Origin of the sequence: Mesorhizobium salmacidum (SeqCode), assembly GCF_037179605.1 — a bacterium.
Lineage (GTDB): Bacteria > Pseudomonadota > Alphaproteobacteria > Rhizobiales > Rhizobiaceae > Mesorhizobium > Mesorhizobium salmacidum.
Genome location: NZ_JAPYKS010000015.1, coordinates 1 through 55,644, shown reverse-complemented (window position 1 = coordinate 55,644; position 55,644 = coordinate 1). Strand labels below are relative to the sequence as shown.

The window sequence follows — 55,644 nt, the reverse complement described above, 5'->3', positions numbered from 1 at the left end:
GGGAATTTCAGGTGGTGCAGCGTGCCCGTCGCCGGCAGAAAGCCCTTGGCCGCGTCCTCGGCATAGATGCGCGCCTCGAAAGCATGACCGGAAAGCGCGATCTCGCTTTGTGTCTTCGGCAGTTTTTCGCCGCTGGCGACCCGCAACTGCCACTCGACCAGATCGGTGCCGGTGACCATCTCGGTGACTGGATGCTCGACCTGCAGGCGGGTGTTCATTTCCATGAACCAGAAGCGGTCGGCCTTGAGGCCTTGCGAGGCGTCGACGATGAACTCGATGGTGCCGGCGCCGGAATAGTTGATTGCCTTGGCCGCCTTCACCGCCGCTTCCGTCATCGCCTTGCGCAAAGCCGGCGTCATGCCGGGGGCGGGGGCCTCCTCGATCACCTTCTGGTGGCGGCGTTGCGCCGAGCAGTCGCGTTCGTAGAAATGCACAGCGTCGCCGAAATTGTCGCCGAACACCTGCACTTCGATATGGCGTGGCTTGTCGACATATTTTTCGACCAGCACACGGTCGTCGCCGAAGGCGGCCTTGGCCTCGCGCCGGGCGCTGGACAGCGCCTCGGAAAAGTCATCGGGATGCTCGACGCGCCGCATGCCCTTGCCGCCGCCGCCGGCACGCGCCTTGATCAGCACGGGATAGCCGATCTCGCGGGCCTTTGAGGCCAGCAGCACGATTTCCTGCGCCTCGCCATGATAACCGGGAACGACCGGAACGCCGGCCTTCTCCATCAGCCGCTTGGCGGCGTCCTTCAGCCCCATGGCGCGGATCGAGGCCGCCGACGGGCCGATGAAAATGAGACCGGCAGTCACCACCTGGTCGACGAAATCGGGGTTTTCCGACAGGAATCCGTAACCGGGATGGATGGCCTGCGCGCCCGTTGCAAGAGCCGCCGCAACGATCCTGTCACCGCGCAGATAACTCTCGCCGACGGGCGAGGGGCCGATATGGACTGCCTCGTCGGCCATCTCGACATGCAGGGATCTCGCATCGGCATCCGAATAGACTGCGACGGTGTGCACGCCGAGCTTGCGCGCTGTGCGGATGACACGGCAAGCGATCTCGCCCCGATTGGCGATCAGGATTTTCGTGAACATGGGGCCTCCCGGATTAGGGTCGGGCGGCGCCATTCCGGCAGGCGCCTGCTTATTTGGACGCGGCGATCTCGCAGGCGCCGCCGTTTGTCACCTTGTAGTGGCCGCGCGTGGCCAGGCAGGATTTCATGGCCAGTTCCTCTGCCATCTCTTGCGGCGGCGCGTTCAGCCGCGCGCCGCAGAGAATGTGGAGAGAAACCACCCTGGAGTACGGCGTGGTGGCATAGGCGGAATGGCCGGTGGCCGCGACATAGGCCTGGTAGGCCCTGGTGCATGGTGACTTCGGATCGCCATTCAAAGTCGGTGGGAAACGCTTGTCCCCCTCGCTTCCCGCCAGCGAGCCGGCCACGCTCGCGCCATGTGCCGCGGTTGGCAGCAATGCTGAAAGTATTAGAGTAGACACATTCCGTGAGTATTTCAGTTTCATTTGCACCCCATCCCTGTTTAAAAGTGCAGGATGAGAAATAACGAATATTATACAACGCCGCCAGATCTGCAGGGGAGGCTCTTGGTTTGGTGAACGCATGAACGGCGTGGCTTATAAATTTCATTCTTCACCCAATGTTGCAAGAATACGTCGGTATAATTCCGCCATGGCTTCGTCGAAGCAGCAGAAAACGACGGTTTCGGGAAGTGCGTTCTGCTCGATGAAGTCATTGACCTCAGTAGCGGCGACTTTGGTCGCTTCATCTTTCGGATAGCGGTACACACCGGTCGAAATGGCCGGGAATGCCACCGAGCGGCAGTCATTGGCGACTGCTAGTTCAAGCGAACGCCGGTAACAGGAGGCCAGCAATTCGGCTTCGCCCTTGCCGCCGCCCTGCCACACGGGCCCGACAGTATGGATGATGTGTCGAGCCGGCAGTTTATAACCCTTGGTGATCTTGGCATCGCCGGTCTTGCAGCCATTGAGCGTGCGACATTCGAATTCGAGCTCCGGCCCAGCGGCGCGGTGAATGGCTCCATCGACCCCGCCGCCACCGAGCAGCGAGGAGTTGGCAGCATTAACGATGGCATCGACCGCCAGCTTGGTGATGTCGCCGGTGTGAACGCTGATCCGGTCGCCCAAGGCGCTCATCATCACATCCTGAACACGCCGAAGCGTGTCTCCTCGATCTCGGCGTTGAGCGCGGCCGACAGGCTGAGCGCCAGCACCTCGCGTGTCCTGGCCGGATCGATGATGCCGTCATCCCAGAGCCTTGCCGAGGAATAGAGCGGATGGCCTTCATGCTCGTATTTCATCAGGATCGGCTTCTTGAATTTCGCCTCCTCCTCGGCGCTCCATTCCCCGCCCTTGCGCTCGATGCCCTCGCGCTTGACCATGGCGAGTACGGTTGCCGCCTGCTCGCCGCCCATCACCGAGATGCGGGCGTTGGGCCACATCCACAGGAAGCGAGGTGAGTAGGCGCGGCCGCACATGCCGTAATTGCCGGCCCCGAACGAACCGCCGATGATGACGGTCACCTTGGGCACCCTGGCTGTCGCCACCGCCATCACCAGCTTGGCGCCGTCCTTGGCGATGCCGCCGGCCTCGTATTTCCTGCCGACCATGAAGCCGGTGATGTTCTGCAGGAAGACCAGCGGGATCTTGCGCTGGCAGCACAATTCGATGAAGTGCGCGCCTTTCAGCGCGCTCTCGGAAAACAGCACGCCATTGTTGGCGATGATGCCGACCGGCATGCCGTGGAGATGGGCAAAGCCGGTGATCAGCGTCGTGCCGTAGTTCTGCTTGAACTCATCGAATTCGGAGCCGTCGACAACGCGCGCGATCACTTCGCGCGCGTCATAGGGTTGGCGCAGATCGGTCGGGACGATGCCGTAGAGCTCATCTGCCGGATGAAGCGGCGGATGAGCTTTCTGTAAGTTCAGGCTTACAGCCTTGTTCCGATTCAGGTTCTTGATGATGCGCCGGCAAATGGCGAGCGCGTGTTCGTCGTCCAGCGCGTAGTGATCGGCGACACCGGAAAGCCTGGTGTGAACATCCGCGCCGCCCAACTCTTCGGCGCTGACGTCCTCGCCGGTGGCCGCCTTCACCAGCGGCGGTCCGCCGAGGAAGATGGTCGCCTGGTTGTGCACCATGATCGTCTCATCCGACATCGCCGGCACATAGGCGCCGCCAGCCGTGCAGGAACCCATGACGCAGGCGATCTGCGGGATGCCGGCAGCCGACATGTTGGCCTGGTTGTAAAAGATGCGGCCGAAATGCTCGCGGTCGGGAAAGACTTCGTCCTGGTTGGGCAGATTGGCGCCGCCGCTGTCGACCAGATAGACGCAAGGCAGGTTGTTCTGCAGCGCGATCTCCTGCGCGCGCAGATGCTTTTTCACCGTCAGCGGATAATAGGTGCCCCCCTTCACCGTGGCGTCGTTGACGACGACCATCACCTCTGTGCCCTCGACACGGCCGATGCCGGCGATCAGGCCGGCCGACGAAATCTCCTCGCCATACATGGACCACGCCGCGAACTGGCCGATCTCGAGGAAGGGCGAGCCGGTGTCGAGCAATTGCGCCAGGCGTTCGCGCGGCAGCAGCTTGCCACGACCGATATGGCGCTCGCGCGCCTCGTCCGAGCCGCCGCGCTCGACGGCCGCGGCCTTTTCAGCGATGTCGGCAACCAGCGCCCGCATGCGCTCGGCATTGGCGCGGAAGGTTTCGGAGGAGGGCGAAATCTGGGTCTGGAGGACAGCCACGCTACACCCCCTCCGCCATGATCTCGCGGCCGATCAGCCAGCGGCGGATTTCGCTGGTGCCGGCGCCGATCTCGTACAGCTTGGCGTCGCGCAAAAGCCGGCCGGTCGGATAGTCGTTGATATAGCCGTTGCCACCAAGCAGTTGGATGGCGTCGAGCGCCATCTGCGTCGCTCTCTCGGCGGCAAACAGCACGCAGCCGGCGGCATCCTTGCGGGTGGTCTGGCCGCGGTCGCAAGCGGCGGCGACGGCGTAGACGTAGGCGCGCGCGGCATTCAGCGCCGTATACATGTCGGCAAGCTTGCCTTGTACCAGTTGGAATTCCCCAATCGGCTGCCCGAACTGCTTGCGCTCGTGAACATAGGGGATCGCCACGTCGAGGCACGCCGCCATCAAGCCGATCGGGCCGCCGGCAAGCACGGTGCGTTCATAGTCGAGGCCAGACATCAGCACCTCGACGCCGCGTCCTTCCTCGTGCAGCACATTGTCGAACGGCACCTCGACATCCGAGAAAACCAGTTCGCCGGTGTTGGATCCCCGCATGCCGAGCTTGTCGAGTTTCTGCGCCACCGAAAATCCCGGCATCGCCTTTTCGACGATGAAGGCGGTGATGCCGCGCGATTCCCTTTCCGGGTCGGTCTTGGCGTAGACAACCAGCGTTTCGGCGTCCGGGCCGTTGGTGATCCACATCTTGGTGCCGTTGAGCACATAGCGGTCATTGCGCTTTTCGGCGCGCAATTTGAGCGACACCACGTCGGAGCCGGCGCCGGGCTCCGACATGGCGAGCGCGCCGACGTGCTCGCCCGAACACAGCGGCGGGAGGTATTTTTCCTTCTGTGCCGGCGTTGCCCAGCGGTTGATCTGGTTGACGCAGAGATTGGAGTGGGCGCCATAGGAGAGGCCGACCGATGCCGAGGCCCGCGAAATTTCCTCGACCGCGATCACATGGGCGAGATAGCCCATGCCGCTGCCGCCGAAATCGGGATCGGCGGTTATGCCGAGCAGGCCGAGCGCGCCGAGTTCTCGCCACAGATGCGCCGGGAATTCGTTCTCCCGGTCGATGTCGGCGGCGATCGGCGCGATCCTGTCCTGCGCGAAGCGCCGGACAAGGTCGCGCAGGGCCTCGACGTCCTCGTCATGTCCGAAGCTGAGCGTGTTCGTGTACATGCCGTTCCTCCTGCCGCATGCCCCCCGAAAATCGACTTCGACTTTCGGCAAGGATCATGCGCGAAATTAAAGTGCTACAGCATACTTTGCGCATCCGAAGGGACGCGCGGCGCTGTAGTATCGGTAGCCATCCTCGCGCCGACCAGGCGCATTGTCATCGAAAGGTATGTCTCCGTGACCTCGGCGATGGACAATCGCTCGCCGGGCCGGAACCAGACAATGACGCCGGTCATCATCTGGATCAGCGCCATGGCTGTCAGGCCGGTATCCTCGATGCTGAAAATACCAGCCTCTGCGCCGTCGCGCAGGATCGAACGCAGTTCCTTTTCGTAGGCCGTGCGCATGCGCAGGATCTGTGTCAGCCTGTCGGGCGACAGGCTGCGCAATTCCATGTTCGACACATGCGTAGCGTGGCGGCGCCCGATATGAAAGGCGATGTGGTTGCGCACGTAGGCGGCAAGCCGCCGCGCCGGATCCGCGCCGGCCGGCCTGGAGTGCTCCCATGCTTCGCGAAGCCCTTGCATATGGTCGCGCATCAGCGTGAACAGCAGGTCTTCCTTGGTCGGGAAATAGCGGTAGAGCGCGGCTGCCTGCACGCCCACCTCGGCGGCCAACTGACGCATCGACATCGCTTCATAGCCGTAGCGCGCAATCAGGTTGACCGCCGCCTCGCGGACTGCCGCTTCGGTTCGCTCGCCGTCTGATCCTGTGGTGCGTGCCATCATCGCCTCGTTGACCGCAAATAATAAAACGAACGTTCAATTAATTCAAAGGCGGAGAAATCCGTCTACGTCATGATCCTGAAATCTTCAGGCGTGGTCCAGGTCTCCAACTCGTCCAGATCGATCCGCGAGACCGCAGCGCCAGGCGGGCCTTGCCGAAGCCGTTCGATCATGGCCGCGACAGCCGTGTCGGCGCCGGTAAGCCATGCCGTAACCGAGCCGTCTCTTTCGTTGCGCACCCAGCCCAGCAGCTTGAGCCTTGTCGCTTCGCCTCGCGCCCAGATCCTGTAGCCGACGCCTTGGACCTTCCCATATACGCGCGCCTGCACTGCCCTTTTCCGGTCACTCATGGCTCGCTCCCTTGCATAGAGTCTGGCGCAGCGCCGAACGAAGGCAACTGGCTTGAGGTCTATCCAGTCGAGAACCTGGATTCTTTGCGGAAAATGGATGACTAGATCTAGTAAATAGTTGACTAAGTCAATTTGATAGCGATCATCTCTGTGGCCTGGTAATTTAACGGGAGGCAGCTGGCATGTGCGATCGGAATGGCTTGGTCCGCGATATCCGCCACTTCACCGGTTCTATACCGGCCTGATCGGGTTGCTCGCCGAGACGTTGATGCACAGCGCCTATACCCTGACCGAGGCGCGGGTGCTGTTCGAGCTCGGCCACCGCCCTCGCCATAGCGCCACCAATCCCGGCGGCAAGACAGGTTTTCTGGCGCGAGCGTTTCGGCTCGATGTCGAACCGGTGGCCTCCGCGGTCGCCCGGGACCTCCAGGTGGATCCTGCCTATGTCGCGAGAATCCTTCGCAAATTCTCTGCCGTCGGCCTGACTGAAATGTGCACCGGTCCCGCGCCCCTGCGGCCGCGCGTCCTATCGCTCACCGCGCGCGGCCAGACCGCGCTTGCAGCCCTTCATGCGGCCACGGATCGTGATCTTGCCCGCCTGACCGCGGGGCTGAATGACAGGGAAGCCGCGGAGTTGTCTGATGTGCTGACGCGTGTCAGGCATCTGCTCGGCGCAGCAATGCCTCCCGAGCGCCGTGAAGCGCCCTAGTTTCCGCGCACCGCTGCCAATGCGCCGGGCAATTCCTCGGCGAAGATATCCAGTTCGTGGTCGAGACCGACACTGACGCGGATGCAGCGGTCGAGCCCTGGCGCCATCGGCTTGCGGATGAAGACGTCGCGCGACAACAATCCCTGCAGCACTTTCAGAGCGAAAGCGCCGTCATGGCCGCAATCGATGGTGACGAAATTGGTCGCCGAGGTGAGCGGCTTCAACCCATTCTGTTCGGCAATATCAGCGATGCGCCGCCGTCCGGCGGCCACCCGGGCCACCACCGTCTCGAGATAGGCCTGATCGGCGAGCGCCTCGACGCCGGCGATCTGCGCCATGCGGCTGACGCCGTAGTGGTTGCGGATCTTCTCGAAGTCGCTGATCACTTGCGTCTCGGCCAACGCATAGCCGCACCGTATGCCGGCAAGTCCGTAGGCCTTCGAAAAGGTTCGCATGCGGATGACGTTTGGCCGCGAGATGTCGATCGGCGGCAGGGCCGAGGCCGGTCCCAGTTCGCCATAGGCCTCGTCGAGCACCAGCATGGTGGTTTCCGGCAAGGCTTGTATGAAGCCGGTGACCTCGTCCGCTTCCCACCAGCTGCCCATCGGATTGTCCGGGTTGGACAGATAGACCAGCGGCGCCTTCTCCCTGACGACCGCCGCGAGCAGACCGTCCAGGCTTTCGCGATCGTTCTCGTAAGGGACGGTCACCAGCCGGCCGCCGACACCGGCAATATGGAAGTTGAAGGTCGGATAGGCGCCGAGCGAGGTGACCACCGCATCGCTAGGCGCCACATACATGCGCGCCACCAGGCTGAGCAGGCCGTCGATGCCTTCGCCGACAACGACGTTCTCGACCGCAACATTGTGCTGAGCGGCCGCCGCGACTTTCAAATCGTAATTGTCCGGGTCACAATACATCCACTGGTCGCGCGCGACACTCTCCATGCGGGCGATGACGCGCGGCGAGGGGCCAAAGCTGCTTTCATTGGCACCGATGCGGGCACGGAAAGCGCGCCCGCGCTCACGCTCCTGCGCTTCGGGGCCGACAAACGGCACCGTCGACGGGAGTGCGGCGATGAGCGGCGAGAGGGCAGGGCGCAGAGGCATGTCGAAAGCTCGCTTGGAAGGAGCCTTCTTGCTAGCGCGCGCCACCGGCCGGTGCAAGCTGCGCGATAGAGCATCGCTGTAAATGCAAAAGACCCGGCGGCGCCCGCCGGGCTCCGATTTCAATAAGCCGAAATGTTTTAGAACGAGCGCTGAAAGCGGAGAATGCCGCCGATATTGCTCTTCTTCTCGGCGCCGTCCCAGGCCCGCGTCAGATGATCGCTACCGACGTTCTGATAGTCGACTTCGGCCGTGACCGTAAAGCCGGGAACAACGTCATGGGCGATGCGCGCGGCGATGCCGAGGTTCTTCCAGCGTCATACGAAACCTGAGCGTTGAACGAGATCCTGTCGTTGAAGGTGCCGCCGCCCCAAACTGCCCAGTTGCCGTCCCAATGCTTGTAGAAGCCGCGGCCGCCAGCCGGAAATCATGGCAGGGCCTGGAGTCGACAGCCAGGGCATTGCCGCAGAACCGCCGCACCTGGGAAGGCAGCGGCTCGGTACGCCGTTATTTTTCCATATAATGACGCGGGCTTGTTGATTGTGCCGGCGCTTTTCTTTATCCAGCGGCTCAACGGAGAGGTGGCCGAGTGGTCGAAGGCGCTCCCCTGCTAAGGGAGTAGAGGTCAAAAGCTTCTCGTGGGTTCGAATCCCATCCTCTCCGCCATGGCCCGCAGACCTCGGTTGGTCTTGGGCTTATCTTGGGTTTTTCCGCGCCTCTGCTTGATCTAGAAAGAGCGCGATGTCGGTGGGCAGGTTGCCGGTCTCCAGGAAGGGGGCGTGGCCATGATCTGGAACGGTGATTGTCCTGGTGCCGGGATGACGCTTTCGCATCTCCTCCAGCGTTTCCTGCGACAATAGCCTAGAATTGGCGCCGCGTATGACGAGCAGTGGTATGGCCGCCAACGCATCGAACTGCTGCCAGAGAGGCGGCAATGGTTGCGACAGGTCGAGATTGGCAACCGTGTCGATAAGCGTCGAATCGAAATCGGGCAGCAGCCCTTGATTCGTCTCGCGATAGATCGCGCGCACCATTCGTTCCCAGTCGGCATCGGCGAGGGCTGGAAAATCCTGGCCGTGAACGCTGCGCTGGGCAGCCATCGCCTCGGCGAGGGTTTTCGGCTTCGGTGCGCGTTCGAGATAGGACTGGATGTGAGCGAGACCCGCGGGTTCGATCACTGGCCCGATGTCGTTGAGCACGATGGCTTTCAGCGCCGCCGGATGCATCGCGCCAAGCACATGGATGATCAGCCCGCCGCGCGAGGTGCCGATGAAGGCCGCCTGTTCGATGCCGAGCGCCGCCAGGCCGGCAAGGACGTCGCCGGCTTCGATGCCGACATTATAGTGGCTGACATCGGGATCGTAGGCCGACTGCCCGCGTCCGCGGTAGTCGAAAGCGACGACCTTGCGCGCAAGGGCGGATCGCGTCGAGAGATGGAGCGCAAGCTCGTGAAAATCCCGCGCGTTGCGCGTCAAGCCAGGCAGACAGACGACCGGCCAATGTGCGGAATTCGCTTCGCCATAGACGCGCGCGTGAAGTCTCAGCCCATCCGGCGCCGCATAGAAGAAGTCGGAGAAATCTGGATTGCTCGACATGGGACGGGCTCTTTAGCCGAAGGATCGTCCACGACTGCTACAGACGGAGCGCCGGAGGGTCAAACGGGAAAGGCTCCTCTTTTTCCTCGCAAGGCGAGGGCAAGAGCGCTCAGCCGCGCCCGTTCACGAGATCGCCGACGATGTCGTACTTGCCGGAAATACGCATTTTGTAGACCTCGTAATTCTCCATCACGCGCTGCACGTAACTTCTTGTTTCCGTGTAGGGTATCCGCTCGATCCAGTCCACCACCGCATCGATGTCCTTGCCGCGCGGGTCACCGTATTTCGCCACCCACTGGCTGGCTCGGGTCGGGCCGGCATTGTAGCCCGCGAAGGTCAATACGTACGAGCCATTGAAGCGATCGAGCTGTTCGCCGAGGAACGCCGAACCAAGCGTTGCATTGTAGCCGGCGTCGGTAGTCAGCCTGGTCTGCGAAAACTGTAATCCGGCCTTCTTCGCCAATTGCTTGGCGGTTCCCGGCATCAGCTGCAGCAGTCCGCGTGCGCCGGCACTGGATACGGCGCCGATATTGAATTCGCTTTCCTGGCGGGCGATCGCATAGGCCAGCGCCTTGCCCGAACCGGAAATATTGGCCGAATCGGGGATGACGCCGAGCGGATGCGACAGCGCGCCGACATCGATGCCGCGCGCCCCGGCGATCTTGCCGATTTTCAGCGCCATGAAATGGTTGTCCTGCTTTTCGGCAAGGACAGCGAGCAGCGCCAGTTCACCCCGGCTGGTCAACTGCCCGGCAAGGTCGCGATAGAGCGTTTCGGCATAACGGTCGTAGCCTGCCTCCTGCAGGCGCTTGATGGCCGAGACGGCCTCGCGGCCGGCAAAGTTCTGCCGGTCGGCGGCACTTGGCTGGGGATAGACGATGTTGAGCGCCTGCCGGCCGACGCGTTCGGCGGCTAGCTGGCCGTAAAACGTCGTGCCGTAGGTCGCCGCACACCCAAAATAGTCCTTGGCATTGCCGGGGCCACCGACTTCCGCCGCGCGGCCGAGCCAGTAGTAGGCGCGCGACAGGGTCATCGGCCCTTGGGCAAGGTCGGCGATACGCGCGAAATGCGTCGCCGCGAGCTTGGGATCGTTCAGGCCGCGCAGCGCATACCAGCCGGCATGGAATTCGGCTTCCGCCGCATTGGCCGCGCTTTCGGCGGCATGCGTGGCGACTATTTTGTAGGCGGTCTTCATGTCGCCCTGGTCGACCAGTTCGCGCGACAGCACCCGGCGTTCGACCCACCAGGCATCCGGATCGACCAGGGACTCCCGGTCTGCCGGCGCTTTCATGACAATTGCCGCGGCGCCCGCAAAATCCTTCTGCTTGCGCAGATATTCAGCCTGCGCGAAGAAATAGCCGGCCGAGCGTTGCGCCACCGGCACGGTCTTCAATAGTTTGGCAGCATTCTTGTCGCCCTTGTCGGCCGCCGCCCAGGCGTCGGCAAGCTGCTGGGCGCCGGCGAGGCCAGCGACACGCAAGGCGGAATTCACCCGGTCGGCATAGAACATGCGCTCCATGCGAAAACGGTGATCGGCGGCGGGAACAAGGCTGCCGAACTCCTTGATCAGAGCCGTCTCGTCCTTGGCTTCCAGGATCGCGGTGCGCCAGAACGGCGACAGCACCGATCGCGCCGCCTTGGCGTTGCCGGACGACACATAGGCGCGCGCGAGAACCATCACGCCTTCGACTGTCTGCGGCTGGCTGCCGTCGAATGCCTTGACGACGACATCCGCCGCCGGGTTCTCGCGATAGAGTGCGCGCTCGCTGTTCTTGCGCAATGCAACGGTGCCCGGCCAGTTGGGCAGCATCTTCGCGGCCGTGGCGATGTCGCCGCTCGGAACCTTGTCGCCCCCGTAGAGCGCGATCGCCCAGGCCAATATGTGCTGGTCGAGCGATTGTGCGGGTAGCGCATCGCGCACACCGCGCGCGCCGGGAATATCGCCAGCCGCCAGCGCATCCAGTCCGCTTTTCAGGAGCCTGACGGCGGGTGAAGGGTCCTGTTGCGCCTTGTCCTGTACACCAGGCATCGGGATGACCGAGGTGACCCGCACATCGACGCTGCCGCTGATCGCCACGCCGGGCATCAGCGCGGCGATGGCGCCAAGAAGCGCGAACAGGTGGGGCCGACTGGGCGGCATGATTTCGTGTCTTTCCTTAATCCAGCATTTTACCTGCGGGCGAAGAAGCCTTGAAGCCTAAGCTTAGGTCGTGAAAGGCTCGTAAACAAAGGGTTATCGAGGCCGTTCGAATTACGCCTGCTGGCACCATGGCAATGCTTGCCGCGCAACAATGTCGAGACTATGGTACGCCGCTTCGCTTTCGGTTAGAAGGCGCGCACGACAAAACACCGATGCATGTCGCCCAAAAGTGGATACCGGTTTTGGGGCAGCGACATGCATAACCGACAAAGTGCATGTCGCCCAAAAGTGGATACCGGTTTTGGGACCACGACATGCATAACCGACAAAGTGCATGTCGCCCAAAAGTGGATACCGGTTTTGGGACCACGACATGCGTGAACCAAGAAGTCCCAAGGAGTTGGACGACATGCTGAGAGGCTCGCTTACTGCGCTCGTGACACCGTTCGAAAAGAGCGGGCGTTTCGACGAGAAAGCCTTTCGCGCGTTCGTCGAATGGCAGCTTGGCGAAGGCACCACGGGCCTTGTCCCGGTAGGCACCACCGGCGAATCCCCGACGCTGTCGCATGACGAGCACCGCCATGTCGTCAAGGTTTGCATCGAGGTGGCCAAGGGCAGGGCGCCTGTCGTCGCCGGCGCTGGCTCCAATAACACCGTGGAAGCGGTAGGTTTGGTGCAATATGCCGAAAAGGCCGGTGCCGATGCAGCCCTGGTCGTCACGCCCTACTACAACAAGCCGACGCAGCGCGGCCTCTACGAGCATTTCGCCGCCGTCGCCAGGGCGACCAAGCTGCCGATCATCATCTACAACATCCCGCCGCGCTCGGTGATCGACATGACGCCGGAAACGATGGGCCGGCTGGCGCACGACTTCAAGAACATCGTCGGCGTCAAGGATGCGACCGGCAAGGTCGAGCGCGTGTCCGAGCAGCGCATGACCTGCGGCAAGGATTTCATCCAGCTTTCCGGCGAGGATGCCTCAGCACTCGGCTTCAACGCACATGGCGGCGTCGGCTGCATTTCGGTGACCTCGAACGTTGCGCCAAGGCTGTGCGCCGAGTTCCAGGAAGCGACGCTCTCCGGCGACAGTGCCAAGGCGCTGGAGCTGCAGGACCGCTTGCTGCCGCTGCACAAGGCGATCTTCATCGAGCCCGGCGTGTCCGGCGCCAAATACGCGTTGTCGAAGCTGGGCAAGGTCGAGAACGTCGTGCGTTCGCCGCTGGTCACCATCGAGCAGTCGACGGCCGAAAAGATCGATGCGGCCATGAAGCACGCCGGCTTGATTAATTAACGAGTCCGTTTGGAACCTCTACTCCTGCGGCCATCTGAAGGCGCCACCTGCGCTTCCGGTGCTCGCGTACTATATGTACGCTCCGCTCCGGTTCCGCGCGTGGCCCCGAAAGCACTTCGCTTTCGGAAAGGACCGTGCGCAAAGTCGGATAGAGCGTCCTTTGCGCGTTAAAAACGCGCGGCGCTCTAGTAGCACCATCATCTGACTCGCAGGAGCGAGTTTCGAAACGGATTCTAGACGTTATGAACCAAGTCAGAAAAGCCGATCCCAACAACAAGACCGTTGCGGAAAACCGCAAGGCGCGGTTTTCCTATGAAGTGCTCGACACGATCGAGACAGGCCTGGTGCTGACCGGAACCGAGGTCAAGTCGCTGCGCCAGGGCCAGGCCAACATCCAGGACAGCTATGCCTCGGTCGAAGGCGGCGAGATCTGGCTGATCAATTCCTATCTGCCGGAATACCTGCAGGCCAATCGCTTCAACCACGAGCCGCGCCGGCGCCGCAAACTGCTGCTCAACAAGCGCGAGATGGCAAAACTATCGCAGAGCGTCGATCGCGAAGGCATGACGCTGGTGCCGCTGAAAATCTATTTCAACGACCAAGGGCGCGCCAAGCTGCTGCTTGCAGTTGGCCGCGGCAAGAAACTGCATGACAAGCGCGAGACCGAGAAGCAACGCGACTGGTCGCGCGAAAAGGGGCGGCTGCTCAAGGAACGTGGGTGATCAGGTGACAGCCTGAAAAAAGCCAACGATCGGGCTTCAAGGTCGAACAACGGCAAGTCCTACAGGGGATGGTCTTGAAGAAGCGGATTGTTCTCCGGGGCGTGGCCAGTCTTGCCCTGGCATGCGTCGTTGTGGTGGGCGCCGTGGTCTATTTCCACACCTACTCCCCCGACCGAGGCGAATATCCGGTCCGGGGCATCGACGTCTCCCATCATCAGGGCAAGATCGACTGGCGGCGTGTTGCCGCCGATGATGTGGCTTTCGCCGTCATCAAGGCGACTGAAGGCGGCGACCATGTCGATAATGCCTTCGCCGGCAATCTGCGCGAGGCCCGCGCCGCCGGGCTCGCCGTCGGCGCCTATCATTTCTTCACCTTCTGCCGGCCGGGCGCCGACCAGGCCAGGAATTTTATCTCGGTGGTGCCGCACGATCAGCCATTGCTGCCGCCGGTGGTCGACATCGAGTTCGGGGGCAACTGTCCGCAGCGCCTGTCGCCCGAGCAACTGAATGCCGAACTGGAGGCTTTCCTCGGACCCGTCGAGGCTGCCTTCGGCAAGCCGGCGATCATCTATCTGACGGATGAAGCCGAGGCTGCCTATGCCGGGCAAATCGCCGCTCGTCCACTCTGGCTGCGCTCGCTCCTCATGGAGCCGGACCGCCGTGACTGGATTTACTGGCAGTACCACAACATGGGGCGCGTGGACGGCATAGAGGGGGACGTCGACCTGAACGTTTTGCAGGGTGGGCCGGAGAAACTGGCGGCGCTGCTTGCCTCCGCACCTTGACGGACAGACCCGATCCGATGCCGGCCGGTTCTTCGGAAGCCTGCCATGCCGCTGAAACCATTCACGATCCAACTGATGTCGGGACAGCCAGATTTTCCCTGGTGCTGCGTCGACCCGTCGCCGAATAACCCATCCCGGCGGCCATGATGGCGATGGCCACGCATTGGATCGCCAGCGGGGTCTCGCCAAGAACGATCATGCCGACCATCACGGTGGCGATCGGCACACCCGGCAGGAACAGCGATGCAGCCTGCGAGCCCAATCGGTCGACAATGTAAGTGTAGAGGAACATTGCGGCAGCGCCCGCGAGAAGACCTTGAATGACGATCTGGCTGGCGATTTCGGCGCCTGCGGCGGCATGGAGGCCGCTTGGTGCCAACAGGCAGAGAAGCGGCAGCGGCAGGCACGACAAGATCACGACGGTCGCGGTTGCGGTGACGGGTTCGACGCGCCATCGCTGCACAAGAGCCGCATAGGCGGAAAACATCGCGCCCGATCCGATGAACAGCAGATCGCCGAAGAGGACGTCGCCGGCACCGCTGCGCGCCGGCGCGATGAACAGCAGCAGCCCAGCGATGATCGTGACGACACCGATGACCCGCTGCCGCGAAGCACTTTCCCTGAACAAGGACAGCAGGAATGAGAAGAACACGATCGAGGCCGGGCAAAGTGCCGCGCCATGGGCGGCGGGCGCATAGGTCAGGCCCCAGTTGATGATGAGTGGGTAGGGCAAACCGGCCAGTGCCGCCAACGTCAGTCCACGTCGCCAGCCCAGCGCCTTCAGGGTCGCCAGGCCGCGCCACCAGACGATCGGCAGGAACACCACGCCGGCACCGGCAAAGCGCAGGCTGGCCATGTCGGTGGGCGTCAGATGCTCCCTGAGGCTGAAGCGGGCGGCGACGAACTGCGCCGCATAGATGGCGATCATGACGAGGCCGGCGATCACCGCCAGTCTTGTGTTTGCCGTGTCTCGTCCGTCCGCCATGTCAGTTCTGCCGTCATATTTTGTCGCCAGGAGGAGATAGCCCCAACCTCGCGACGAAGCGCAGCCTATTGCCGAAATGGCCCCGACGAAATACGCTGTTTTTCGCAACTTCAAGTGTAATTCACGCAAAAGAGGTGGCTTGAACGTGAATTCTGAATCTGGCGACCTGGACGCCATCGACCGCACTCTTCTGCGACTGCTGCAGGAAGATGGACGCCGCACCACGCTTGACCTGGCCGCGCGCGTCGGCCTGTCGCCTACCGGCGCCAGCCAGCGCGTGAAGCGCCTGTTCCGCGACGGGTTCATCACAGCCGTCAGAGCGGTGCTCAATCCGGCAAAGATTGGCCGCGGCATGCTTGTTTTCATCGAGGTGCGGCTCGATCACACGGCCCCGCATATCTTTGACCGCTTCGCAGAGGCAGTCGCAAAGGCGCCCGAGGTTCTGGAATGCCACATGGTCGTCGGCGGCTTCGACTATCTCGTGAAGGCGCGCATTGCCGAGATGGCTGACTATCAGGACTTTCTCAAACGCGTCATCCTGCCCCTGCCGGGAGTGAAGGAAACGCATACTTATGCATCCATCGGCGACGTGAAACCGGATGCCCTGCTGCCGGTGTGAGCAGGCACGGGATACCGCCCGGTGTCCGATCCTCAATTCTTCAGGAATGCCTCGATCTCGCTGAACACCCTGACGAACATGTCTTCGGTCAACACGCCGGTATTGGTGTTGTAACGTGAGCAATGATAGCTCGAAAACAGCGTAATGCCGCCGGCCGGCAATTGCCCGCCATGTTTGAACGGGTAGGCGGCGACGCGCCCGCCCAATGCCCGTACGGTTGACTGGTGCGCGATCGATCCCAGCGCGAGCACGGCGCGCAGGTTGGGAAAGCGAGCGATCGTCGGCACCAAAAATGTCCGGCATGTGGCGATCTCTGCACCCACCGGCTTGTTCTCCGGCGGCACGCAGCGCACCGCGTTGGTGATCGCCGTGCCGACGAGCTCCAGCCCATCATCGGGCCGCGCCTTGAACTCGCCGCGTGCGAAGCCGTGGGCAATCAGCGTCGAGTAGAGCAGGTCGCCCGCATAGTCACCGGTGAACGGGCGCCCGGTGCGGTTGGCGCCGCGCAAGCCAGGCGCCAGACCGACGATCAGAAGCCGGACGGTATCTTCGCCGCCCAATGGCAGGAAGGTCGGCACCGGCGCGTTGAACCAGGACGGCTCGCGCTGCCGCCATTCGGCGATGAAGTCATGCAACCGCTGGCAGAGAGGGCAGTCGCGGCTGGGTTCGGAAGCGGGGAGGGCGGTCAAGTCGACCGGCCTCAGTAGTCGTCCTCATCGACTTCAGCCGGTTCGGGCCGCCTTACGGGCCGCTCCGAGGGATCGCGACCGACTTCGTTCTTCAGCGTCGCCAGGTCGATGAAATGGTCCGCCTGGCGGCGCAGGTCATCTGAGATCATCGGCGGCTGCGAGGCCATGGTCGAGACGATCGACACCTTTCGGCCACGCCGTTGCAGCGCCTCGACCAGCGTGCGGAAATCGCCGTCTCCGGAGAATATGACATAGTGGTCGACAACGTCGGCGAGTTCCAGTGCATCGACGGTGAGCTCGATGTCCATATTGCCCTTGATCTTGCGGCGGCCGGTCGAGTCGGTGAATTCCTTGGCCGGCTTGGTCACCACCTTGAAGCCGTTATAGTCGAGCCAGTCGATCAGCGGCCGGATCGAGGAGTATTCCTGGTCCTCCACCAGCGCGGTGTAATAATAGGCGCGCAGCAGGTAACCGCGCTTGTGGAAGCTCGCCAAAAGCTTGCGATAGTCGATGTCGAACCCGAGCGCGCGTGAGGTGGCGTAGAGATTGGCGCCGTCGATGAACAGGGCGATTTTTTCACGGGGATCGAACATGGAAATAGTCCTTTTCGAAATAACGGCCGTCTAACGAAATGCGGTAGCGACGAGCGGTCAGGTCCATAATAAACCGGCCGACCTTGGACCAACCGAGATAACGCCAGTTTGGTGGCAATCCAAGGGCGCGTGGCGCACTGCAAGCAATTGTGATCGCGGCGCCGAACCGTGGACGCGGGCTGCCCTGTGGGCACGCATTGCCATGATGCTTGTATTTTGGTGCTGTTCGGGTTATGGACCGCGCCTGTTTTCCATTACATCCAGGCATGAAAGGGGCAATCCATGGCCCGCGTAACCGTTGAAGATTGCATCGACAAGGTCGACAACCGCTTCGAGCTGGTGCTTCTGGCCGGCCACCGCGCTCGTCAGATCAGCCAGGGAGCGCAGATCACCGTGCCGCGCGACAACGACAAGAACCCGGTCATCGCGCTGCGCGAGATTGCCGACGAGACGCTGTCGCCCGACGATCTCAAGGAAGATCTGATCCATTCGCTGCAGAAGCATGTCGAGGTCGACGAGCCCGAAGCCGATGGCGAAGTGATCGCCGACCAGACTGGCGGTGCTGTTGCCGCCGCCGATGCGGACGACACCGAGGACAACGTCACCTTCGATCGCATGACCGAGGAAGACCTGCTGGCCGGCATCGAAGGTCTGGTTCCCCCGGAAAAGAGCGACGACTACTAAGAGCTTTTGATAATTCTACCCAGCCGGCCGCCTAGCGCAGTTTTCTGCGCTTCCGGTGCTCACGGACCCAAATGTCCGCTCCGCTCCGGTTCTCGAAAACTACGCTATCCGGCTCGGCTGAGCGAATTCTGAAAAGCCCTTTGGAATTGGCTGGAACAATCTTCCGGCACTTCCGTCCCGGCGGTTTCGTGGCTATCTATGACATGCGCCGTACAGCAGTGCGGCGCATGATTCATTTCATCGCCGAGAGATTCCGCCCATGATGCGTCAGTATGAGCTTGTCGAGCGCGTCCAGCGCTACAAGCCTGACGTCAACGAGGCGTTGCTCAACAAGGCCTACGTCTACGCCATGCAGAAGCATGGCCACCAGAAGCGCGCTTCCGGCGACCCCTATTTCTCGCATCCGCTCGAAGTCGCAGCCATCCTCACCGAAATGCATATGGATGAGGCCACGATCGCCGTCGCCCTGCTGCACGACACCATCGAGGACACCACGGCGACCAGGGCCGAGATCGATGAGCTGTTCGGTCCAGAAATGGGCAAGCTGGTCGAAGGCCTGACCAAGCTGAAGAAGCTCGACCTCGTGTCGAAGAAGGCGGAGCAGGCGGAAAACCTGCGCAAGCTTCTGCTGGCGATCTCGGAAGATGTCCGCGTGCTCCTCGTCAAGCTCGCCGACCGCCTGCACAACATGCGCACCCTCGACCATATGCCGGAGGCCAAGCGCCTGCGCATCGCCGAGGAAACGATGGACATCTATGCGCCCTTGGCCGGGCGCATGGGCATGCAAGGTATGCGCGAGGAGCTGGAGGAGATAGCCTTCCGCTTCATCAATCCGGAAGCCTATCGCGCCGTTACCGCCCGGCTCGCCGAAATCTTCGAGCGCAACAAGGATGTGTTGTCCGAGATCGAGAAGGCTCTTTCGGGCCTGTTCGAGAAACACGCCATCAAGGCCGGCGTCAAAAGCCGCCAGAAGAAGCCGTGGTCGGTGTTCCGCAAGATGGAGGCCAAGGCGCTGTCCTTCGAGCAATTGTCGGACATTTTCGGCTTCCGCGTCGTGGTCGACTCCGTCGAAGACTGCTATCGCGCGCTGGGGGCCATCCACACCACCTGGTCGATGGTGCCCGGCCGTTTCAAGGATTACATCTCGACGCCGAAACAGAACGACTACCGTTCGATCCACACCACCATCGTCGGTCCTTCGCGCCAGCGCGTCGAGCTGCAGATACGCACCCGCGAGATGAACAAGATCGCTGAATATGGCGTCGCCGCCCATTCGATCTACAAGGACACCGGGGGCAAGACGAACGGCGCCGTGCACGCGATCTCGAAGGAGACCAATGCCTATGCCTGGCTGCGGCGCACCATCGAGCAGCTGGCAGAGGGCGACAACCCGGAAGATTTCCTCGAGAACACCAAGCTGGAGCTGTTCCAGGACCAGGTGTTCTGCTTCACGCCGAAGGGCATGCTGATTGCCTTGCCGCGCGGCGCCACGCCGATCGATTTCGCCTATGCCGTCCACACCGATGTCGGCGATACCTGCGTCGGCGCCAAGGTCAACGGCCGCATCATGCCGCTGATGACGGAACTGAAGAATGGCGACGAGGTCGAGATCATCCGCTCCAAGGCGCAGGTGCCGCCGGCCGCGTGGGAATCGGTCGTCGTCACCGGCAAGGCGCGCGCCGCCATCCGCCGCGCTACCAAGAATGCGATCCGCAAGCAGTATTCCGGCCTTGGCGCGCGTATTCTGGAGCGTGCCTTCGAACGAGCCGGCAAGACCTTCACCAAGGAAAGCCTGAAGCCCGTCCTGCACCGGTTGGCGCGCAAGGACATCGAGGATGTGCTGGCGTCCGTCGGTCGCGGCGAACTGGCTTCCACCGATGTCATGAAGGCGGTCTTCCCTGACTACAAGGACGAGCGCGTCACCCCCGCGGCTCCCAAACAGCGCGAGGAGGGCTGGTCGAAGATCCGCAACGCCGCCGGCATGCTGTTCCAGATTCCGGGCCGGGCCGCGCGCAAGGACAAGGACCAGCCAGGCGCCGGCGCGGTGCCGATCCGTGGTGTGCGCGGCGACCTGCCGGTGCGCTTCGCGCCGGAAGGCGCGGTCCCTGGCGACCGTATCGTCGGCATCGTCCAGCCGGGCACCGGCATCACCATTTACCCGATCCAGTCGCCGGCGCTGCAGGCTTTCGATGACCAGCCGGAGCGCTGGATCGACGTACGTTGGGACATCGACGAACGCACCAAGGAACGGTTTCCCGCGCGCGTCTCGGTCACCGCCATCAACGCGCCGGGCTCGCTTGCCGACATCGCCCAGGTCGTTGCCTCCAACGACGCCAACATCCATACGCTGTCGATGGTGCGCACCGCGCCCGATTTCACCGAAATGCTGATCGATCTCGAAGTCTGGGACCTGAAGCATCTCAACCGGCTGCTGTCGCAGCTCAAGGACAATTCGAGCGTCAGCGATGCGCGGCGCGTCAATGGCTAGCGATAGCCGACCATGGGGGACGAGATGAATACCGACGAAGTGCTGGGCATATTCCGTGAGGCTGGCGCTGTTCTGGAGGGTCATTTCATCCTCACGTCGGGCCTGCGCAGTCCAGTCTTCCTGCAGAAGGCACGGGTGTTCATGCATGCCGACAAGACCGAGCGGCTGTGCAAGGCGCTGGCCGAGAAGATCCGCGCCGCGATCAAAGGCAAGATCGACTATATCGTCGGGCCGGCGATCGGCGGGCTGATCCCGGCTTACGAAACTTCGCGCCACCTTGGCGTGCCGGCGATCTGGGTGGAGCGGGAAGGGGGCGAGTTCCGCCTGCGGCGCTTCGAGATTGACCGAGGCGCGCGCGTCGTCATCGTCGAGGACATCGTCACCACCGGATTGTCGATCCGCGAAACCATCGATTGCCTGCGCGCCCTTGGTGCAGAGGTGGTCGCGGCCGCCTGCATCATCGACCGATCGGCCGGCAAGACCCATGTCGGCGTGCCGCTGATCGCGCTTGCCGAATATGAGGTCCCAGCCTATCCGCCGGACAGGTTGCCGCCGGAGCTTGCCGCCATCCCGGCCATCAAGCCGGGCAGCCGCAACATCTGAGGAGGTCGCATTGATCGTCGGTATCGATCATTTCGTGCTGACGGTGGTGTCGCTCGACGCGACCTGCGCCTTTTATCAGCGCGTGCTGGGCTTCGAACGCGTCGACACGCCGGGCCGGCCGACGGCACTTGCCTTCGGCAACCAGAAGATCAATGTCCACGAGATCAGCCGCACCTTCGAGCCGAAGGCGAAGTCGCCGACGCCCGGATCCGGTGACTTCTGCCTGATCACCGACCGGCCGCTCGATGAATTCCTTGCCGGCCTCGAAGCCAATCACGTAATGGTGGAACTCGGGCCGGTCGAACGCATCGGCGCGCAGGGGCCGATGATGTCGGTCTACTTCCGCGATCCGGATGGCAACCTTGTCGAAGTCAGCCAGTACCCGCGGTAGCATATCGATCATCGGCTGCGACAATTAGCCGAAACCACTTCTCAAATTCGCCGCGATTGTCCGATGTTGGAGGAGACGGACCTTACCCGAATTTGGCGGTGCGGCCGCTGCGCGGACGGCCTCCAGTTGTTGTCGGGGTTGCGGATGGCTATATCAAAGTCGCGATTGCCTTCTGGCGACCGTAAAGCGCAAGATGTGGTGGTCGAAGTCCGGCTGGAAACAGCGGGCCTGTAAGCTGTGAATTGTCGGGAATAGGAAGAGAGTGCTTTTTCGTCGCCGCAAACCTGATGGTCTTTTCGAGCGGGTGCGCACCTATCTGTGGCCGCGCCGTTCGTTTTCGCGCTCGCTTCAATATTTCTCCAAGCGCATCCTGCGGCTGAAGGCCACCCCGCATGCGGTGGCGGCTGGCGTCGCGGCAGGTGTCTTTGCTTCGTTCTTCCCCGTTGGTTTCCACTTCATCATCGCCGCCGTTCTGTGTTGGGTGATCGCCGGCAATCTGGTGGCAGCGGCTCTCGGAGCCGTGTTTTTCGGCAATCCGCTGACCTTTCCGCTCTTGTGGGGCGCGTCCTGGGAAACCGGCAAGCTCATCTTGCGCGATCGCCTGCCTACGCATGGCCCGCCGGCGCATCTGGGCGAAATGATGCACAAGCTTTCCTTCGCCAAACTATGGCATCCCGTACTGGAGCCGATGCTGATCGGGGCGGTGCCGCTCGGGCTCGTGTTCGGCCTGGTATTCTACGGCATCACGCGCTGGGGCATGAATGTCTTCCGCGAACAGAGGCGCAAGCGGCTGGCAGAGCGCGCGAGACGCCGTGAGCATTCGCCTCATCCCGGCGGAAGCATCGGTTCCGCCACCCAATGATCATCGGCATCGGCAGCGACCTGATCGACATCACACGCATCGAGAAATCGCTTGAGCGTCATGGCCAGCGCTTCATCCAGAGGATCTACACCGAGGTGGAGCAGGCGCGTTCGGAGAACCGGCGCGCCCGCGCGGCTTCCTACGCCAAGCGCTTTGCCGCCAAGGAGGCTTGCGCCAAGGCACTGGGCACCGGTCTGGCGCAAGGGGTCTTCTGGCGTGACATGGGTGTCGTCAACCTGCCCAGCGGTGCGCCGACGATGGCGCTGACCGGCGGAGCGCTGGCGCGGCTGGAAAAGATCCTGCCGCAAGGTCATCGGGCAGCGATCCACCTCACCATCACGGATGATTTCCCGCTCGCTCAAGCCTTTGTGATCATAGAAGCGCTACCGGTCGAAGAAGCGCCACATTGATTGCATCTGACGACCGGCATTGACGTTGCCCAGCGCGCGCCGAGACTCTATACCATCCAACGCACAATCGAGGACGACATGAGCGTGGCTGAAAAATCCCAGAAGAAATCCGGCGGGCTTGGCGAAACCGTCAGCGTCATCGTCCAGGCGCTTTTGCTCGCCCTGGTCATTCGGACGCTGCTGTTCCAGCCGTTCTCGATCCCGTCGGGCTCCATGCGGCCGACGCTTCTGGAAGGCGACTATCTGTTCGTCACCAAATGGTCCTACGGCTATTCACGCTATTCGCTGCCTTTTGGACCGGACATTTTCTCAGGACGTATCTGGGGCTCCGAGCCCAAGCGTGGTGACGTGGTGGTGTTCAAGTTCCCGCCGGATCCGTCCGTCGACTATATCAAGCGCGTCATTGGCCTGCCCGGCGACAAGATCCAGATGAAGGATGGCCAAGTCTTCATCAACGGCGTCGGCGTGCCGCGCGTCAAGACCGGCCAGATCGACAATCCCGACATCACGGAAAAGGATTATCCGATCGATGTCTATCGCGAGACGCTGCCCGACGGCGTCAGCTACGACACGCTCGACCTGTCGCCGAACTCGATTGGCGACAACACCCGCGAATTCGACGTTCCCCCGGGCCACTATTTCATGATGGGCGACAACAGGGACAATTCCGCCGACAGCCGCTTCACCGTCGGCTATGTTCCGGCCGAGAACCTGGTCGGCCGCGCCAACCTTGTCTTCTTCTCGATCGCCGGCAAGGCAAGCCCGCTCGAAATCTGGAAATGGCCGTCGCTGATGCGCGCCTCGCGCCTGTTCCATTTCGTCAACTAGGATCATGGCGGCACCAAAAAGGTTGACCGCCGATGCGCTCGCCGAAGCGCTTGCGGAACGCACGGGCCATGCCTTTGCCGACCGCCAGCGCCTGCAGCGTGCGCTTACCCATGCCAGTGCGCGAGGCGCCAATGCGGGCGCCGATTATGAGCGGTTCGAATTCCTCGGCGACCGGGTTCTTGGTCTTGTTGTCGCCGATATGCTGCTGGCTGCCTTTCCCGATGCCGCGGAAGGGGAGTTGTCGCTGCGGCTCAATGCGTTGGTCAATGCCGAGGCGCTGTCTGACATCGCCGAAGATATCGGGCTGCCGGACCTGATCCGTGCCGGGTCGGATGTGCGCGGGCTCGAGGGACGCAAGCGCGTCAACCTGCGCGCCGACGCACTGGAATCGCTCATCGCCGTGCTGTATCTCGATGGTGGTCTGGAAGCGGCCCGCGCGTTCATCCATAGATACTGGCAGCCGCGTTCGCAGGCCTCGGGTGCCGCGCGCCGCGACGCCAAGACCGAATTGCAGGAATGGGCGCATCAGGCGGCGAGTGCTGTTCCCGCCTATCAGATCGACGGCCGGGAAGGCCCCGATCACGATCCGCTGTTTACCGTCAGCGTCAAGGTCGGCGCGTTTCAGCCGGCAACCGGCAGCGGCCGCTCCAAGCGCGAGGCCGAACAGGCCGCCGCTGCCGCCCTTCTGGTTCGCGAGGGCGTCTGGGTTCATGAAGGGAGTGCGGCATGACCGCCGAAGACACCGCAGCCGCTCCTGTCACGCATTCCGGCTTCGTCGCGCTGATCGGCGCGCCCAATGCCGGCAAGTCGACGCTGGTCAACCAACTGGTCGGCGCCAAGGTCTCGATCGTCACCCATAAGGTGCAGACGACACGCGCCATCGTGCGCGGTATCGCCACGCACGACAACGCGCAGATCGTCTTTGTCGACACACCGGGCATCTTCAAGCCCAAGCGGCGGCTGGACACCGCGATGGTGACCACCGCCTGGGGCGGCGCCAAGGATGCCGATATCGTGCTGCTGCTGATCGACGCCGAGCGCGGCATCAGGGGCGACGCCGATGCGATCCTCGAACGGCTGAAGGATGTGCGCCAGCCGATGGTGCTGATCCTCAACAAGGTCGATCGGGTGAAGCATGAGGCGCTGCTCGCCCTGTCCGCGGCAGCGAACAAGAAAGTGCCGTTCCAGCGCACCTTCATGGTCTCGGCGCTGACCGGCTCCGGCTGCAAGGACCTGCTCGACTACTTGGCCCAGGCGCTGCCGGCCGGCCCGTGGTACTACCCGGAAGATCAGATTTCCGACCTGCCTATGCGCCAGCTGGCGGCCGAGATCACCCGCGAGAAGCTCTATCTCAGGCTGCATCAGGAACTACCCTATTCCTCGCACATCGAGACCGAGAAATGGGAAGAGAAGAAGGACGGTTCGGTGCGCATCGACCAGACCATCTTTGTCGAGCGCGACAGCCAGAAGAAGATCGTGCTCGGCCACAAGGGCGAGACCATCCGCGCCATCGGGCAGGCCGCGCGGATGGAAATATCAGGCATATTGGAGCAGAAGGTGCACCTGTTCCTGTTCGTGAAAGTGCGCGAGAATTGGGGCGACGACCCCGAGCGCTATCGCGAGATGGGGTTGGAGTTTCCGCACTAGGCGTGATCCCGAGAAGTGAGCGCCGTTTTCGGGAAAGATCATGCTTGAGGTAGCGATCGATGCCGCCTTGGTGCGCCGGCTGATTGCCGCGCAATTCCCGCATTGGAAGAATCTTGCGGTCAGGCCGGTTGATTTTGGCGGCTGGGACAACAGGACCTTTCATCTCGGCGACGAGATGACCGTGCGATTGCCGAGCGCCGCCGCCTACGCCCTGCAAGTGGAAAAGGAACATCGCTGGTTGCCGAGATTGGCGCCGCTGCTGCCACTGCCCATTCCCGTACCGCTGGCGATGGGCGTTCCGGCCGAGGGCTATCCCTGGCATTGGTCAGTCTATGGCTGGATCGAGGGCGAGATCGCGAAACGGGAACGTATCGCAAATCTGTCGGAATTCGCGGCGGACCTGGCTCGGTTCCTGGTTGCGTTGAAACAGGTGGACGCTACCGATGGGCCCGCGCCTGGGCAGCACAATTTCTTTCGCGGCGGACCGCTGACGGTCTATGACGGCGAGACAAGGCAATCGATCTCGGCGCTCGGCAGCCGCATCGATGCCGGCGCCGCCACCGCCGTCTGGGAGATGGCCCTTGCCGCGGCCTGGGAAAGTCCGCCCGTCTGGTTCCATGGCGATGTCAGCCGGGCCAACCTCCTGGTCGAAAAGGGCAGGTTGAGCGCCGTGATCGATTTCGGCACCTCCGGTGTCGGCGATCCAGCCTGCGATCTGGCAATTGCCTGGACGCTGTTCGAAGGCGAAAGCCGGGACACGTTTCGCGCCTGCCTCGCGGCAGATGAAGCGACCTGGGCGCGCGGGCGCGGCTGGGCGCTATGGAAGGCATTGATCACCGCCGCCGGGCACATAGACGTGGCCTCGGCCGAGATCGAAGAATCGTGGCGAGTGATCGATGCGGTGCTGATCGATCGCGAGCGCCAGGCATGAGGCGAGACGCGTGGCGCCGTCATCGGGTGGCGCTGATGGATCAAAAAACCTGCTGTCCCGGCAGCTTTCGGGTGGGCCTCTATCGTCGGTTGAGCGCTCAAGAAATTGACCAGATTATGTTGAAAAAATAACTCATTCGAGACTTGTTAGATTCAGTGCACAATTGACTTTGCAAACAATGGAATAAAAACTGGAAGCTTAGAGTCTAAAGTAAAAAGATATCTGGGATTATTACATAAAGATGACGATGTGCCATTTGTGCCGATTTGAAAATTGACCTGAATCGGTCAGTGTTATTTGTGCAACAAAGATTTAATCTGTGGCGTGAATCCGGCATATTTGCGGAATTGTCATTGAAGGCGGAAGATTGGTGGGTATGTTCGCCGCGAAAAGGGGACGCGATGCGAGCCTTTTTTCATTGTGGGGGTGAGGCGGGAAAACATATCCGCCAGCCACAATTCGGAAGCCATTTTAATAACTTGACTGGAGAGGTCAGAAAATGAACATCAAGAGCCTTCTTCTCGGCTCAGCCGCGGCACTGATCGCGGTGTCCGGCGCACGCGCCGCGGACGCTGTCGTCGTCGCCGAACCGGAACCGGCCGAATACGTTAAGATCTGTGACGTCTACGGCGCCGGCTATTTCTACATCCCGGGCACCGAAACCTGCCTGCGCATCGGCGGCTATCTCCGCTACGACATTGGCGTCGGCGATTCCGGCACGTTTGATGGCGTCAACAACGTTCGCGATCACATGGACGGCGGAAACCACGACACCTACTACAAAAATATGCGCTTCACGCTGCGGACGTATACCGGCCAGGAAACCGAGCTCGGCACGCTGAAGACCTTCACCGAGACCCGCTTCCAGTTCGGCAACTCCTCTGGCGACTATGATGGAAGCGCCTCGACCTCCTGGCAGGCCGGCAACAAGACCACCAGCCTCAATTTCGCCTGGATCCAGCTCGGTGGCCTGCGCGTCGGTAAGGACGAGACGGCATACGACCAGTTCATCGGTTACGCCGGCAACGTCATTCAGGACACGATCATCCCCTATGGCATCAAGGACACCAACGTCGTCCAGTACTACTTCGACGCTGGCAGCGGCTTCACGGGTGTGGTCTCGCTCGAAGAAGGCACCGGTGCTAACACGATCGACAGCTATGTTCCTCATGTCGTCGGCGGCTTGAAGTACAAGGGCGACTGGGGTGCGATCACAGGCGTCGTCGCTTATGACAGCAACTACGAGGAAGTGGCCGGCAAGGTTCGCTTGGACGTCAACGTCAGCAAGGAACTGTCGCTGTTCATCATGGGCGGCTACGGCACCGACGACAACCTCACGGACGACGCCCACAATGCCATCGACGCACATGGCCGTGGCCAGTACAAGCCGTGGGGCGGCAACTGGGCTGTCTGGGGCGGCGGTACCTACAAGTTCAACGAGAAGACCTCGTTCAACGTCCAGGCTTCGGCTGACGACGACAAGAACTACGCTCTTGCCGCGAACGTCGCCTACACGATCGTCCCGGGCTTCACGATCACGACCGAAGTCGACTGGGATCACTACGGCAATTTCGGCAATCCCTCCATCTACGGCAACTGGTCCAAGGCCGACAAGAAGGACAGCGTCGGCGGCATCGTCCGTTTCCAGCGCAGCTTCTAAATCGACTGACCTCACCAACCGCCCGCAGCACATCGCTGCGGGCGGCTTTTTATGCGTTGTTGCGGGGGACGGCCCAGGCGCTCAGGCCCATACCTTGATTTCGCCACCCGATCGGTGAAAAGCTCGTGATATGGAATGGCGCGACGAGGGAATCATTCTCGGCACCCGCAAGCATGGCGAAACCAGCGCCATTCTCGAGGTGATGACGCGTGCCCATGGCCGTCATCTCGGCCTCGTGCGTGGCGGCCGCTCGCGCAAGCTGCAACCCGTTCTCCAGCCCGGCAATCGCGTCGATCTCTTGTGGCGTGCGCGCCTTGACGAGCATCTGGGTACCTTCCAGGCCGAAGCGATCGAGATGAACGCCGCCCGGCTGATGGACAGTGCCATCGCCGTCTACGGCCTTCAGACGATGGCGGCGCATCTGCGCCTGCTGCCCGAGCGTGATGCCCATGGGGGCCTTTACGAGGCGCTTTCGGTGATGATCGTCCACCTGGACGATGCCGACGCCGCCGGCGAGCTGGTGGCGCGTTTCGAACTTCTGATCCTCGATGAACTCGGCTTTGGCCTCGATCTCAGCCAATGCGCCGCCACCGGCACCAAACAGGACCTTGCCTATGTCTCGCCGAAATCGGGACGCGCGGTGTCGCGTGAAGCCGGCGCGCCGTGGCACGACAAGATGCTGGTGCTGCCTGCATTTCTGCAGCGCGGCTCCGGCCTGCGCGCGAATCATGCGGCGGTCGCGGACGCCTTCCGCTTGACCGGTTTCTTCTTCACCCGCCATGTCTACGAGCCGCGCGGCATCGATCAGCCCGACGCGCGCGCCGGTTTTCTTGCAGCGTTGCGCAAGCACCACGCAGCGCACAAGCCCATCGCCGGAGAGAACGCGGCCAGAGAAATCATCAGATGAGCGAAGTCGAACTTTATCCAGGCCGGGTCTCGCCGCTCGGCCTCGGCACCATTCCTCACGCCGACATCCTGAAATACACCGGCCTGGAATTGCTTCAGCGAATCATCGACGGCAAATATCCGGCACCGCCGATCTCCTTCCAGCTCAGCTTCGCGTTGACCGAAGTATCGGAAGGTCGCGCCGTATTCCGCGGCGTGCCGAACGAACGTCACCTCAACCCGCTGGGTGGCGTTCATGGCGGCTGGGCGGCGACGCTGCTCGATTCGGCGTTGGCCTGCGCAGTACAGACGTTGCTCGACAAGGGCGAGGCCTACACGACGGCGGAGTTCAAGGTGAACCTCACGCGGCCGATAACGCCGAGGACCGGCGAGGTCGTCTGCGAAGGCAGGGTGGTCCACAAGGGCCGCACGCTTGCCGTTTCGGAAGCGACGCTGAAGGACGCCAGCGGCAAACTGCTGGCTTTCGGCACCGAGACATGTTCGATATTTCCAGCCGCCAATCTGGCGGCACGTTGAGTTTTCAGCCGTTTGGCCGCCGCATTTGAATGTCAATGAGACGAAACGTCAGTGAAAACTGGCCTGGTTTGGGGGAACCGCCATGTTTGAAAGCCTGATCGGCCTTGTCGCCATCATCGCCTTGTTCGTCATCATTTCGCGCCAGCAGAGCCGGATCGGCCTGATCGAGCGCGAACTTGGCGCGCTGCGCAGTCTCGTGCTTTCGGGCGCGGTGCCGTTCGCGGCTAGGCCGTCGGAACAGGAAGCGGCCGAGGGCGAGGCCTACACGGCACCGGTGGCCGCGCCCGCGGCCGATATCGCCCTGGCAGCAATCAGCGAGCCCGCGCCGGTACGGGCCACCGAGGCGGAAATCCCGGCCGCAGAGAGTGTGCCCGGTCCCTGGAGCACCCCCGAGGCAACACGGAAAACGCCAGAGGTCGCGCCGGCCGCGGTCGCCAAAGCCGCTCGCCAGTCCGACGTCGAAACCGCGCTCGGCACGCGTTGGGCGGTCTGGGTCGGTGGCATTGCACTTGCTCTGGGCGGCTTGTTCCTGATCCGCTACACCATCGAGGCCGGCATTTTCGGCCCCGGCGTGCGGCTCACCATGGCGGCCGTGCTCGGTTTGGTGCTGGTCGCCGCCGGCGAGTTCATTCGTCGCACCGGATTCAAGGTGCCGGTGCAAGGTGTTGCCGGCGCTTATATTCCGGCGATCCTCACGGCAGCCGGCGCCTTCATCCTGTTCGGCACCGTCTATGCCGCCCATGGCGTTTACGGCTTCATCGGCCCGGCGCTTGCCTTCACGTTGCTTGGTGCGATCGGCATTGCCACCATCGCCGCCGCTCTGGTCCATGGCCAGGCGCTGGCTGGCATCGGTCTCGTCGGCGCCATGGTGACGCCAGTACTGATCGCTTCGCAGGCGCCCAATCCCTGGGCGTTGTTCGGCTATCTCGCAATCGTGCTCGCCGCCACCGGTGTTATCGCCCGCATGCGCGACTGGAAATCGCTGATGGCGGCCGCCTTTTTCGGCACCGGCATCTGGACCATCCTCTACATGACCGACGCACCGGGCGCGAACCTCTCCGCGATCCTGTTCATCGACACTGTGACGCTGGCTGTGCTTGCCCTTGTCTGGCTGAGCAGTCGCGGCAACGAGACCGGACCAGCAAGGTCCTTTGACTGGCCGTCCATCGTGCCTGGACTGTTCGTCGCCTTCTCGGCGCTGGGCTTCTCGGTTGACCCGGTCTTCGCCGCTGCCGGTGATGCCTTGCCGGGCGCGGTGCTGCTTATGGTGATGGTAGCGGTCGCGCTCTACCGCCCGCTGGCGCTGCCACTGCTTTATGCCGCGGGACTGGCGACGGTACTGATCTATCTCGGCATCATCCCGCCGACCTCTATCGCTTCCGATTTTTCGAGCGGCGCTCTGGGTGTTGACGGGGTGCCTTTGGCTACGGCCAACGCGCTGAGCTTGCGCCTTGGCATCGGACTTGGCGTGGTCTTCGTTGCCGCCGGTCTCTGGGCCGCGCGCCGTTTCGCCGCCTCGGCGCAGATCCGAGCAGCCTCGTGGGCTGCATGGGGTGTCATCGCGCCTCTGGTCATCCTGCTGGCGCTCTGGTTCACCTTCGGCAATCTCGACCGTGACTTTGTCTATGCCGCCGTTGCGGCCCTGCTGGTCGTGGTCTTCACCACCGACGGCGAGTGGATCGCGCGGGCTGAGGAACCGCCGCTCAGGGGCGGCGTGGCAGTGTCGTTTGCCTTGGGTGGCGCAGCGGTCGCCGGACTCCTGATGCTGCATATGGCTTTTGATTCCGGCTGGACCACCACCTTGCTCGGTGCCGCGGCAATCGTGCCGGCGCTCGCCACGCGCTGGCGCTCTTATCCTGTGCTCGGCTGGATTTCAGTCGCCGCCGTCATCGCGGTGCTTGGCCGCGTCGCCTTCGACCCGACGATCGTCGGCGCCGAGTTCCTGTCAACGACACCGGTCTTCAACTGGTTGCTGCCGGGCTATGGCGTGCCGGCGCTCGCCTTCGGCTTCGCGGCCTGGCAGCTCGCCAACACTACCGATGGCCGACCGCGCCTTGCCATGGAGGCGGCGGCGGCACTGTTCGCGCTGCTGACGCTCGCCATGCTGGTGCGTCACGCCATGCATGGCGGCGTCATCAACAGCGATGCGCCGACGCTCGCCGAACAGGCGATCTACACGCTGATCGCCATCGGTGCCGGCGCCATCCTGATCGCCATCGACAGGCGATCGCCAAGTTCGGTGCTGCGCTATGGTTCGATGGCGGTGGGCGTGGTCTCGGTCGCCTTTGTCGTCATCCAGCATTTCCTGGTGCTCAATCCGTTGTTCACCGACGAATCGACCGGTCGGATTCCGGTTTTCAATCTTTTGTTCCTGGCCTATCTCGTGCCGGCCGTCGCCGCCGGCGGTCTGGCGCTCTATAGCAGGGGCAAGCGGCCGAAATGGTATTCGGCCATGCTGGCGCTGGTGGCGGCGCTGCTTGCCTTCGCCTATGCCACGCTCTCGGTGAGGCGTCTGTTCAAGGGCGAGTTCATCGGCTTGTGGAGCGGCCTTGGCCAGTTGGAGACCTACACCTATTCGGCACTCTGGCTGGCGATCGGCGTGGCGCTGCTCACGGCTGGCGTCTGGCTGAAATCGCAGGTGCTGCGCATTGCTTCGGCCGGGCTGATCGCGGTTGCCGTGCTGAAAGTTTTCCTCTTCGACATGTCGGAACTGGAGGGTGTGCTCAGGGCGCTGTCCTTCATCGGTCTGGGTGCGGTGCTGATCGGCATTGGCCTGTTCTACCAGCGGCTTTTGACGCGGGCGGCGAAGGAAAAAGGATAATCGTCTGCGATCATTGGTTTTCCTTGCCGGTCGGGAATAAACCGGCACCCGTCGGCGTTATCTCATTGCTTGGGTGACCGGAGCGGTGGACCGCTTCGCGCTGGCCGCTTGCGCCGTGCCGGGAAGGCGCGTTCAATCGAGATCAACAAGGGCGACCTCAGAACCAGCGGTCATGAACGAAAAGAAGGCAGCAATCCTTGGCGAAATACCGCGCCTGCGACGCTACGCACGCTCGCTTTTGCGCGACCGCGATGCTGCCGACGATCTCGTTCAGGACTGCCTTGAGCGCGCGCTGTTGCGGCTCGACAATTGGCAGACAGGAGAAAGCCCCAGGAGGTGGCTGTTTACGATCATGCATCATTTATTCATCGACCAGATGCGCAAGGTGAATCGCCGCGGCGAAGCGGCGATGCTGCCACTGGAAGCGGGCGAGACGGTTGCCCAGCCGCCCGAACAGTTGGAGGGCATCGCTTCGCGCGAGATCATCGACGCATTGCAGGCGATCAGCCCGGATCGCCGCGCGGCGCTGGTCATGGTCGCCATTGAGGGCTTTTCCTATGCCGAAGCCGCCAACATTCTGGGTGTGCCCGCGGGCACGCTGATGTCGCGCATCGCGCGTGGCCGTGAGGAACTGCGTGGGTTGCTGGACGACACAGCACGCCGCCGAGCCATAAGGATCGTCGAGAAATGATCCGCCGCGATTTTTCCGAACGGGACATCCACATGGCGCTCGACGGCGAACTGCCGCCCGATGAACGTGCCGCCTACGATGCCTGGCTCGACTCCAATCCCGAGATGAAGGCCAGGAGCGCCCGCTTCACCGCCGACCGGGAGGCATTGCGCTCGGCTTTTGCCGGCGTACTGGATGAGGCTGTACCAGCGCGCCTGCGCAAGGTGGTGCTCGGCGAAGCGCCTGTTAAGGTTGTGGTGCCACGCTCACGCTGGTGGCTTGCCGCCGCTGCGGCCGTGCTTCTCGCCACGGGCGGATTTGGCGGCTACTTTGCCGGCATCGGCGGCCTCGGGCAGGAGGATCCGGCGGAGGATCAGCTCGCCGAACAGGCGATCGCCGCCCACGTCATCTATGCCGCCGAGAAGCGGCATGCGGTGGAAGTTCCGGCCAGCGACAAGGATCATTTGCAGACCTGGCTGTCCAACCGGATCGGCCTGAATCTGGTGGTGCCGGACCTGAGCGCGAACGGCTTCCAATTGGTTGGTGGCCGGTTGCTGCCGGCCGGCGAAAGCAAGGCCGCGATGCTGCTTTACGAAGACGACAAGGGCGAGCGCATATCCCTCTTCGTGACGGCGGAATCGACCGAGAATGCCAAGGGTACCTACGCTTCGGCGCAGGACGGTCCGCAGGCCGTCTACTGGCTGGACAAGGGCTATGGCTGTGCCGTCGTCGGTTCGCTGCCGCGCGAGCAATTGGCGGTCGTGGCCAAGAGCGCGTATGGCCAGCTTTTGGCCGGGCTGGCCAGTTGATCCGGTTGCGAACTTCCGCGGCCGACTGACTTGAAAACAGCGATTGCGTTCAAAGCTTGCCAGCTTCCCTGTCGTGGCGGAAACTGTCACAATTCGGCCCTAATCAAGGAGCGATAGCGCATGATGAATACCGGCGCTTCGGCCGGTGTTCGCGACGCTTTTGACCGGGGCCGTTTTCCGCAACGCAATCGAGGTTTTCTCAAGCCGCATGCCTGCCGAGATCCGCAAGGCCCGCGCGTCAGACGTCGATGATCTCGCCGCCATCGAGAAAGCCGTGTTCTCGAGCGACCGCATTTCCCGCCGCTCCTTCCGCCAGTTCATCGAGCGGGAGACCGCCGAGACGCTGGTCGCCGAAATCGATGGCCGCGTAGGCGGTTATGCGATCGTGCTGTTTCGCAAGGGCAGTGGGGTGGCGCGGCTCTATTCCATAGCCGTCGGACCGTTCTTCGGCGGGCTCGGCATAGGCCGCCAATTACTGTCCGCGGCCGAAGAGGCAGCCTTCGAACACGACCGCATGATGCTGCGTCTCGAAGCGCGCGAGGACAATGGCCGCGCCATCCATATCTACGAGCAGGCCGGCTACCGCAAGATTGGCCGTGAGCCGGGGTACTACGAAGACGGCGCGACGGCGCTACGCTATGAAAAAACCCTGCGCGGCGACCTTCCGGTCGCCACCAGGGTGCCGTTCTACCAGCAGACCTGCGAGTTCACCTGCGGTCCATGCTGCCTGATGATGGCCATGGCCAATTTCGATGGTGGCTTCGTACCCGACCCGGTGATGGAAATCCGCCTCTGGCGCGAGGCAACGACCGTCTTCATGATGTCTGGACCAGGCGGCTGCGAACCATTCGGTCTGGCCGTTTCGGGGTACGAAAGCGGGCTTGCTGCGGAGATTTACGTTTCCTTCTACGGCGCATTGTTCCTGCAATCGGTGCGCAGCGAGGAGAAGCGCCGGGTCATGGAACTGGCACAGGTCGACTTTCGCCGCCGCGCGGAACTTTACGGCATCCCGGTGAATTACCGTCCGTTCACCATCGACGATATCAGGGCGGCTCTCGCTGGTGGCAAACTGGTGCTGGTGCTGATCAGCGGCTTCCTGATGTTTGGCAAGAAGGTGCCGCACTGGGTGCTGGCCATCGGCGATGATGGCGATCATATTCTGATCCACGATCCGTGGGTCGAGGATGAAAGGCAGGAAACCATCCTTGATGCCGCCAACATTCCCGTGCCTTACGGCATCTTCATGAACATGGCGCAGTTCGGTCGCGACGGACTGCGTGCCGCCATCACTTTGGGAAAGAGATAATGACCTGGGTCATTCTTACCGGCAGGCAGAGCGATCTCGACCAGGTGGCGACACCGCACAAGATCATCACCAATCGTGACTATCTCGCGCATCCCTCGCTGTTCCGCGGCCAGCGGCCGAAGGTCATTAACCTGTCGAACAACTACGGCTACCAGAGCCGCGGTTATTATGCGTCGCTGCTGGCAAGTTCGCGCGGCCACAAGGTCATCCCGACCGTCGAGACGATGATCGACCTGTCGGAGCGCAAGCTCTACGAGCACGCCTTGCCGGAACTGGAACTGGCGCTCAACAAATGCCGCAAGGATCTCGGCGGTATATTCCCGGCGAAGGTCTGCATCTTCTTCGGCATCGGCCCGTCCAAGGTCTGGGACCGTTTTGCCAAGCTGTTGTTCGACTGGTTCCGGGCGCCAGCGCTCGAAGTCCATATCAAGGACAGCGCCGAATGGGCTTCGATCCGCAAGATCGGCTTCCACCCGCTGGCGCGCATGACCGAGGACGAGGAAAAGAGCTTCATCCAGTGCCTGGAGACCTACACCAACCGCGAGTGGCGCGACACCAAGGGCCGCACGCCGGCGCGGTACACCTTCGCCACGCTGGTCGATCCGCATGAGGAATTGCCGCCCTCGGAAATCTCCTCGCTGCGCTACTGGGCCAAGATCGCCGAAAAGATGGGGGTCGAAATCGAGCCCATCACCAGGAAGGATCTCGCCAAGCTCGCGAATTACGATGCGCTGTTCATCCGCGAGACCACCTCGATCTCCAATCATACCTATCGTTTCGCCCGCCGCGCCCAGCAGGAAGGCATGCCTGTCATCGACGACCCGCTGTCGATGATCCGCTGCACCAACAAGGTCTATCTCAACGAACTGATGGCCTACAACAAGGTGCCGGTGCCGCCGACGGTGATGATCGCCGGCGCCTCCGATCTCGAACTCGCGGCGCAGACGCTGGGTTTTCCCCTGGTGTTGAAGATCCCGGATTCGTCATTCTCGCGCGGTGTCAAGAAATGCGCCAATTTCGAGGAGCTGAAGACGCTTGCCACCGAATGGCTCGAGGATTCCGATCTTCTGATCGCGCAGAAATTCATCCCGACCGAATATGACTGGCGTGTCGGCGTGCTCGGTGGCCAGCCGCTGTTTGCCGTGCATTATCTAATGGCCAAGAAGCACTGGCAGATCGTCAACCACAAGGCCAATGGCAAGCCCGACCAGGGCGGCATCAAGACCTTCACGCTGAAGGAGACGCCGCCTCATGTCGTCGAGACGGCAGTGAAGGCGGCGCGATGTATCGGCGATGGTCTCTATGGGGTCGACCTCAAGGAGACCAAGGACGGCGTCTTCGTCATCGAGGTCAACGACAACCCCAACCTCGATCATGGCTGGGAGGATTCCGGCGAGAAGGATGAGGTCTGGGTGCGGCTGACGCAGTGGTTCCTGGAGCGGCTGGACAGGCCGGGACGGTAATCAACCGAGGGGAAACATGCAGTTCATCGTCATCGAGGATTTCACCGGCTGCGACCGCAAGGAAATCTACCGCCGGTTCCGCGACCGCGGCCGCCTGAAGCCGGAGGAGCTTGTTGTGCATCATAGCTGGATCGCGGCCGATATGAGCCGCTGTTTCCTGCTGGTGGAGGCCGATGACGTCACGCTGCTGCAGCGCTGGGTCATCGAATGGGCTGATCTGGTCGAGTTCGAGATCGTGCCCGTGGCGGCCAACAAGGACATGGTGGCGGCCTTGAGCGGGCACCTCTGACCATGGCCCCACCCGGTCAGCGCAGCGCCGGCGAGGCCACGGCGCGCTGGCATTCATCGATCAGCCAATCGCGGAACGCGGCCACCACGTCGCGCCTTGCGCTTCGCTCCGGGACGGTCAGGCAATAGGGCTGTCGCAGGGCAATTGCGCTCTTGGCGGGGCGGACCAGCCGGCCGTCCTCCACCGCCTCGGCACAGTAGATCCCTTGCGCCAGTGCCACGCCCAGCCCCGAAATGGCGAGGTCGAGGGCCGCGCGCGACGAATTGGCCGAGAGCCCGCGCCGTACCGCCCGGCCAGATTGGGCGCTCGCCGCCTCGAACCAGGTGCGCCAGGACGGAAACGATGCGCCGGTCGGTCCCCAGTCCGTGTGAATGAGCGGCAGCCCGGCGAGCGGCTCGCCGCCCGCCTTGATCATGCCGGCAAGCTTTGGCGCGCAGACGGGGTAGACCGCATCCCTGGCAATGTCCTCGGTCGGATGCTCGCGATAATGCGGGCCGTAGGAGAGCCTGATGTCGATCAGCTCGCGGTCGAACGGCACCGGGTCGTCATCGCCCCGGAGCGATATGTCGGCGGCGCCATGGCTTGCGACGAAGCCGGCCAGACGCTGCGAAAGCCAACCCATGGCCATGGATGGCGGCACCGATACCACGAGGCGCGGGCGGAATGCGTCGCCGGCAAGCTCGCGCGAGACGCTGCCGATCTCCTGAAAGGCCACGGTCAGCCGCGGCAGCATTTCACGCCGGCCTCGGTGAGGACAACGCGCCGGTTGACCCGCTGAAACAGCTTGCGGCCCATCTGCTCCTCCAAGATGCGGATAAGCTGGCTGACGGCGGCGGCCGAAACCGACAGCTCCTCCGCCGCCGCGGCAAAGCTGCCCGTACGTGCCGCGGCCTCGAAAGCCTGAAGCCCTTTCAGGGATGGAGATGTGACCATTGCCGCCCAATAAGATAAGCTTACCTTATCCAAATCGCAGGAATCGTCGTTTTTGGAAAGCTTTTTTGCCAACTAGGATGGTCGTCGTCGAATTCCAGCCTGGATCGAAGCCGATGGACCATCGCGACATCATCGCGTCACTGACACCGGAAGAGCGCAATCGCCTGACGACCAAATCCGATGTAGCGGGCCTGTTCCAGCTCGGCGCTCACTTGGGCGCGATTGTCATCATTGGATCGTTGATCGCGGCCAAAGTGCCGTTCTGGCCATTGCTGATGTTGCCGCAGGGCATTCTGATCGTGTTCCTGTTCACGCTGTTGCACGAGACGGTTCACCGCACGGCTTTCGAAACACAGCGGCTGAACGACGGCGTGGCGCGGCTGTGCAGCCTGGCGATCGCGCTGCCGGCCGACTGGTTCCGCTACTTCCATTTCGCTCACCACCGATACACGCAGGATCTGGAGAACGATCCCGAGCTCGCTTTCCCCAAACCCGAGACCTTGCGGCAATACATTGTCCACGTCTCGGGCCTCCCGGTGTGGTGGGGGCATGTCAAGACGCTGTACACCAATGCAGGTGGTGGCAGTCAGGAGAGTTATGTGCCGCCGAAAGGTCGATCCAAGGTACGGGCCGAGGCGCGCGCCATGATTGCCTTCTACGCTGTGGTCATTCTGCTCACCGTCTATTTCCGGCTCACCGTGCTGCTCTATGTCTGGATCATTCCCGCACTACTCGGGCAGCCATTCCTGCGCCTGTATCTGCTGGCCGAGCATGGCCGCTGTCCGTTCGTCGCCAACATGCTGGAGAACACAAGAACCACGCTGACCAATTGGGTGGTGCGCAAGCTGGCCTGGAACATGCCGTTTCATGCCGAGCATCATGCCTATCCCGGAGTGCCGTTTCACCAATTGCCGCGGTTTCACGCGCTGATCGAGCGGCATCTGAAGGTGGTCGAGCCCGGCTACGTCAGCTTCCACGAGAAATACCTGGAAACATTGAGCTGACATGTCCCGATGCCGTCAGCCGGTTTGGCTGCGCGTCGCACGCGACTTCAATAGGCGCTGGATCTCGGCCGGCTTCGATGGCACGCCGATCAGATAGCCTTGCGCTTCGACACAACCATTGTCGCGCAGCATGTCGAGCTGCCTCTCGGTTTCGACGCCCTCGGCCGTGACCACAATGCCAAGCTCGGCACCCAGCCCGATGATGGTGCGAACGATCGCCGCCGAGTCGCGGTTGCCCATGTCGCGAATGAATGATCGGTCGATCTTGATCTTGTCGACCGGAAACCGTCTGAGGTAGCCGAGCGAGGAATAGCCGGTGCCGAAATCGTCCAGCGCGATGCGGATACCGAGCTCACGCAACTGGCGCAGCGTTTTCAGCACGGCTTTGCTCTCGTCCATCAGCACGGTTTCGGTGATCTCCAGTTCCAGCTGTCCGGCCGGCACGCCGGAAAAAGCCAGCGCCGAGATGACGCTGCGGGCAAACCCGCTGCTTTTGAGCTGCACCGCCGAGACATTGACCGCGATGCGCAAACCCGGCGGCCAGCTAGCCGCCACCGCGCAGGCTTTCCTCAGCGCCCATTCGCCAAGCGGCACGATCAGTCCTGTCTCTTCGGCGACCGGAATGAAGTCGTCCGGCGCCACCCTGCCGCGCGCTGGTGAATGCCAGCGCATCAAGGCCTCCGCGCCGATGATCTCGCCCGAGGCGATGTTCATGATGGGCTGGAAATCGAGATCGAATTCCTGGCGCGGCAGTGCCGCCTCCAGATCGACTTCAAGCGCCCGGCGGGCCTGCACCACTGCGTCCATTCCAGGTTCGAAGAAGCGATATAGGTTTCGCCCATCGTTCTTTGCCCGATAGAGCGCCGTATCGGCGTTCTTCAGCAGCGTGTCGGCGTCACGGCCATCGGCGGGGAAAACGGCGATGCCCAGGCTGACGCCGACATGCATGTCCCGGCCCTTGTCGCGAAATGGTTTTGCGATTGCCTCGACGATGCGTTTCGCCAGTTTCTCGGCATCGGCAATGCCCACGGAGTCGGATTGGATGACGACGAACTCGTCGCCGCCGAAACGGGCGATCATATCTGCATCATTGCGCAGGCAACGCTGCAGTCTTTTGGCCACACTCTTCAACAGCCAGTCGCCGGCGGGGTGTCCCCAGGTGTCGTTGACCGCCTTGAAGCGGTCGAGGTCGAGCGAGAAGATCGCGAGCGGTGTAGCGGCCACATCCTCCAGCGCAAGGTCGAGCCGCTCGCGAAACATCGATCGGTTGGGCAGTCCGGTCAGCATGTCGTGATGCGCGAGATGGGTCATGCGCTCTTCGGCCAGGCGGCGTTCCGTGACGTCGTCGAACGTCGCTACCCAACCGCCGCCACTCATTGGCTGGCGCACGACCAGAAACGTCCTGCCGTCGGCAAGATGGCGATAGGTCGAATGCATTTTTCCCGCCCGCCGGCAGGCTTCGGTCTTGGCGACTTCGCTGTCGACGTCGATCTTCGTGTAGATGCCGAGTTCCAGCAGTCGTTCGAGCGCGTCGCGATGCGTCGTTCCAAGCGGGAAGTCGGCCGCCGTGACGTTGTACAGTTCCAGAAAACGCCCGTTGCGCACGATCATTTTGCCGTCGGCGTCGTACATCAGCAGGCCTTGCGACATGTTGGCGAGCGCTGCGTCGAAGCGGCGATGCTGCTCCTTGAGATCCTGCTCGGCGCGCCGCTGTTCAGTAATGTCCTCGTAGATCGAGACCCAGCCGCCCGAAGCCAATGGCCGGTGCGAGATAAGGATGATGCGGCCGTCCGACAGGATTTCTTCGTAGGTCGAAGGCTTCGCCTGGTCGATATAGGGCTTGCGGATGGCATAGAGCTCGTCGGCGCTTTGCGAGGCGACGCCGAGGTCGACGCTGTGCCGCAGGATATCGAGGAAGCGGATGCCTGGCCGTATCAGCTTGGCGTCGAGGTGGAAGATGTCGATGTAGTTGCGGTTGCAGATGATCATGCGTTCATCGGCGTCGAACATGCACAGGCCATGCGACATGTTTTCGACAGCGGCTGAAAAACGTTCGTTCTGCTCGCGCAGCTCATCTTCAATGCGGCGCGACCGCTCCACGCCTCCGGCCACCCGTTCCGGGACGATCGAACCATCCTTGACGACGGGCATGAGGCGCCCCTGCGGTGTTTGATCGAACACCACACTGTTGACGCTTTCGGTTAATTTAGCGTTTTCTACCCTAATGCGGATGTCGCAACGTGATGCCTTGACGTCTCGATCGCCGAAAACCGCTTCAGGAACGCATTCTGTGCCCAGATCACCGAGCGTGGCGTGAAGTCGAAACGTTCGGCTGAAAAACCGCGCGGGCGGCCGAAGAACTCGGTCGCCTCCGCGGTCGAAAAGCCGGCGAGCAGCGTAGCCTCGAAATAGGCGGCGATCTGGTCGGCGCGCTTGATCTCCTTGCGCAGGGAAGCGGCCGGTTCGGGAGGCAGCGAGAAACGCAGATGGATGGCGCGCTGCAGGCGCAATTCGCAGTCCTTGTAGCTGCCGCCCATCACCGACTTGAATGGCGAGATCATGTCGCCGATGACATATTCCGGCGCGTCGTGCAGCAGTGCCGCCAACTGGTCGTCGGCCGAAGCCTGCGGCACCAGCTCGTTGAACAGCGCCTCGACCAGCAGTGAATGCTGGGCCACCGAGAAGGCGTGCTCGCCGCTGGTTTGGCCGTTCCAGCGCGCGACGCGGGCAAGCCCATGGGCGATGTCCGAAATCTCGATGTCGAGCGGCGAGGGGTCGAGCAGGTCGAGCCTGCGGCCGGACAGCATGCGCTGCCAGGCGCGTGGTGGCGCACCGGCGCGGTCTGCCGCCATCAGGCTTCCTCCGCGCCGGCGGTTTCCTGCGGGAAACTGAATTTGGCCCAGGCGGGGATGGTGAGCGTCACTGGCACGTCGTCCGCCAGGACCGGCTGGCCGGCATCGAGCGCCGCCTTGACCCTGTCGATGCGGGCGATGGCGAGCCCGGTCACGGTGGCGGTCGAGCCGAGCGTGCCGACCGGACGCCCGCCGACGGTGAGCTCGGCACCGGCGGCGGGCAGAGGAAGCCCAGCCTGGACGATCAGCACGCGCCGCCGGGCTGTGCCCCGATGCTGCATGCGCGACACGACCTCCTGGCCGACATAGCAGCCCTTCTTGAAACCGACACCACCCATCTCGTCGAGCAGCACGTCATGCGGGAACGCATCGCCGAGTGCATAGTCGGACCCGCTCTCGGCAATACCGTGGGCGATGCGGAAAGCCTGCCACGCGGCGATGTCGCCGGCCTCCGCTGTGCCGGCATGGAAGCGCGTGACGCCTTCGTCGCCAAAGCGCCTGTCGGCAACCGCGGTTGAATCACTTTCTGAGACGATTGACTCTTTTCCCCATGCGACAGTGACAAGCGTTTGTTCCGACTTGGCAATCTCGACCTTGGCGCGAAGCCTGTAGAGCATCAGCCGGCGAATGAAATCGTCTGAAACGTCGGCACGGCATTCGATGCGGAAGGCGTTTTCTCCTGCCCGTGAGATCAGGAAGTCGAACAGTATCTTGCCTTGCGGCGTCAGCAGCGCGCCCGGCTTTGCCTCACCATTGCCAAGCGCATCGAGATCGGTGGTCAGGATGTTTTGCAGAAAATGTTCGGCATCCGGGCCGGAGACGGAGATAAGCGCGCGGTCTTTCAGCAGGGCAAAGGGCATGGAGCGGATAAAAGCCTGATCTTGCAAAACGGTTGGCCATTACGTAAGCCGCTGACACTCCCCCCGCAAGAGAGCATCACCATGACCTATGACCTCATCCTGACAGGCGGCACAGTGGTCAATCATGACGGCGAGGGGCTGCGCGACATTGGCGTGAAGGGCGGGCGCATCGCCGCGATCGGCGATCTGCGCCAGGCCTCGGCCGGCGAGACGATCGACTGCCGGGGCCTGCACATCCTGCCCGGTGTCGTCGACAGCCAGGTGCATTTCCGCGAGCCGGGACTGGAGCACAAGGAAGACCTGGAAACGGGATCGCGGGCTGCTGTGCTCGGCGGTGTCACCGCCGTCTTCGAGATGCCCAACACCAACCCGTTGACCACCAGCGAGGCAACGCTTGCCGACAAGGTCCGGCGCGGCAGCGGCCGCATGCATTGCGATTTTGCTTTCTGGGTTGGCGGTACCCGCGATAACGCCAGGGATGTCGGCGACCTCGAGCGTTCGCCGGGAGCTGCGGGAATAAAGGTCTTCATGGGGTCGTCCACCGGTGACCTGCTGGTCGAGGACGACGAAAGCGTCGCCTCGATCCTGAGGAATACCCGCCGCCGCGCCGCTTTTCATTCGGAGGACGAGTTCCGGCTGCGCGAGCGCCTGGGCGAGCGCATTGAGGGCGACCCGTCATCGCATCCCGTTTGGCGTGACGAGATCGCCGCCTTGCGCTGCACCGAACGGCTGGTGCGCATCGCGCGCGACGTCCGGGCCCGCATCCATGTCCTGCACATTTCGACCGCCGAGGAAATCTTGTTCCTCGAACAGCACAAGAATGTCGCGACCTGTGAGGCCACGCCGCACCATCTGACGCTGAGCGCCGACGATTATGCGCGGCTCGGCACGCTGATCCAGATGAACCCGCCGGTGCGGGACAAGCGCCATCGCGACGGCGTCTGGCATGGTATCGCGCAGGGCATTGTGGACGTGCTCGGCTCCGACCACGCGCCACACACATTGGCGGAGAAGGCAAAGCCCTATCCGGCTTCGCCCTCGGGCATGACCGGCGTGCAGACGCTGGTGCCGATCATGCTCGACCACGTCAACGCCGGCCGGCTGACCCTGCAGCGCTTCGTCGATCTCTCCAGCCATGGCCCGCAGCGCATCTTCGGCATGGCCCGGAAAGGCCGTATCGCCGCCGGCTATGACGCCGACTTCACCATTGTCGACATGAAGCGGCGCGAGACCATCACCAACGCGGAAGCCGGCTCGAAAGCCGGCTGGACACCTTATCACGGCAAGGAGGTGACCGGTTGGCCGGTCGGCACGGTCATTCGCGGTCAGCGTGTCATGTGGGAGGGCGAAATCGTTACGCCCGGCCGGGGCAGGGCGGTGGAGTTCTCCGAGGCATTGCCCGGCTAGGCCTTCTCAATACCTTGCAGCCTGGCCGTGCCTTCAATCGCCCGCGACGAAGAAGGTCCATTGCCCGGCGGGTGTGATGCCGACGCGGTAGAAGATGTAGGCGCCGAACTGCTTCATGTCGTCGAAATCGCCGGCGGTGACGATCTTGAACAGCTCGACCCGCTGCCTGGCGTCGAGCCTGTCGAGCGGCAGCGCGAAGAAATACGGCCAGACATAGAGTTCCTGTGGCGTGCCCGCATCGACATGGACGTAGCCGGCGCCAAGCACCTCCTCCAGAATGGCCAGGATCTCCTGGCCGTCAGGGTCGCCGGACAGCCCTTTGAGGAAGGCGATGGCATCGCCATCGATGTCGGCCAGCGACAGCTGGGTCATGCTGTCGCCCTTGCCGATTAAAGGCCTGAGCTTCTCGATGTCGCCGCTCTTGCAAGCTTCGATGATGAGGTCATGCATGCGTCGCACGGACTCGGGCAGCTTGCCGAGGTCATAGACGACCTCGGGCAAGGGCGCCTGGGGATCGACACGCGGCCTGTTGCTGCCGCCATCCGACGGAATGTCCGGCTCCGCGGCGTCGGGAGCGGCCGGTTGGCTGGCCGAAGGCGGCGTTCCCAGCGGGCCAGGCACGGGAATCGCGCCCCCGGGCGACGACGCGCCGTCGCCCGTCGGGGGTGTGACCGGCGAGGGGAGTTCTTCGCTTTTGATCTCGCTCAGCGCATAGGCAGGGCTGCTGGCCAGGCACGTCACCAAGGCAATCGCGCCACAGCAGGCAGCGAGACGGATGTAGAGGACAAGGCCCATCGGCCTGCCTGACATCGGAAAATTCACTGCCCCTATCTCCCTGCTCCCGGGCATGGTGCCCGGTCGGCATCTACTCGTCAAAGAACCTGATGTTGGTTCAGTGCCGCAGCCGCTCGGGTTCGAAGGCGCCAGCAATCACCTTTTCACGCATACGGTCCAGCAGGGCAAGGGCCGAGGTTTCGCCGTTGGCGCGCAGCATTTCGCCGAATGCCGTTTCGAGCGCCGCCTCGGCAATGATCTCGGGCTCGATGCCGGCCGAAAGGCCTTCCGCCCAGGCTTCGCTGTGGCTCTCAACCGCCGTCAGGCGCTTCTCTTCCCTGACCAGCGCGTCGATGTCGTTGGCAGCATGTTCCATAAGCGATGTCCACCCTTTCAAGCGGCAACCCATCAGTGTGGATCAGGCTTGATCTGTTCCATTCATAGGCAGCGCCAAGTAAGTATCTGTAAATGCGACATTTTTTTGGTCGCGTTTTACAGGGGCCAATTGTATTTGGCGAAGCTGCGTTTCAACCCGGATCAAACTTAGCCGATTAGGCCGGCCTGCGGGGCGAAAACCTTCAGTTTGAGTTAATTCCGCATTCGCGTGGTAAGGTTTGATTAACGCTGTTGCAGAAGTGCAACATCAGAATTGCACCAAGACATGGACAGGCACAAGTAGGATATGCCGACGATCCTTGCCGACGCGCCTGATATCTGTTGATGGATGCTCAGTTGCCATAACGCGAGGCGATGTCGCGCGACAGCGTCTCACCTTCCTTCATATAACGGCTGATGGCTTCAGCGGCCGAAGCGGTGCACTGGGTGTAGGTGCCGCCGAAGGAGCGATAGCCGCGGTTGAAGCTGGCGATGAAGCGGGCGCGGCGTTCTGGATCGGGATTTTCCGAATCGAGCAGTTTTTCCATCTCGCCCCGCCACTGGTCGCCTTTCTCCCCGCACAGATTGCGCAGGAAATGCAGCGACCCCAGAACCTCCGCCAATCGCATCAGCCCCGGCTCGAACGGCGACTCGGCACTGAACGCGGGCCGTACCGGGACGGCCGCGCTGACGGCAAGGCAAATGGCGAGGAGTATTGACGGACGGTTCATAAGCCCAAAGCCGCTACGGTCCGCCGAATGGCCTAAACCGTGGCTGGCGAGACAACATAAGCGTTGTGACGAAACAATTTGTCGCCTGCAAGGCGATTTTTCAGTGCTGCGTCAGCGTGTTTGAATGTGACCGAGGAGTTCCTCGGCGACCGCCAACACCGAGCCGGCAAGCGGTAACAGGGTCATTTCTTTAAGTGTGTAGAAGGCAGCTGTCTCGGCGTCGTCGCTGGCCACGGCCTCGCCACCGGCATAGGCGGCGCCGAACACCGTGAGGAGATAATCGACCGGGTGGCTGTCATCCCTGCCGTCGATGTGGATTTCCCGAAGCGGGCGCAAACCGGTGGCGCGCAAGCCGGTCTCTTCCATCAGTTCACGCCGTGCCGCCTCCTCCAGTGTCTCGTCGCCTTCGACCTTGCCGCCGGGAAAGGCGTAGAACCCTTGCGAAGGCGGCCGTGCCCGTTTCACGAGGAGTACGCTGTCGCCGCGCACGACGGCGACCGAGACGGCGGGAAGTGTCTTGCGTGCTTCGTTCATGATGAGGCTCATTCGAGGACCGGTCTGTTGTGGACCGCCCAGTAAGGGGAAGCATTACCGGTTGCGCAACACCGGTTCCATAGCCACTTTCGAAGCCGAACCATTCGAAAGGCTCCATCATGTGCGGACGTTTTGCCTTGACCGCCACGCCGGACCAGACCGCCGCCTTCCTGGGCCTTGCCGAGCTGGAGGCATTCCCGGCCCGCTACAACATCGCGCCGACACAGCCGGTCCTGATGGCGACCGCCGGCGCGCCGCGGGCTCCGGGCTCCAACCTGCCGGACCGGCAGCCGATGCTGGTGCGCTGGGGCCTCCTTCCCGCCTGGGTCAAGGACACCAGGGAATTTCCGCTGCTGTTCAACGCGCGTTCGGAAGGCGCAATCGAAAAGGCCTCATTCAAGGCCGCCATGCGCCATCGGCGCGCGCTGGTGCCGGCATCCGGCTTTTACGAGTGGCGGCAGACCGGAGGCAAGAAGGGGCAACCCTATTGGATCCGGCCGCGGCATGGCGGGCTGGTCGCCTTTGCCGGTCTGATCGAAACCTATGCCGAGCCGGGCGGCTCGGAGATGGACACCGGCGCCATCCTGACTGTGAACGCCAATGCCGACATCGCCCATATCCATGACCGGATGCCGGTGGTGATCGATATCCCCGACTTTGCCCGCTGGCTGGATTGCCGTACGCGCGAACCGCGCGATGTCGCTGATTTGCTGCGGCCGGCGAAGCCCGATTTCTTCGAGGCGATTCCCGTCTCCGACCTCGTCAACAAGGTCGCCAACACCGGACCGGAGATACAAGAGAGGGGCGAGATCGGACCTGAGCCCGATAAAGCCAGGCGCAAGAAACCCGGCGCGGACGAAAGTCAAATGACGCTGTTCTAGCGAAGCCCGTCGGGGCCTTAAATCAGGGCGCTTGTTCGCGCCCCTCGGGGCCGGCGATTGCGTCGGCCGGAGCGCCGCTTCAGGCGGCGCGGGGCGATACGATCTTCTGCGCCGGCTTGTTCTTCTTGGCGGTGTGAAGAAGGGCGGCGACGATAGCTGCCGGGCCGATCGCACGATAGTGGTTGGTCAGCGCCGGTTGCTTGGCGCGGTTGGCTTCCTGCTTGCTTCGAGGCATGTTTCTCTTCCCAGATAACGTTTTCGTGTATGCGATTTGGTCGCCGAATCCGACCAAATCGTGACGCTTGGTGATCTAGCCGGCGAATGTTTCATGACTGTGCCGACATGTTTAATAAAATGTTTCATTGGCTGATTCCGTGTGATCGGGCGATGCGTTTGCCAGTCTTTGCGACGTTTTTCCCGGGATCAGCGACTTGACGGCAACACCGGCCAAGGCGATAAAGCCGCCCATGAAAACGTCTTTCGCCATTTGTGGCATTTGCATTATTGGCTAGCCTCGCGCTGGTCCGGACGTTTTCGCCTCATCTTTCCCCAGATTGGACAAACGCCCCGGCCAGCAGGCTGGAGCCAGATTTGCGCCTCGGCGCTGGGCTGGCTCCATCCAGACAAGAAGTTCTGAAACCGGGAAGGCATGGAATGTCTGACGCATCGCAGGGCCTGCGCCTCTACAACACGCTGACGCGCACGAAAGAGGACTTCGTGCCGATCGATCCGCGAAATGTGCGCATGTATGTCTGCGGCCCGACCGTCTACGACTTCGCCCATATCGGCAACGCCAGGCCGGTGATCGTCTTCGACGTGCTGTTTCGTCTGCTGCGCCATCTCCATGGCGAGACGCACGTCACCTATGTGCGCAACATCACCGACGTCGACGACAAGATCAACGCGCGCGCCTTGCGGGACTTCGGCGGCGAGATCGCTTCAGGGGCACTTTCGCTCAACGAGGCGATCCGGCGGGTTACCGAAAAAACGGCCGATCAGTTCCACAGGGATGTCGCGACGCTTGGCTGCCTGGAGCCGACGGTCGAGCCGCGCGCCACCGAATTCGTCGAGCCCCGCGCCGACGGCAAGGCTGACATGATCACCTTGATTCAAAGCCTGATCGGACGCGGCCATGCCTATGTCGCGGCGGGCGAAGTGCTGTTCGATACGGCGTCGATGCCGGACTACGGGCAATTGTCGAGGCGCAATCTCGACGAGCAGCAGGCCGGCGCCCGCATCGCCGTCGACGCGCATAAGAAGAACCCCGGCGATTTCGTGCTGTGGAAACTGTCGTCGCCGGAGGAGCCCGGTTGGCAAAGTCCATGGGGCAGGGGCCGGCCCGGCTGGCATATCGAGTGCTCGGCCATGTCGGCCGCCTATCTCGGCGAGGTCTTCGATATCCATGGCGGCGGCCTCGATCTGATCTTCCCGCACCATGAGAACGAGATCGCCCAGTCGCGCTGCGCCCACGGCACGTCGGTCATGGCCAATGTGTGGATGCACAATGGCTTCCTGCAGGTCGAGGGCCAGAAGATGTCGAAGAGCCTCGGCAATTTCTACTCGATCCACGAGTTGCTGGAGACCGACACTTTTGGTGGTCGCAAATGGCCCGGCGATGTGCTGCGACTGGCGATGCTGATGACGCATTACCGCGAACCGATCGACTTTTCCGTGCGCAAGCTGGAGGAGGCGGAAAACACGCTGCGCAAATGGAAACGCGCGGCGGATCTTGCGCCGGCCGCGGGAAGTCAGTTGCCGGTTGAGGTCGTGGAGGCGCTGTCGGATGATCTTGCGACCTACGCTGCCTTCCAGCAACTCACCCAGCTTGCCGGCGAGGCGACCGACTTTGACGGTAGCGGCGACAACGCCGCCGCCGTCGCATTGAAGACCGCTCTCACCTTCCTTGGCTTCGATATTGGCGCGACCAAGGTGGACGAAACCGTGGTCGCCAAAGCGATTGCCGAGCGCCTGACGCTTATCGCTGCGAAAAATTGGACAGAGGCCGACCGCGTGCGCGATGAACTTCTGGCGCAAGGTGTACAGTTGAAGGACGGCAAGGACCCGGTCACCGGCGAGCGCGTGACGACGTGGGAGATCAAGCGGTGAGGCTAATGGCGGGAATGGAGAGGTCATCGCGAGGCGCCCCCCTCTGCCCTGCCGGGCATCTCCCCCTCCAGGGGGGAGATCGGCAGCTTCATCGATGGCGCCGAATCTTCAACGTCGGCGATTGGCGAAAGCCGAAGCGACGTCCAATCTCCCCCCTTGAGGGGGAGATGTCCGGAAGGACAGAGGGGGGGCGCCTCGCGATGACCCATCATCTCGTATCTCCCCTTAATCGTGGCAATGCGCGCAAGATGCGCAAGGCAATGACCGATGCCGAACTCAAACTTTGGAATGAGATACGTGCACATCGCCTTATGGGGCTGGCTTTCAGGCGCCAGATGCCGATCGCTGGCTACATCGTCGACTTTGCTTGCCCGACCAGAAAACTGATCGTCGAGATTGACGGCTCCCAACATGCAACGGCCAAAACCTCGGAGATGGATGCGGCGCGTACCGCGAAGCTTGAAGCGCTGAGCTGGACCATCCTGCGCTTCTGGAATGACGACGTCATCCGCGATATCGACAATGTCTGCCAGCACATCGTGATCGTGGCCGGTTTGGCCGATGCTGTGATGCCGGCAAGCCAACCAGCAACGGAGGAGCTCGTTCCATGATCGATCATCTTGGCATCGCCGTTTCCGATTTCGATGCTTCCAAGGCCTTCTACGACAAGGCGATGGCGCCTTTGGGCGCCTCGCTGCTTTACATGGTGCCGCAGGAATATACCGGCGGCACCAAGGTCGGCGGTTATGGCCGCGACCGGCCGGTGTTCTGGCTGAGCGCGGCAAGGGAAAAGCCCCGGGATCACCAGCACGTCGCCTTCACAGCGCGCAGCCGCGCCGAGGTCAACGCCTTCCATGCCGCCGCCCTTGCAGCCGGCGGCAGGGACAATGGCGGGCCGGGCCTGCGTCCGCACTATCACCCCAATTACTACGGCGCCTTGTCTTCGATCCCGACGGCAACAATGTCGAGGCGGTCTGTCATGATCCGGAGTGAAAACCGATGAGCCTCGACAACCGGCCGGTCTACACCGGCGGCTGCCAGTGCGGCGCGGTGCGCTTCCGCGTCGAAGGCGCGCTTGGCGACGCCTCGGTCTGCCACTGCCGCATGTGCCAGAAGGCGAGCGGCAATTTCTACCTGCCGCTGGTCTCGGTGCGGGGCGCCAAGGTCGACTGGACGCGCGGCGAGCCCAAGCGTTTCCGTTCCTCCAATGCCGCCTGGCGCGGCTTCTGCGCCGACTGCGGCACGCCGCTGACCTTCGAGGCGCCCGACGGCATGGCGCTGGCGATCGCGGCCTTCGACGATCCGGCTGGTATCGCGCCGACCATTCAATGGGGCACGGAAGCAAAACTGCCCTATGTGGATTCCATTCCGCGATTGCCGGGCGAGGATACGATGGCGGATAGTGGCTCGGCCCCCTATCTCGCCGAACTCGTCTCCTATCAGCATCCCGACCACGACACCGACCAATGGCCGCCGGAGGAAAGACCATGACCGAGACCGTCCGAACCGGCGGGTGCCAATGCGGCGCCGTGCGCTTCCGCATCAAGGGCGCGCTGGGACGCGCGTCCATCTGCCATTGCCGCATGTGCCAGAAACAGTTCGGCTCCTTCTTCGGCGCCTTGGTGACGGTGCCCAAGGACGGCGTCGAGTGGACCCATGAAGAACCAAGCTATTTCCAGTCTTCGGTTAACATCGATCGCGGATTCTGCGCCCGTTGCGGCACGCCGCTGACCTATCGCCAGCCCGGCGGGCTCGAGATCGCCATCGGCGCCTTCGACGACCGCTCGGATCTGGCGCCGCGGATCCAGGTCAATTACGCGGCACGGCTGCCTTGGGTGGAGACGATCTTCGATCAGCCTGTCCACGATGATCCCGACTATTACGCGCGGCAGGAGCAGATCATCTCCTTTCAACATCCCGATCACGAAACGGCCAATTGGCCGCAACAGGGCCTGAAACTATGAGCTTGCGCACCCTCTACCCGGAAATCGAACCGTTCGACTCGGGGATGCTCGACGTCGGTGATGGCCATAGGGTCTATTGGGAGCGGTCAGGCACCAAAGGCGCCAAGCCAGCCGTGTTCCTGCATGGCGGGCCGGGCGGCACCATCTCGCCAAAACACCGGCGGCTGTTCGACCCCAAGCTTTACGATGTCATTCTGTTCGATCAGCGCGGCTGTGGAAAGTCGACGCCGAACGCCTCGCTGGAGGCCAACACGACCTGGCATCTCGTTGCCGACATCGAACGCCTGCGCGAAATGGCCGGCTTCGACAAATGGCTGGTGTTTGGCGGCTCCTGGGGCTCGACGCTGGGGCTCGCCTATGCCGAGACACACCCTGATCGCGTCAGCGAACTGGTGGTGCGCGGCATCTATACGCTGACCCGCGCGGAGCTCGAATGGTACTATCAGTTCGGTGTCTCAGAGATGTTCCCAGACAAATGGGAGCGCTTCCTGGCGCCGATCCCGGAGGCCGAGCGCAGTGACATGATGGGTGCCTACCGCAAGCGGCTGGTCGGGTCCGATCGCAAGGCTCAGATAGAGGCCGCCCGCGCCTGGAGCCTGTGGGAAGGCGAGACGATCACCCTGCTGCCGGAGCCTGAAACCAGCGGTCCGTTTGGCCAGGATGACTACGCCGTCGCCTTCGCCCGCATCGAGAACCATTATTTCGTCCACGCCGGTTGGCTGGAGGAGGGGCAGTTGCTGCGCGATGCCGGGAAGCTCAAGGACATCCCCGGCACCATCGTCCATGGCCGTTACGATATGCCGTGCCCGGCGCGCTACGCCTGGGCGCTGCACAAGGCGTGGCCCAAGGCCGACTTTCATCTGATCGAAGGCGCCGGCCATGCCTATTCGGAGCCGGGCATCCTCGACCGACTGATCCGCGCGACGGACAAGTTTGCAGGCAAATGACCATGTCCCGCGAGCGTCTCTATCTCTTCGACACCACGCTCCGCGATGGCCAGCAGACGCCGGGCATCGACTTTTCGGTCGAGGACAAGATCGCGATTGCCAAACTGCTCGACGAGTTCGGTTTCGACTATGTCGAAGGGGGTTATCCCGGCGCCAATCCGACCGACACGGCCTTCTTCCGGGAAAAGCGCACCGCACGCGCAAAGTTCGTCGCCTTCGGCATGACCAAGCGCGTAGGGGTATCGGCCTCCAACGATCCGGGGCTGGCGGCGCTCGTTCAATCGAAGTCGGACGCCATCTGCTTCGTCGCCAAGAGCTGGGACTATCATGTCCGCGTGGCGCTCGGCTGCACCAACGACGAGAATCTGGAGTCCATCAAGGCCTCGGTCGAGGCGGCGGGCGCTTCGGCCAAGGAAGCGATGGTCGACTGCGAGCATTTCTTCGACGGCTTCAAGGCCAACCCGGACTATGCGCTGGCCTGCGCCAAGACAGCCTATGATGCGGGCGCCCGCTGGGTGGTGCTTTGCGACACGAATGGCGGCACGCAGCCCTCGGAAGTGCGGCTAATCGTTGAGAAGGTCATCGCCGCGGGCATTCCGGGCGAGCATCTCGGCATCCACGCCCATGACGACACCGGCCAGGCGGTGGCCAATTCCCTTGCCGCCGTCGAGGCTGGCGTGCGCCAGGTCCAGGGTACGCTGAACGGCATCGGCGAACGTTGCGGCAATGCCAATCTGATCTCGATCGTGCCGACACTGGCGCTGAAGCCGGCTTTCGCCGACCGCTTCGAGACTGGAATTTCAGCTGAAGCGCTGACCGGCATCTCCAGGCTGTCCCGCGCCTTCGACGAATTGCTGAACCGCGCCCCGGAAGCGCAGGCACCCTATGTCGGCTCGTCCGCCTTCGCCACCAAGGCCGGCATCCATGCTTCCGCACTGGCCAAGGAGCCGGCGACCTATGAGCATGTACCGCCGGAATCGGTCGGTAACCGACGCCGTGTCATGGTCTCCGACCAGGGCGGCAAGGCCAATTTCCTCGCCGAGTTGAAGCGGCGCGGCATCGATGTGCCGAAGGACGACCACCGGCTCGATGCCCTGATATCCGTGGTCAAGGAGCGTGAAGCGTCGGGCTATGCCTATGAGGGCGCCGACGCCTCCTTCGAGCTCCTGGCGCGCAAGATGCTGCATGGCCTGCCCGAGTTTTTCCACGTCACCTCGTTCCGCTGCATGATCGAGCGCCGCTTCGATGCCAATGGCCAGTTGAAGACGGTGTCGGAAGCGGTGGTCAAAGTGCTGGTCGAAGGCGAGGAGAAGATGTCGGTGGCCGAGGGCCATGGCCCCGTCAACGCTCTCGACATCGCGCTGCGCAAGGATCTCGGCAGATACCAGAACGAGATCGCCGATCTCGAACTCGCCGACTTCAAGGTGCGTATCCTCAATGGCGGCACCGAGGCCATCACTCGCGTACTCATCGAATCGCATGACGGCACCGGTGCCCGCTGGTGGACGGTCGGCGTTTCCGAAAACATCATCGACGCCTCGTTTCAGGCGCTGATGGATTCGATCATCTACAAGCTGATGAAGAACCGCGAAATGGCGGGGCTGGTGGCGGCGGAGTAAGTTTGAACCATCAGCGAAAGTCCATTGATCCATCAGAACTTTGCGATGGTCTTGCCAAGGTTACTGGGCCATAGCGTCGGGCCATGGCCGCAGAAGCAATTACCCCCGATGCAGATTCAAAAGCCCGCCGCGGCTTCCTGCTGGCGCTGGGTGCCTATCTCTTGTGGGGATTGCTGCCCTTCTACATGAAGGCGGTGGCGCATCTGCCGCTTGGCGAGGTGATTGCACATCGCATCGTCTGGTCGGTACCGATTGCCGCGGCGGTCCTGATCTGGGCCGGCCGCACGGCGGACTTCAAGGCGGCGATCCGCTCCCCCCGCACCATCGCCATGGCGGCGCTGACGGCGGCGCTGATCTCGGTCAACTGGGGCATCTATGTCTGGGCGATCGCCGTCGATCGCACCGTCGAGACCGCGCTGGGCTATTATATCAACCCGCTGGTCAGCGTCGTCGTCGGCGCGTTGCTGCTCGGTGAGCGCCTCAATCGGCTGCAGATCGCGGCGGTGGTGCTTGCTGCGGTTGCCGTCGGCGTGCTGACGATCGAGGGCGGCAAGCTGCCCTGGGTATCGCTGGCATTGGCGTTTTCCTTCGCCGCCTACGGCTTCTTCCGCAAGACCCTGCCGATCGGTCCCAGCCAGGGTTTCCTGCTCGAAGTGCTTTTGCTGTCGGTGCCGGCGCTGGGCTACATCATCTTCCTGATCGCCACCGGACAGGATCATTTCGTCGCCGGCAATGGCATCGACACCGCGCTACTCATCGGCTGCGGGCCGGTGACCGCCGTGCCGCTGCTGCTGTTCGCCTTCGGCGCCAAGCTGCTGCGCCTGTCGACCATCGGCCTCATGCAGTACATAGCGCCAACCATGGTGTTTCTGATCGCCGTGCTGATCTTCGACGAGCCGTTCGGCACCACGCAGGCCATCGCCTTTGCGCTGATCTGGGCGGCGCTGGCGATCTATTCCTGGTCCATGCTGGCGACGGCGCGTCGGGCTACATCTGTCCGAGCCGCCTGACGAAAAGATAGGTCACGCCCGCGATCAGCAGCGATACGGCCGTGACCACCCAAAAGCCCAATGGAGTGTTGACCAGCGGCAAGCCGCCGACATTCATGCCGAACAGGCCCGAGATGATGGTCATCGGCAACAGCACCGCCGTCATCACCGACAGCACATAGAGCAGCCGGTTCGACTGCGTCGTCAGCTTGGCCATCAGCTCGTCCTGCAGCAGCCGCGTGCGCGCCTGCAGCTGCTCGCCATCATAGTGCAATGTCTGGGCGCGGTGCGACAGCCGCGCCGCCATGTCGTTGATCGAATCCGGCAGGTCGTTGCGGTGCGAATGGTCGAGATGGCGAAACAGATTGGTCAGCGTCGCCATCTGCCGATGGATGACCACCAGGTGCCGGCGTGCATCGACCAGCGCTTGCCGCTCATTGTGCCATGCGTCGCAGACGATACGGTCCTCGATGCCGTCGAGACTGTCGCTGAGTGTCGCGAGTTCGGCGGCCATTCCGTCGAACGACTGGCCGACGACAGCCTCGATCAGCTCGGCCGGAGAGCGGAATTTGCGCGATCCGTTCTCGATCGCCTTGCGGATGTTGTCAACCGATTGCAGCGGTTGTTTGCGGGCGCCGACCAGCATCGTATCGTTGAGAGCAAAGCGGAAATGACCAAGCCCGCCGGCTTCCGCCGAATAGTCGTGGCGCAGGTCCGGCAGATCGCCATAGAGCCAGTCATCCTCGAGATCGATGTGGCAGCCATGGCTGGCGCTCAGGAAGGCTTCGCGCACCGGCGCCGGCAACGCCTGATCGGCGCCGATCTCGTGACGGGCGCGCATGTCGGAAAGCTGGTAGCTGCGCCATGTCCAGTGCGCGGCGGCGGCCTCCCGGGTACGCACACCCTCGGTGGTAAAGTGATAAATGAAGAACAGCCCGTGTTCATCGGGCAGATAAGGCGACAGGTCAGAGCCTTCGGAGGGGAGGGCGATGTTCATGGCGGCTTCGCCGGTCTCTGATGCGGTCGGGGTCGCGGGGGCGGCCAAGCACGATCTCTAGGACGTAGTGACGATTTAACGGGTTGGGATTCCCAAGGAAGGGCAAATCAGATTCAACGCTGATTTTTGGAGGT

The 55,644-nt window shown here is 62.6% G+C and carries 57 protein-coding genes, 1 tRNA gene and 3 pseudogenes (1 of these 61 only partly in view); 36 read left to right on the top strand and 25 right to left on the bottom strand.

From position 1 onward, the window contains the following. The 7 genes from O7A60_RS20360 to O7A60_RS20330 all read right to left on the bottom strand — a co-directional run. A protein-coding gene (locus tag O7A60_RS20360) for an acetyl/propionyl/methylcrotonyl-CoA carboxylase subunit alpha (RefSeq protein WP_337107751.1) crosses the window boundary here: on the bottom strand, positions 1–1,097 show its 5' portion. 886 nt of this gene lie to the left of the window's left edge; 1,097 of the gene's 1,983 nt are visible here — the first part of the coding sequence; it begins with the start codon at positions 1,095–1,097; its stop codon lies off the left edge, out of view. 49 nt (positions 1,098–1,146) lie between these two features. Next, entirely contained in the window at positions 1,147–1,521 is a 375-nt protein-coding gene (locus tag O7A60_RS20355; RefSeq protein WP_337107750.1) for a hypothetical protein, read from the bottom strand. Positions 1,522–1,641: 120 nt separating this feature from the next. Next, the gene (locus O7A60_RS20350) at positions 1,642–2,172 is read right to left on the bottom strand and encodes an O-acetyl-ADP-ribose deacetylase (protein ID WP_337107749.1); all 531 of its coding nucleotides are present in this window, start codon (positions 2,170–2,172) and stop codon (positions 1,642–1,644) included. 2 nt (positions 2,173–2,174) lie between these two features. Continuing rightward, the gene (locus O7A60_RS20345) at positions 2,175–3,782 is read right to left on the bottom strand and encodes a carboxyl transferase domain-containing protein (RefSeq protein ID WP_027143907.1); all 1,608 of its coding nucleotides are present in this window, start codon (positions 3,780–3,782) and stop codon (positions 2,175–2,177) included. Position 3,783: 1 nt separating this feature from the next. Beyond that, positions 3,784–4,947: an isovaleryl-CoA dehydrogenase gene (locus O7A60_RS20340; protein ID WP_337107748.1), complete on the bottom strand. Its 1,164-nt coding sequence runs from the start codon at positions 4,945–4,947 to the stop codon at positions 3,784–3,786. Between the two features lie 74 nt (positions 4,948–5,021). After that, positions 5,022–5,669: a TetR/AcrR family transcriptional regulator gene (locus tag O7A60_RS20335; RefSeq protein ID WP_337107747.1), complete on the bottom strand. Its 648-nt coding sequence runs from the start codon at positions 5,667–5,669 to the stop codon at positions 5,022–5,024. 65 nt (positions 5,670–5,734) lie between these two features. Continuing rightward, positions 5,735–6,019 (bottom strand): acylphosphatase, encoded by a 285-nt coding sequence (locus tag O7A60_RS20330; RefSeq protein ID WP_337107746.1) that lies wholly within the window; start codon positions 6,017–6,019, stop codon positions 5,735–5,737. A gap of 184 nt (positions 6,020–6,203) precedes the next feature. On the opposite strand from O7A60_RS20330, the gene O7A60_RS20325 reads away from it, so the two are divergent. Further along, complete coding sequence (locus O7A60_RS20325; RefSeq protein ID WP_337107745.1) at positions 6,204–6,728, top strand: MarR family winged helix-turn-helix transcriptional regulator; 525 nt, start codon at positions 6,204–6,206, stop codon at positions 6,726–6,728. Here O7A60_RS20325 and O7A60_RS20320 read toward each other — a convergent pair. Together O7A60_RS20320 and O7A60_RS20315 are read right to left on the bottom strand one after the other, a co-directional pair. After that, positions 6,725–7,837 carry a pyridoxal phosphate-dependent aminotransferase gene (locus O7A60_RS20320; RefSeq protein WP_337107744.1) on the bottom strand — a complete coding sequence of 371 codons (1,113 nt, stop codon included), beginning with the start codon at positions 7,835–7,837 and terminating at the stop codon, positions 6,725–6,727. The two genes, O7A60_RS20325 and O7A60_RS20320, sit on opposite strands and share 4 nt — an antisense overlap. 137 nt (positions 7,838–7,974) lie before the next feature. After that, positions 7,975–8,258, bottom strand: a pseudogene (locus tag O7A60_RS20315) (porin); the annotation flags it as partial. A gap of 151 nt (positions 8,259–8,409) precedes the next feature. Here O7A60_RS20315 and O7A60_RS20310 point away from each other — a divergent pair. Continuing rightward, positions 8,410–8,500: transfer RNA gene (locus tag O7A60_RS20310), tRNA-Ser, on the top strand. A gap of 29 nt (positions 8,501–8,529) precedes the next feature. On the opposite strand, the gene O7A60_RS20305 is transcribed toward O7A60_RS20310, so the two are convergent. Together O7A60_RS20305 and O7A60_RS20300 are read right to left on the bottom strand one after the other, a co-directional pair. Further along, on the bottom strand, positions 8,530–9,429 hold the full coding sequence (locus tag O7A60_RS20305) for an alpha/beta fold hydrolase (protein ID WP_337107743.1): 900 nt from the start codon (positions 9,427–9,429) through the stop codon (positions 8,530–8,532). Positions 9,430–9,538: 109 nt separating this feature from the next. Beyond that, positions 9,539–11,569, bottom strand: a complete 2,031-nt coding sequence (locus O7A60_RS20300; protein ID WP_337107742.1) for a lytic transglycosylase domain-containing protein — start codon at positions 11,567–11,569, stop codon at positions 9,539–9,541. Between the two features lie 409 nt (positions 11,570–11,978). Between O7A60_RS20300 and dapA the strand changes: the two genes are divergently transcribed. The 3 genes from dapA (at position 11,979) to O7A60_RS20285 (ending at position 14,367) form a co-directional block, all read left to right on the top strand. Then, positions 11,979–12,860 carry a 4-hydroxy-tetrahydrodipicolinate synthase gene (dapA, locus tag O7A60_RS20295; protein ID WP_337107830.1) on the top strand — a complete coding sequence of 294 codons (882 nt, stop codon included), beginning with the start codon at positions 11,979–11,981 and terminating at the stop codon, positions 12,858–12,860. A gap of 242 nt (positions 12,861–13,102) precedes the next feature. After that, positions 13,103–13,582, top strand: coding sequence for an SsrA-binding protein SmpB (smpB, locus tag O7A60_RS20290; protein ID WP_027144197.1), 480 nt, complete (start codon positions 13,103–13,105; stop codon positions 13,580–13,582). Between the two features lie 74 nt (positions 13,583–13,656). Continuing rightward, positions 13,657–14,367, top strand: coding sequence for a glycoside hydrolase family 25 protein (locus O7A60_RS20285; protein ID WP_337107741.1), 711 nt, complete (start codon positions 13,657–13,659; stop codon positions 14,365–14,367). 61 nt (positions 14,368–14,428) lie between these two features. Here the strand turns inward: O7A60_RS20285 and O7A60_RS20280 are convergent, their stop codons facing one another. Further along, positions 14,429–15,352, bottom strand: a complete 924-nt coding sequence (locus O7A60_RS20280) for a DMT family transporter (protein WP_337107740.1) — start codon at positions 15,350–15,352, stop codon at positions 14,429–14,431. Between the two features lie 145 nt (positions 15,353–15,497). Between O7A60_RS20280 and O7A60_RS20275 the strand changes: the two genes are divergently transcribed. Continuing rightward, the gene (locus tag O7A60_RS20275) at positions 15,498–15,971 is read left to right on the top strand and encodes an Lrp/AsnC family transcriptional regulator (protein ID WP_337107829.1); all 474 of its coding nucleotides are present in this window, start codon (positions 15,498–15,500) and stop codon (positions 15,969–15,971) included. Positions 15,972–16,003: 32 nt separating this feature from the next. Here O7A60_RS20275 and O7A60_RS20270 read toward each other — a convergent pair whose 3' ends face one another. Next, positions 16,004–16,660: a uracil-DNA glycosylase gene (locus tag O7A60_RS20270; RefSeq protein ID WP_337107739.1), complete on the bottom strand. Its 657-nt coding sequence runs from the start codon at positions 16,658–16,660 to the stop codon at positions 16,004–16,006. Positions 16,661–16,671: 11 nt separating this feature from the next. Beyond that, positions 16,672–17,253 carry a LabA-like NYN domain-containing protein gene (locus O7A60_RS20265; RefSeq protein WP_027144193.1) on the bottom strand — a complete coding sequence of 194 codons (582 nt, stop codon included), beginning with the start codon at positions 17,251–17,253 and terminating at the stop codon, positions 16,672–16,674. 282 nt (positions 17,254–17,535) lie between these two features. Here O7A60_RS20265 and rpoZ point away from each other — a divergent pair, with 282 nt between their 5' ends. The 19 genes from rpoZ (at position 17,536) to O7A60_RS20170 (ending at position 36,537) form a co-directional block, all read left to right on the top strand. Then, positions 17,536–17,937, top strand: a complete 402-nt coding sequence (gene rpoZ / locus O7A60_RS20260) for a DNA-directed RNA polymerase subunit omega (RefSeq protein WP_027144192.1) — start codon at positions 17,536–17,538, stop codon at positions 17,935–17,937. Positions 17,938–18,196: 259 nt separating this feature from the next. Continuing rightward, entirely contained in the window at positions 18,197–20,425 is a 2,229-nt protein-coding gene (locus O7A60_RS20255; RefSeq protein ID WP_027144191.1) for a RelA/SpoT family protein, read from the top strand. A gap of 24 nt (positions 20,426–20,449) precedes the next feature. Continuing rightward, positions 20,450–21,028: an orotate phosphoribosyltransferase gene (gene pyrE / locus O7A60_RS20250; RefSeq protein WP_337107738.1), complete on the top strand. Its 579-nt coding sequence runs from the start codon at positions 20,450–20,452 to the stop codon at positions 21,026–21,028. Positions 21,029–21,038: 10 nt separating this feature from the next. Then, positions 21,039–21,419, top strand: coding sequence for a VOC family protein (locus O7A60_RS20245; protein WP_337107737.1), 381 nt, complete (start codon positions 21,039–21,041; stop codon positions 21,417–21,419). A 262-nt stretch (positions 21,420–21,681) separates the two neighbouring features. Further along, on the top strand, positions 21,682–22,281 hold the full coding sequence (locus O7A60_RS20240; RefSeq protein WP_337107736.1) for a DUF2062 domain-containing protein: 600 nt from the start codon (positions 21,682–21,684) through the stop codon (positions 22,279–22,281). Further along, positions 22,278–22,691 carry a holo-ACP synthase gene (acpS, locus tag O7A60_RS20235; RefSeq protein ID WP_015318576.1) on the top strand — a complete coding sequence of 138 codons (414 nt, stop codon included), beginning with the start codon at positions 22,278–22,280 and terminating at the stop codon, positions 22,689–22,691. The genes O7A60_RS20240 and acpS overlap by 4 nt, the downstream gene beginning before the upstream one ends. Before the next feature lie 78 nt (positions 22,692–22,769). Next, entirely contained in the window at positions 22,770–23,519 is a 750-nt protein-coding gene (gene lepB / locus O7A60_RS20230) for a signal peptidase I (RefSeq protein WP_027144187.1), read from the top strand. 4 nt (positions 23,520–23,523) lie between these two features. Next, positions 23,524–24,249, top strand: coding sequence for a ribonuclease III (rnc, locus tag O7A60_RS20225; protein WP_337107735.1), 726 nt, complete (start codon positions 23,524–23,526; stop codon positions 24,247–24,249). Next, the gene (gene era, locus O7A60_RS20220) at positions 24,246–25,166 is read left to right on the top strand and encodes a GTPase Era (protein ID WP_337107734.1); all 921 of its coding nucleotides are present in this window, start codon (positions 24,246–24,248) and stop codon (positions 25,164–25,166) included. The genes rnc and era overlap by 4 nt, the downstream gene beginning before the upstream one ends. A 40-nt stretch (positions 25,167–25,206) precedes the next feature. Further along, positions 25,207–26,097 (top strand): aminoglycoside phosphotransferase family protein, encoded by an 891-nt coding sequence (locus O7A60_RS20215; protein WP_337107733.1) that lies wholly within the window; start codon positions 25,207–25,209, stop codon positions 26,095–26,097. A 499-nt stretch (positions 26,098–26,596) separates the two neighbouring features. Then, a complete protein-coding gene (locus O7A60_RS20210; protein ID WP_337107732.1) occupies positions 26,597–27,757 on the top strand; it encodes a porin in 1,161 nt (386 codons plus the stop codon). Between the two features lie 130 nt (positions 27,758–27,887). Beyond that, positions 27,888–28,664 carry a DNA repair protein RecO gene (recO, locus tag O7A60_RS20205; protein ID WP_337107731.1) on the top strand — a complete coding sequence of 259 codons (777 nt, stop codon included), beginning with the start codon at positions 27,888–27,890 and terminating at the stop codon, positions 28,662–28,664. Then, complete coding sequence (locus O7A60_RS20200) at positions 28,661–29,179, top strand: PaaI family thioesterase (protein ID WP_337107730.1); 519 nt, start codon at positions 28,661–28,663, stop codon at positions 29,177–29,179. Before recO ends, O7A60_RS20200 begins: the two co-directional genes overlap by 4 nt. 82 nt (positions 29,180–29,261) lie before the next feature. Then, positions 29,262–32,000, top strand: a complete 2,739-nt coding sequence (locus O7A60_RS20195) for a DUF2339 domain-containing protein (protein ID WP_337107729.1) — start codon at positions 29,262–29,264, stop codon at positions 31,998–32,000. 172 nt (positions 32,001–32,172) lie between these two features. Then, entirely contained in the window at positions 32,173–32,691 is a 519-nt protein-coding gene (locus O7A60_RS20190; protein ID WP_027144179.1) for an RNA polymerase sigma factor, read from the top strand. After that, positions 32,688–33,479 carry an anti-sigma factor family protein gene (locus O7A60_RS20185; protein WP_337107728.1) on the top strand — a complete coding sequence of 264 codons (792 nt, stop codon included), beginning with the start codon at positions 32,688–32,690 and terminating at the stop codon, positions 33,477–33,479. Before O7A60_RS20190 ends, O7A60_RS20185 begins: the two co-directional genes overlap by 4 nt. A gap of 208 nt (positions 33,480–33,687) precedes the next feature. Continuing rightward, positions 33,688–34,785 carry a GNAT family N-acetyltransferase/peptidase C39 family protein gene (locus O7A60_RS20180; protein WP_140505981.1) on the top strand — a complete coding sequence of 366 codons (1,098 nt, stop codon included), beginning with the start codon at positions 33,688–33,690 and terminating at the stop codon, positions 34,783–34,785. Continuing rightward, the gene (locus tag O7A60_RS20175; protein ID WP_140746684.1) at positions 34,785–36,248 is read left to right on the top strand and encodes a RimK family protein; all 1,464 of its coding nucleotides are present in this window, start codon (positions 34,785–34,787) and stop codon (positions 36,246–36,248) included. The genes O7A60_RS20180 and O7A60_RS20175 overlap by 1 nt, the downstream gene beginning before the upstream one ends. A 16-nt stretch (positions 36,249–36,264) precedes the next feature. Continuing rightward, positions 36,265–36,537, top strand: coding sequence for a DUF3303 domain-containing protein (locus tag O7A60_RS20170; protein ID WP_337107727.1), 273 nt, complete (start codon positions 36,265–36,267; stop codon positions 36,535–36,537). Positions 36,538–36,553: 16 nt separating this feature from the next. Here O7A60_RS20170 and O7A60_RS20165 read toward each other — a convergent pair. Further along, positions 36,554–37,470 (bottom strand): annotated as a pseudogene (locus O7A60_RS20165) (LysR substrate-binding domain-containing protein). A gap of 113 nt (positions 37,471–37,583) precedes the next feature. On the opposite strand from O7A60_RS20165, the gene O7A60_RS20160 reads away from it, so the two are divergent. Then, the gene (locus O7A60_RS20160; RefSeq protein ID WP_337107726.1) at positions 37,584–38,474 is read left to right on the top strand and encodes a fatty acid desaturase family protein; all 891 of its coding nucleotides are present in this window, start codon (positions 37,584–37,586) and stop codon (positions 38,472–38,474) included. A gap of 15 nt (positions 38,475–38,489) precedes the next feature. On the opposite strand, the gene O7A60_RS20155 is transcribed toward O7A60_RS20160, so the two are convergent. The 3 genes from O7A60_RS20155 to ygfZ form a co-directional block, all read right to left on the bottom strand. Further along, positions 38,490–40,625: a putative bifunctional diguanylate cyclase/phosphodiesterase gene (locus O7A60_RS20155; protein WP_337107725.1), complete on the bottom strand. Its 2,136-nt coding sequence runs from the start codon at positions 40,623–40,625 to the stop codon at positions 38,490–38,492. 65 nt (positions 40,626–40,690) lie between these two features. Continuing rightward, positions 40,691–41,326, bottom strand: a complete 636-nt coding sequence (locus tag O7A60_RS20150) for an HD family hydrolase (RefSeq protein ID WP_337107724.1) — start codon at positions 41,324–41,326, stop codon at positions 40,691–40,693. Continuing rightward, positions 41,326–42,186, bottom strand: coding sequence for a CAF17-like 4Fe-4S cluster assembly/insertion protein YgfZ (gene ygfZ / locus O7A60_RS20145; RefSeq protein ID WP_337107723.1), 861 nt, complete (start codon positions 42,184–42,186; stop codon positions 41,326–41,328). Before ygfZ ends, O7A60_RS20150 begins: the two co-directional genes overlap by 1 nt. Positions 42,187–42,267: 81 nt before the next feature. Between ygfZ and O7A60_RS20140 the strand changes: the two genes are divergently transcribed. After that, complete coding sequence (locus O7A60_RS20140) at positions 42,268–43,593, top strand: dihydroorotase (protein ID WP_337107721.1); 1,326 nt, start codon at positions 42,268–42,270, stop codon at positions 43,591–43,593. A gap of 33 nt (positions 43,594–43,626) precedes the next feature. Here the strand turns inward: O7A60_RS20140 and O7A60_RS20135 are convergent, their stop codons facing one another. From O7A60_RS20135 to O7A60_RS20120, 4 genes are all read right to left on the bottom strand, one after another. After that, positions 43,627–44,415, bottom strand: a complete 789-nt coding sequence (locus O7A60_RS20135; RefSeq protein ID WP_337107720.1) for a hypothetical protein — start codon at positions 44,413–44,415, stop codon at positions 43,627–43,629. Between the two features lie 70 nt (positions 44,416–44,485). Beyond that, positions 44,486–44,743 carry a hypothetical protein gene (locus O7A60_RS20130; protein ID WP_015318556.1) on the bottom strand — a complete coding sequence of 86 codons (258 nt, stop codon included), beginning with the start codon at positions 44,741–44,743 and terminating at the stop codon, positions 44,486–44,488. Positions 44,744–45,095: 352 nt separating this feature from the next. Further along, the gene (locus tag O7A60_RS20125) at positions 45,096–45,473 is read right to left on the bottom strand and encodes a TIGR02301 family protein (protein ID WP_027144167.1); all 378 of its coding nucleotides are present in this window, start codon (positions 45,471–45,473) and stop codon (positions 45,096–45,098) included. Positions 45,474–45,584: 111 nt separating this feature from the next. After that, on the bottom strand, positions 45,585–46,007 hold the full coding sequence (locus O7A60_RS20120) for an NUDIX hydrolase (protein ID WP_337107719.1): 423 nt from the start codon (positions 46,005–46,007) through the stop codon (positions 45,585–45,587). Positions 46,008–46,126: 119 nt separating this feature from the next. Here O7A60_RS20120 and O7A60_RS20115 point away from each other — a divergent pair, with 119 nt between their 5' ends. Then, positions 46,127–46,888 carry an SOS response-associated peptidase gene (locus O7A60_RS20115; RefSeq protein WP_337107718.1) on the top strand — a complete coding sequence of 254 codons (762 nt, stop codon included), beginning with the start codon at positions 46,127–46,129 and terminating at the stop codon, positions 46,886–46,888. A 79-nt stretch (positions 46,889–46,967) separates the two neighbouring features. On the opposite strand, the gene O7A60_RS20110 is transcribed toward O7A60_RS20115, so the two are convergent. Together O7A60_RS20110 and O7A60_RS20105 are read right to left on the bottom strand one after the other, a co-directional pair. Beyond that, complete coding sequence (locus tag O7A60_RS20110; RefSeq protein WP_140505959.1) at positions 46,968–47,123, bottom strand: hypothetical protein; 156 nt, start codon at positions 47,121–47,123, stop codon at positions 46,968–46,970. 111 nt (positions 47,124–47,234) lie between these two features. Further along, positions 47,235–47,375 carry a hypothetical protein gene (locus O7A60_RS20105; protein ID WP_181167474.1) on the bottom strand — a complete coding sequence of 47 codons (141 nt, stop codon included), beginning with the start codon at positions 47,373–47,375 and terminating at the stop codon, positions 47,235–47,237. Between the two features lie 167 nt (positions 47,376–47,542). Here O7A60_RS20105 and cysS point away from each other — a divergent pair, with 167 nt between their 5' ends. The 8 genes and pseudogenes from cysS to rarD all read left to right on the top strand — a co-directional run bounded on the left by cysS (position 47,543) and on the right by rarD (position 54,534). Then, on the top strand, positions 47,543–48,994 hold the full coding sequence (gene cysS / locus O7A60_RS20100; RefSeq protein ID WP_337107717.1) for a cysteine--tRNA ligase: 1,452 nt from the start codon (positions 47,543–47,545) through the stop codon (positions 48,992–48,994). Between the two features lie 200 nt (positions 48,995–49,194). Then, entirely contained in the window at positions 49,195–49,605 is a 411-nt protein-coding gene (locus O7A60_RS20095) for an endonuclease domain-containing protein (RefSeq protein WP_337107716.1), read from the top strand. After that, positions 49,602–49,987 (top strand): annotated as a pseudogene (locus tag O7A60_RS20090) (VOC family protein). The gene O7A60_RS20095 and the pseudogene O7A60_RS20090 overlap by 4 nt, the downstream one beginning before the upstream one ends. A gap of 6 nt (positions 49,988–49,993) precedes the next feature. Then, positions 49,994–50,485, top strand: a complete 492-nt coding sequence (locus O7A60_RS20085; protein WP_337107715.1) for a GFA family protein — start codon at positions 49,994–49,996, stop codon at positions 50,483–50,485. Continuing rightward, entirely contained in the window at positions 50,482–50,958 is a 477-nt protein-coding gene (locus O7A60_RS20080; RefSeq protein ID WP_027144160.1) for a GFA family protein, read from the top strand. The genes O7A60_RS20085 and O7A60_RS20080 overlap by 4 nt, the downstream gene beginning before the upstream one ends. Next, positions 50,955–51,905, top strand: coding sequence for a prolyl aminopeptidase (gene pip, locus O7A60_RS20075; RefSeq protein WP_337107714.1), 951 nt, complete (start codon positions 50,955–50,957; stop codon positions 51,903–51,905). The genes O7A60_RS20080 and pip overlap by 4 nt, the downstream gene beginning before the upstream one ends. Next, positions 51,902–53,524, top strand: a complete 1,623-nt coding sequence (gene cimA, locus O7A60_RS20070; RefSeq protein WP_337107713.1) for a citramalate synthase — start codon at positions 51,902–51,904, stop codon at positions 53,522–53,524. The genes pip and cimA overlap by 4 nt, the downstream gene beginning before the upstream one ends. An 83-nt stretch (positions 53,525–53,607) precedes the next feature. Further along, positions 53,608–54,534 (top strand): EamA family transporter RarD, encoded by a 927-nt coding sequence (gene rarD, locus O7A60_RS20065; RefSeq protein WP_337107712.1) that lies wholly within the window; start codon positions 53,608–53,610, stop codon positions 54,532–54,534. Here the strand turns inward: rarD and O7A60_RS20060 are convergent. Next, positions 54,512–55,510 carry a transporter gene (locus tag O7A60_RS20060; RefSeq protein WP_337107711.1) on the bottom strand — a complete coding sequence of 333 codons (999 nt, stop codon included), beginning with the start codon at positions 55,508–55,510 and terminating at the stop codon, positions 54,512–54,514. The genes rarD and O7A60_RS20060 overlap by 23 nt on opposite strands. Between the last annotated feature and the right edge of the window lie 134 nt (positions 55,511–55,644).

Bases quoted from the DNA above. Each gene is read 5' to 3' on its own strand.
- O7A60_RS20355 (WP_337107750.1), bottom strand. From the start codon at position 1,521: ATGAAACTGAAATACTCACGGAATGTGTCTACTCTAATACTTTCAGCA.
- O7A60_RS20350 (WP_337107749.1), bottom strand. From the start codon at position 2,172: ATGAGCGCCTTGGGCGACCGGATCAGCGTTCACACCGGCGACATCACC.
- O7A60_RS20340 (WP_337107748.1), bottom strand. From the start codon at position 4,947: ATGTACACGAACACGCTCAGCTTCGGACATGACGAGGACGTCGAGGCC.
- O7A60_RS20335 (WP_337107747.1), bottom strand. From the start codon at position 5,669: ATGGCACGCACCACAGGATCAGACGGCGAGCGAACCGAAGCGGCAGTC.
- O7A60_RS20330 (WP_337107746.1), bottom strand. From the start codon at position 6,019: ATGAGTGACCGGAAAAGGGCAGTGCAGGCGCGCGTATATGGGAAGGTC.
- O7A60_RS20320 (WP_337107744.1), bottom strand. From the start codon at position 7,837: ATGCCTCTGCGCCCTGCCCTCTCGCCGCTCATCGCCGCACTCCCGTCG.
- O7A60_RS20305 (WP_337107743.1), bottom strand. From the start codon at position 9,429: ATGTCGAGCAATCCAGATTTCTCCGACTTCTTCTATGCGGCGCCGGAT.
- O7A60_RS20300 (WP_337107742.1), bottom strand. From the start codon at position 11,569: ATGCCGCCCAGTCGGCCCCACCTGTTCGCGCTTCTTGGCGCCATCGCC.
- dapA (WP_337107830.1), top strand. From the start codon at position 11,979: ATGCTGAGAGGCTCGCTTACTGCGCTCGTGACACCGTTCGAAAAGAGC.
- smpB (WP_027144197.1), top strand. From the start codon at position 13,103: ATGAACCAAGTCAGAAAAGCCGATCCCAACAACAAGACCGTTGCGGAA.
- O7A60_RS20280 (WP_337107740.1), bottom strand. From the start codon at position 15,352: ATGGCGGACGGACGAGACACGGCAAACACAAGACTGGCGGTGATCGCC.
- O7A60_RS20265 (WP_027144193.1), bottom strand. From the start codon at position 17,253: ATGTTCGATCCCCGTGAAAAAATCGCCCTGTTCATCGACGGCGCCAAT.
- rpoZ (WP_027144192.1), top strand. From the start codon at position 17,536: ATGGCCCGCGTAACCGTTGAAGATTGCATCGACAAGGTCGACAACCGC.
- O7A60_RS20255 (WP_027144191.1), top strand. From the start codon at position 18,197: ATGATGCGTCAGTATGAGCTTGTCGAGCGCGTCCAGCGCTACAAGCCT.
- pyrE (WP_337107738.1), top strand. From the start codon at position 20,450: ATGAATACCGACGAAGTGCTGGGCATATTCCGTGAGGCTGGCGCTGTT.
- acpS (WP_015318576.1), top strand. From the start codon at position 22,278: ATGATCATCGGCATCGGCAGCGACCTGATCGACATCACACGCATCGAG.
- lepB (WP_027144187.1), top strand. From the start codon at position 22,770: ATGAGCGTGGCTGAAAAATCCCAGAAGAAATCCGGCGGGCTTGGCGAA.
- rnc (WP_337107735.1), top strand. From the start codon at position 23,524: ATGGCGGCACCAAAAAGGTTGACCGCCGATGCGCTCGCCGAAGCGCTT.
- era (WP_337107734.1), top strand. From the start codon at position 24,246: ATGACCGCCGAAGACACCGCAGCCGCTCCTGTCACGCATTCCGGCTTC.
- O7A60_RS20215 (WP_337107733.1), top strand. From the start codon at position 25,207: ATGCTTGAGGTAGCGATCGATGCCGCCTTGGTGCGCCGGCTGATTGCC.
- O7A60_RS20210 (WP_337107732.1), top strand. From the start codon at position 26,597: ATGAACATCAAGAGCCTTCTTCTCGGCTCAGCCGCGGCACTGATCGCG.
- recO (WP_337107731.1), top strand. From the start codon at position 27,888: ATGGAATGGCGCGACGAGGGAATCATTCTCGGCACCCGCAAGCATGGC.
- O7A60_RS20200 (WP_337107730.1), top strand. From the start codon at position 28,661: ATGAGCGAAGTCGAACTTTATCCAGGCCGGGTCTCGCCGCTCGGCCTC.
- O7A60_RS20195 (WP_337107729.1), top strand. From the start codon at position 29,262: ATGTTTGAAAGCCTGATCGGCCTTGTCGCCATCATCGCCTTGTTCGTC.
- O7A60_RS20190 (WP_027144179.1), top strand. From the start codon at position 32,173: ATGAACGAAAAGAAGGCAGCAATCCTTGGCGAAATACCGCGCCTGCGA.
- O7A60_RS20185 (WP_337107728.1), top strand. From the start codon at position 32,688: ATGATCCGCCGCGATTTTTCCGAACGGGACATCCACATGGCGCTCGAC.
- O7A60_RS20180 (WP_140505981.1), top strand. From the start codon at position 33,688: ATGCCTGCCGAGATCCGCAAGGCCCGCGCGTCAGACGTCGATGATCTC.
- O7A60_RS20175 (WP_140746684.1), top strand. From the start codon at position 34,785: ATGACCTGGGTCATTCTTACCGGCAGGCAGAGCGATCTCGACCAGGTG.
- O7A60_RS20170 (WP_337107727.1), top strand. From the start codon at position 36,265: ATGCAGTTCATCGTCATCGAGGATTTCACCGGCTGCGACCGCAAGGAA.
- O7A60_RS20160 (WP_337107726.1), top strand. From the start codon at position 37,584: ATGGACCATCGCGACATCATCGCGTCACTGACACCGGAAGAGCGCAAT.
- O7A60_RS20155 (WP_337107725.1), bottom strand. From the start codon at position 40,625: ATGCCCGTCGTCAAGGATGGTTCGATCGTCCCGGAACGGGTGGCCGGA.
- O7A60_RS20150 (WP_337107724.1), bottom strand. From the start codon at position 41,326: ATGGCGGCAGACCGCGCCGGTGCGCCACCACGCGCCTGGCAGCGCATG.
- ygfZ (WP_337107723.1), bottom strand. From the start codon at position 42,186: ATGCCCTTTGCCCTGCTGAAAGACCGCGCGCTTATCTCCGTCTCCGGC.
- O7A60_RS20140 (WP_337107721.1), top strand. From the start codon at position 42,268: ATGACCTATGACCTCATCCTGACAGGCGGCACAGTGGTCAATCATGAC.
- O7A60_RS20130 (WP_015318556.1), bottom strand. From the start codon at position 44,743: ATGGAACATGCTGCCAACGACATCGACGCGCTGGTCAGGGAAGAGAAG.
- O7A60_RS20125 (WP_027144167.1), bottom strand. From the start codon at position 45,473: ATGAACCGTCCGTCAATACTCCTCGCCATTTGCCTTGCCGTCAGCGCG.
- O7A60_RS20120 (WP_337107719.1), bottom strand. From the start codon at position 46,007: ATGAACGAAGCACGCAAGACACTTCCCGCCGTCTCGGTCGCCGTCGTG.
- O7A60_RS20115 (WP_337107718.1), top strand. From the start codon at position 46,127: ATGTGCGGACGTTTTGCCTTGACCGCCACGCCGGACCAGACCGCCGCC.
- O7A60_RS20110 (WP_140505959.1), bottom strand. From the start codon at position 47,123: ATGCCTCGAAGCAAGCAGGAAGCCAACCGCGCCAAGCAACCGGCGCTG.
- O7A60_RS20105 (WP_181167474.1), bottom strand. From the start codon at position 47,375: ATGGCGAAAGACGTTTTCATGGGCGGCTTTATCGCCTTGGCCGGTGTT.
- cysS (WP_337107717.1), top strand. From the start codon at position 47,543: ATGTCTGACGCATCGCAGGGCCTGCGCCTCTACAACACGCTGACGCGC.
- O7A60_RS20095 (WP_337107716.1), top strand. From the start codon at position 49,195: ATGACCCATCATCTCGTATCTCCCCTTAATCGTGGCAATGCGCGCAAG.
- O7A60_RS20085 (WP_337107715.1), top strand. From the start codon at position 49,994: ATGAGCCTCGACAACCGGCCGGTCTACACCGGCGGCTGCCAGTGCGGC.
- O7A60_RS20080 (WP_027144160.1), top strand. From the start codon at position 50,482: ATGACCGAGACCGTCCGAACCGGCGGGTGCCAATGCGGCGCCGTGCGC.
- pip (WP_337107714.1), top strand. From the start codon at position 50,955: ATGAGCTTGCGCACCCTCTACCCGGAAATCGAACCGTTCGACTCGGGG.
- cimA (WP_337107713.1), top strand. From the start codon at position 51,902: ATGACCATGTCCCGCGAGCGTCTCTATCTCTTCGACACCACGCTCCGC.
- rarD (WP_337107712.1), top strand. From the start codon at position 53,608: ATGGCCGCAGAAGCAATTACCCCCGATGCAGATTCAAAAGCCCGCCGC.
- O7A60_RS20060 (WP_337107711.1), bottom strand. From the start codon at position 55,510: ATGAACATCGCCCTCCCCTCCGAAGGCTCTGACCTGTCGCCTTATCTG.